General features: G+C 32.9%; 70 protein-coding genes and 1 other RNA gene. 4 read left to right on the top strand and 67 right to left on the bottom strand.

What is annotated here, in order from left to right:
• Window positions 1-89 precede the first annotated feature (89 nt).
• The 7 genes from EF514_RS09120 to EF514_RS09150 all read right to left on the bottom strand — a co-directional run bounded on the left by EF514_RS09120 (window position 90) and on the right by EF514_RS09150 (window position 4868).
• Window positions 90-614, bottom strand: a complete 525-nt coding sequence (locus EF514_RS09120) for a LuxR C-terminal-related transcriptional regulator (RefSeq protein WP_127725142.1) — start codon at window positions 612-614, stop codon at window positions 90-92.
• Window positions 615-617: 3 nt separating this feature from the next.
• A complete protein-coding gene (locus EF514_RS09125) occupies window positions 618-1625 on the bottom strand; it encodes a LacI family DNA-binding transcriptional regulator (RefSeq protein WP_127725143.1) in 1008 nt (335 codons plus the stop codon).
• Between the two features lie 11 nt (window positions 1626-1636).
• On the bottom strand, window positions 1637-2527 hold the full coding sequence (locus tag EF514_RS09130) for a diacylglycerol/lipid kinase family protein (protein ID WP_127725144.1): 891 nt from the start codon (window positions 2525-2527) through the stop codon (window positions 1637-1639).
• 100 nt (window positions 2528-2627) lie between these two features.
• The gene (locus tag EF514_RS09135; protein WP_240649050.1) at window positions 2628-3137 is read right to left on the bottom strand and encodes a methyl-accepting chemotaxis domain-containing protein; all 510 of its coding nucleotides are present in this window, start codon (window positions 3135-3137) and stop codon (window positions 2628-2630) included.
• A gap of 3 nt (window positions 3138-3140) precedes the next feature.
• Window positions 3141-3653 (bottom strand): YtxH domain-containing protein, encoded by a 513-nt coding sequence (locus EF514_RS09140; protein ID WP_127725146.1) that lies wholly within the window; start codon window positions 3651-3653, stop codon window positions 3141-3143.
• 119 nt (window positions 3654-3772) lie between these two features.
• Window positions 3773-3952: non-coding RNA, 6S RNA (ssrS, locus tag EF514_RS09145), on the bottom strand.
• A 37-nt stretch (window positions 3953-3989) separates the two neighbouring features.
• On the bottom strand, window positions 3990-4868 hold the full coding sequence (locus EF514_RS09150; protein ID WP_127725147.1) for an RluA family pseudouridine synthase: 879 nt from the start codon (window positions 4866-4868) through the stop codon (window positions 3990-3992).
• Between the two features lie 83 nt (window positions 4869-4951).
• On the opposite strand from EF514_RS09150, the gene EF514_RS09155 reads away from it, so the two are divergent.
• Window positions 4952-5755, top strand: coding sequence for an NAD(+)/NADH kinase (locus tag EF514_RS09155; protein WP_127725148.1), 804 nt, complete (start codon window positions 4952-4954; stop codon window positions 5753-5755).
• A gap of 50 nt (window positions 5756-5805) precedes the next feature.
• Here the strand turns inward: EF514_RS09155 and EF514_RS09160 are convergent, their stop codons facing one another.
• Genes EF514_RS09160 through EF514_RS09175 form a run of 4 tightly spaced genes read right to left on the bottom strand, consistent with a single transcriptional unit; the run spans window position 5806 to window position 10215 of the window.
• On the bottom strand, window positions 5806-6993 hold the full coding sequence (locus tag EF514_RS09160; RefSeq protein WP_127725149.1) for a homoserine dehydrogenase: 1188 nt from the start codon (window positions 6991-6993) through the stop codon (window positions 5806-5808).
• A gap of 18 nt (window positions 6994-7011) precedes the next feature.
• The gene (locus EF514_RS09165) at window positions 7012-8232 is read right to left on the bottom strand and encodes a DUF1015 domain-containing protein (RefSeq protein ID WP_127725150.1); all 1221 of its coding nucleotides are present in this window, start codon (window positions 8230-8232) and stop codon (window positions 7012-7014) included.
• The gene (locus tag EF514_RS09170) at window positions 8229-9131 is read right to left on the bottom strand and encodes a D-2-hydroxyacid dehydrogenase (protein ID WP_127725151.1); all 903 of its coding nucleotides are present in this window, start codon (window positions 9129-9131) and stop codon (window positions 8229-8231) included. The genes EF514_RS09165 and EF514_RS09170 overlap by 4 nt, the downstream gene beginning before the upstream one ends.
• Window positions 9132-9147: 16 nt before the next feature.
• Window positions 9148-10215, bottom strand: coding sequence for a pyridoxal-phosphate-dependent aminotransferase family protein (locus tag EF514_RS09175; RefSeq protein ID WP_127725152.1), 1068 nt, complete (start codon window positions 10213-10215; stop codon window positions 9148-9150).
• A gap of 189 nt (window positions 10216-10404) precedes the next feature.
• On the opposite strand from EF514_RS09175, the gene EF514_RS09180 reads away from it, so the two are divergent.
• Window positions 10405-11397: an aspartate-semialdehyde dehydrogenase gene (locus EF514_RS09180; protein WP_127725153.1), complete on the top strand. Its 993-nt coding sequence runs from the start codon at window positions 10405-10407 to the stop codon at window positions 11395-11397.
• A 54-nt stretch (window positions 11398-11451) separates the two neighbouring features.
• On the opposite strand, the gene EF514_RS09185 is transcribed toward EF514_RS09180, so the two are convergent.
• From EF514_RS09185 to EF514_RS09305, 25 genes are all read right to left on the bottom strand, one after another.
• The gene (locus tag EF514_RS09185; protein WP_127725154.1) at window positions 11452-12081 is read right to left on the bottom strand and encodes an epoxyqueuosine reductase QueH; all 630 of its coding nucleotides are present in this window, start codon (window positions 12079-12081) and stop codon (window positions 11452-11454) included.
• 72 nt (window positions 12082-12153) lie between these two features.
• Complete coding sequence (locus EF514_RS09190) at window positions 12154-13509, bottom strand: PFL family protein (RefSeq protein WP_127725155.1); 1356 nt, start codon at window positions 13507-13509, stop codon at window positions 12154-12156.
• 8 nt (window positions 13510-13517) lie between these two features.
• Window positions 13518-13787 (bottom strand): ACT domain-containing protein, encoded by a 270-nt coding sequence (locus EF514_RS09195; RefSeq protein WP_127725156.1) that lies wholly within the window; start codon window positions 13785-13787, stop codon window positions 13518-13520.
• A gap of 114 nt (window positions 13788-13901) precedes the next feature.
• Window positions 13902-14225, bottom strand: coding sequence for a DsrE family protein (locus EF514_RS09200; protein ID WP_127725157.1), 324 nt, complete (start codon window positions 14223-14225; stop codon window positions 13902-13904).
• 262 nt (window positions 14226-14487) lie between these two features.
• Window positions 14488-15252: an SDR family NAD(P)-dependent oxidoreductase gene (locus tag EF514_RS09205; protein ID WP_127725158.1), complete on the bottom strand. Its 765-nt coding sequence runs from the start codon at window positions 15250-15252 to the stop codon at window positions 14488-14490.
• A gap of 13 nt (window positions 15253-15265) precedes the next feature.
• Window positions 15266-16261: an electron transfer flavoprotein subunit alpha/FixB family protein gene (locus EF514_RS09210; RefSeq protein ID WP_127725159.1), complete on the bottom strand. Its 996-nt coding sequence runs from the start codon at window positions 16259-16261 to the stop codon at window positions 15266-15268.
• A 5-nt stretch (window positions 16262-16266) separates the two neighbouring features.
• Entirely contained in the window at window positions 16267-17055 is a 789-nt protein-coding gene (locus EF514_RS09215; RefSeq protein WP_164845585.1) for an electron transfer flavoprotein subunit beta/FixA family protein, read from the bottom strand.
• Between the two features lie 108 nt (window positions 17056-17163).
• Window positions 17164-18339, bottom strand: coding sequence for an NAD(P)-dependent malic enzyme (locus tag EF514_RS09220; RefSeq protein WP_127725161.1), 1176 nt, complete (start codon window positions 18337-18339; stop codon window positions 17164-17166).
• Between the two features lie 185 nt (window positions 18340-18524).
• Window positions 18525-18866, bottom strand: coding sequence for a GIY-YIG nuclease family protein (locus EF514_RS09225; protein WP_205666433.1), 342 nt, complete (start codon window positions 18864-18866; stop codon window positions 18525-18527).
• Between the two features lie 30 nt (window positions 18867-18896).
• Entirely contained in the window at window positions 18897-19547 is a 651-nt protein-coding gene (locus EF514_RS09230; RefSeq protein ID WP_127725163.1) for a hypothetical protein, read from the bottom strand.
• Window positions 19547-20236 carry a hypothetical protein gene (locus EF514_RS09235; RefSeq protein WP_127725164.1) on the bottom strand — a complete coding sequence of 230 codons (690 nt, stop codon included), beginning with the start codon at window positions 20234-20236 and terminating at the stop codon, window positions 19547-19549. The genes EF514_RS09230 and EF514_RS09235 overlap by 1 nt, the downstream gene beginning before the upstream one ends.
• 41 nt (window positions 20237-20277) lie before the next feature.
• The gene (locus EF514_RS09240; protein WP_127725165.1) at window positions 20278-20949 is read right to left on the bottom strand and encodes a hypothetical protein; all 672 of its coding nucleotides are present in this window, start codon (window positions 20947-20949) and stop codon (window positions 20278-20280) included.
• A 20-nt stretch (window positions 20950-20969) separates the two neighbouring features.
• The gene (locus tag EF514_RS09245) at window positions 20970-21689 is read right to left on the bottom strand and encodes a hypothetical protein (RefSeq protein ID WP_127725166.1); all 720 of its coding nucleotides are present in this window, start codon (window positions 21687-21689) and stop codon (window positions 20970-20972) included.
• 13 nt (window positions 21690-21702) lie between these two features.
• Complete coding sequence (locus EF514_RS09250) at window positions 21703-22395, bottom strand: hypothetical protein (RefSeq protein WP_127725167.1); 693 nt, start codon at window positions 22393-22395, stop codon at window positions 21703-21705.
• Window positions 22388-23245, bottom strand: a complete 858-nt coding sequence (locus tag EF514_RS09255) for an ATP-binding cassette domain-containing protein (RefSeq protein WP_127725168.1) — start codon at window positions 23243-23245, stop codon at window positions 22388-22390. Before EF514_RS09255 ends, EF514_RS09250 begins: the two co-directional genes overlap by 8 nt.
• Entirely contained in the window at window positions 23238-23600 is a 363-nt protein-coding gene (locus EF514_RS09260) for a GntR family transcriptional regulator (protein ID WP_127725169.1), read from the bottom strand. Before EF514_RS09260 ends, EF514_RS09255 begins: the two co-directional genes overlap by 8 nt.
• Window positions 23601-23753: 153 nt before the next feature.
• On the bottom strand, window positions 23754-25877 hold the full coding sequence (locus EF514_RS09265) for a bifunctional metallophosphatase/5'-nucleotidase (RefSeq protein WP_240649051.1): 2124 nt from the start codon (window positions 25875-25877) through the stop codon (window positions 23754-23756).
• A 111-nt stretch (window positions 25878-25988) separates the two neighbouring features.
• On the bottom strand, window positions 25989-26714 hold the full coding sequence (locus EF514_RS09270; RefSeq protein ID WP_127725170.1) for a GNAT family N-acetyltransferase: 726 nt from the start codon (window positions 26712-26714) through the stop codon (window positions 25989-25991).
• 32 nt (window positions 26715-26746) lie between these two features.
• Window positions 26747-28414 (bottom strand): sensor histidine kinase, encoded by a 1668-nt coding sequence (locus EF514_RS09275; RefSeq protein WP_127725171.1) that lies wholly within the window; start codon window positions 28412-28414, stop codon window positions 26747-26749.
• Window positions 28395-29090 carry a response regulator transcription factor gene (locus tag EF514_RS09280; protein ID WP_127725172.1) on the bottom strand — a complete coding sequence of 232 codons (696 nt, stop codon included), beginning with the start codon at window positions 29088-29090 and terminating at the stop codon, window positions 28395-28397. Before EF514_RS09280 ends, EF514_RS09275 begins: the two co-directional genes overlap by 20 nt.
• Before the next feature lie 3 nt (window positions 29091-29093).
• On the bottom strand, window positions 29094-29726 hold the full coding sequence (phoU, locus tag EF514_RS09285) for a phosphate signaling complex protein PhoU (protein WP_127725173.1): 633 nt from the start codon (window positions 29724-29726) through the stop codon (window positions 29094-29096).
• Window position 29727: 1 nt separating this feature from the next.
• On the bottom strand, window positions 29728-30483 hold the full coding sequence (pstB, locus tag EF514_RS09290) for a phosphate ABC transporter ATP-binding protein PstB (protein WP_127725174.1): 756 nt from the start codon (window positions 30481-30483) through the stop codon (window positions 29728-29730).
• Window positions 30480-31271 carry a phosphate ABC transporter permease PstA gene (gene pstA, locus EF514_RS09295; RefSeq protein ID WP_127725175.1) on the bottom strand — a complete coding sequence of 264 codons (792 nt, stop codon included), beginning with the start codon at window positions 31269-31271 and terminating at the stop codon, window positions 30480-30482. Before pstA ends, pstB begins: the two co-directional genes overlap by 4 nt.
• 80 nt (window positions 31272-31351) lie before the next feature.
• Window positions 31352-32245, bottom strand: a complete 894-nt coding sequence (gene pstC / locus EF514_RS09300; protein ID WP_127725176.1) for a phosphate ABC transporter permease subunit PstC — start codon at window positions 32243-32245, stop codon at window positions 31352-31354.
• Between the two features lie 4 nt (window positions 32246-32249).
• Complete coding sequence (locus tag EF514_RS09305) at window positions 32250-33107, bottom strand: substrate-binding domain-containing protein (protein ID WP_127725177.1); 858 nt, start codon at window positions 33105-33107, stop codon at window positions 32250-32252.
• A 188-nt stretch (window positions 33108-33295) separates the two neighbouring features.
• On the opposite strand from EF514_RS09305, the gene EF514_RS09310 reads away from it, so the two are divergent.
• On the top strand, window positions 33296-34312 hold the full coding sequence (locus tag EF514_RS09310) for a PTS sugar transporter subunit IIC (RefSeq protein WP_127725178.1): 1017 nt from the start codon (window positions 33296-33298) through the stop codon (window positions 34310-34312).
• 38 nt (window positions 34313-34350) lie between these two features.
• Window positions 34351-34959 (top strand): alpha/beta fold hydrolase, encoded by a 609-nt coding sequence (locus EF514_RS09315; protein ID WP_127725179.1) that lies wholly within the window; start codon window positions 34351-34353, stop codon window positions 34957-34959.
• Between the two features lie 99 nt (window positions 34960-35058).
• Here EF514_RS09315 and rplQ read toward each other — a convergent pair whose 3' ends face one another.
• From rplQ to EF514_RS09470, 31 genes are all read right to left on the bottom strand, one after another.
• Window positions 35059-35400, bottom strand: a complete 342-nt coding sequence (gene rplQ, locus EF514_RS09320) for a 50S ribosomal protein L17 (RefSeq protein ID WP_127725180.1) — start codon at window positions 35398-35400, stop codon at window positions 35059-35061.
• A gap of 13 nt (window positions 35401-35413) precedes the next feature.
• Entirely contained in the window at window positions 35414-36361 is a 948-nt protein-coding gene (locus tag EF514_RS09325; protein ID WP_127725181.1) for a DNA-directed RNA polymerase subunit alpha, read from the bottom strand.
• A gap of 36 nt (window positions 36362-36397) precedes the next feature.
• Window positions 36398-36793, bottom strand: coding sequence for a 30S ribosomal protein S11 (rpsK, locus tag EF514_RS09330; RefSeq protein ID WP_127725182.1), 396 nt, complete (start codon window positions 36791-36793; stop codon window positions 36398-36400).
• A 12-nt stretch (window positions 36794-36805) separates the two neighbouring features.
• On the bottom strand, window positions 36806-37168 hold the full coding sequence (rpsM, locus tag EF514_RS09335) for a 30S ribosomal protein S13 (RefSeq protein ID WP_127725183.1): 363 nt from the start codon (window positions 37166-37168) through the stop codon (window positions 36806-36808).
• Between the two features lie 16 nt (window positions 37169-37184).
• Entirely contained in the window at window positions 37185-37298 is a 114-nt protein-coding gene (rpmJ, locus tag EF514_RS09340; protein ID WP_005957387.1) for a 50S ribosomal protein L36, read from the bottom strand.
• A 28-nt stretch (window positions 37299-37326) separates the two neighbouring features.
• Window positions 37327-37545: a translation initiation factor IF-1 gene (gene infA / locus EF514_RS09345; protein ID WP_127725184.1), complete on the bottom strand. Its 219-nt coding sequence runs from the start codon at window positions 37543-37545 to the stop codon at window positions 37327-37329.
• Window positions 37546-37565: 20 nt separating this feature from the next.
• Window positions 37566-37820 carry a KOW domain-containing RNA-binding protein gene (locus EF514_RS09350; protein ID WP_127725185.1) on the bottom strand — a complete coding sequence of 85 codons (255 nt, stop codon included), beginning with the start codon at window positions 37818-37820 and terminating at the stop codon, window positions 37566-37568.
• Between the two features lie 3 nt (window positions 37821-37823).
• Complete coding sequence (locus EF514_RS09355; protein WP_127725186.1) at window positions 37824-38468, bottom strand: adenylate kinase; 645 nt, start codon at window positions 38466-38468, stop codon at window positions 37824-37826.
• Window positions 38469-38479: 11 nt separating this feature from the next.
• Window positions 38480-39760: a preprotein translocase subunit SecY gene (gene secY / locus EF514_RS09360; RefSeq protein WP_127725187.1), complete on the bottom strand. Its 1281-nt coding sequence runs from the start codon at window positions 39758-39760 to the stop codon at window positions 38480-38482.
• The gene (rplO, locus tag EF514_RS09365) at window positions 39760-40209 is read right to left on the bottom strand and encodes a 50S ribosomal protein L15 (protein WP_127725188.1); all 450 of its coding nucleotides are present in this window, start codon (window positions 40207-40209) and stop codon (window positions 39760-39762) included. The genes secY and rplO overlap by 1 nt, the downstream gene beginning before the upstream one ends.
• 12 nt (window positions 40210-40221) lie before the next feature.
• The gene (rpmD, locus tag EF514_RS09370; RefSeq protein ID WP_127725189.1) at window positions 40222-40389 is read right to left on the bottom strand and encodes a 50S ribosomal protein L30; all 168 of its coding nucleotides are present in this window, start codon (window positions 40387-40389) and stop codon (window positions 40222-40224) included.
• A gap of 15 nt (window positions 40390-40404) precedes the next feature.
• Window positions 40405-40911, bottom strand: a complete 507-nt coding sequence (gene rpsE, locus EF514_RS09375) for a 30S ribosomal protein S5 (protein WP_127725190.1) — start codon at window positions 40909-40911, stop codon at window positions 40405-40407.
• Between the two features lie 14 nt (window positions 40912-40925).
• Complete coding sequence (gene rplR / locus EF514_RS09380; RefSeq protein WP_127725191.1) at window positions 40926-41288, bottom strand: 50S ribosomal protein L18; 363 nt, start codon at window positions 41286-41288, stop codon at window positions 40926-40928.
• Window positions 41289-41303: 15 nt separating this feature from the next.
• A complete protein-coding gene (gene rplF, locus EF514_RS09385; protein WP_127725192.1) occupies window positions 41304-41840 on the bottom strand; it encodes a 50S ribosomal protein L6 in 537 nt (178 codons plus the stop codon).
• A 15-nt stretch (window positions 41841-41855) separates the two neighbouring features.
• Window positions 41856-42251, bottom strand: a complete 396-nt coding sequence (gene rpsH, locus EF514_RS09390; protein WP_127725193.1) for a 30S ribosomal protein S8 — start codon at window positions 42249-42251, stop codon at window positions 41856-41858.
• 30 nt (window positions 42252-42281) lie between these two features.
• Window positions 42282-42467, bottom strand: a complete 186-nt coding sequence (locus EF514_RS09395) for a type Z 30S ribosomal protein S14 (RefSeq protein ID WP_127725194.1) — start codon at window positions 42465-42467, stop codon at window positions 42282-42284.
• 13 nt (window positions 42468-42480) lie between these two features.
• Window positions 42481-43023, bottom strand: a complete 543-nt coding sequence (gene rplE, locus EF514_RS09400; RefSeq protein ID WP_127725195.1) for a 50S ribosomal protein L5 — start codon at window positions 43021-43023, stop codon at window positions 42481-42483.
• 12 nt (window positions 43024-43035) lie between these two features.
• Window positions 43036-43344 (bottom strand): 50S ribosomal protein L24, encoded by a 309-nt coding sequence (rplX, locus tag EF514_RS09405; RefSeq protein WP_127725196.1) that lies wholly within the window; start codon window positions 43342-43344, stop codon window positions 43036-43038.
• A 14-nt stretch (window positions 43345-43358) separates the two neighbouring features.
• A complete protein-coding gene (gene rplN / locus EF514_RS09410; RefSeq protein ID WP_127725197.1) occupies window positions 43359-43727 on the bottom strand; it encodes a 50S ribosomal protein L14 in 369 nt (122 codons plus the stop codon).
• Between the two features lie 20 nt (window positions 43728-43747).
• Window positions 43748-44002 (bottom strand): 30S ribosomal protein S17, encoded by a 255-nt coding sequence (rpsQ, locus tag EF514_RS09415; protein WP_127725198.1) that lies wholly within the window; start codon window positions 44000-44002, stop codon window positions 43748-43750.
• Between the two features lie 3 nt (window positions 44003-44005).
• Window positions 44006-44212: a 50S ribosomal protein L29 gene (gene rpmC, locus EF514_RS09420; protein ID WP_127725199.1), complete on the bottom strand. Its 207-nt coding sequence runs from the start codon at window positions 44210-44212 to the stop codon at window positions 44006-44008.
• A complete protein-coding gene (gene rplP / locus EF514_RS09425) occupies window positions 44202-44633 on the bottom strand; it encodes a 50S ribosomal protein L16 (protein WP_127725200.1) in 432 nt (143 codons plus the stop codon). Before rplP ends, rpmC begins: the two co-directional genes overlap by 11 nt.
• Window positions 44634-44659: 26 nt before the next feature.
• A complete protein-coding gene (gene rpsC / locus EF514_RS09430; RefSeq protein ID WP_127725201.1) occupies window positions 44660-45400 on the bottom strand; it encodes a 30S ribosomal protein S3 in 741 nt (246 codons plus the stop codon).
• Window positions 45401-45411: 11 nt separating this feature from the next.
• Window positions 45412-45747: a 50S ribosomal protein L22 gene (gene rplV, locus EF514_RS09435; RefSeq protein WP_127725202.1), complete on the bottom strand. Its 336-nt coding sequence runs from the start codon at window positions 45745-45747 to the stop codon at window positions 45412-45414.
• Between the two features lie 15 nt (window positions 45748-45762).
• Window positions 45763-46050, bottom strand: a complete 288-nt coding sequence (gene rpsS / locus EF514_RS09440; protein ID WP_127725203.1) for a 30S ribosomal protein S19 — start codon at window positions 46048-46050, stop codon at window positions 45763-45765.
• Between the two features lie 15 nt (window positions 46051-46065).
• Window positions 46066-46896: a 50S ribosomal protein L2 gene (rplB, locus tag EF514_RS09445; RefSeq protein ID WP_127725204.1), complete on the bottom strand. Its 831-nt coding sequence runs from the start codon at window positions 46894-46896 to the stop codon at window positions 46066-46068.
• Between the two features lie 16 nt (window positions 46897-46912).
• Window positions 46913-47203: a 50S ribosomal protein L23 gene (gene rplW / locus EF514_RS09450; protein ID WP_127725205.1), complete on the bottom strand. Its 291-nt coding sequence runs from the start codon at window positions 47201-47203 to the stop codon at window positions 46913-46915.
• Window positions 47203-47826, bottom strand: a complete 624-nt coding sequence (rplD, locus tag EF514_RS09455; RefSeq protein ID WP_127725206.1) for a 50S ribosomal protein L4 — start codon at window positions 47824-47826, stop codon at window positions 47203-47205. Before rplD ends, rplW begins: the two co-directional genes overlap by 1 nt.
• A gap of 17 nt (window positions 47827-47843) precedes the next feature.
• Window positions 47844-48476 carry a 50S ribosomal protein L3 gene (gene rplC, locus EF514_RS09460; RefSeq protein WP_127725207.1) on the bottom strand — a complete coding sequence of 211 codons (633 nt, stop codon included), beginning with the start codon at window positions 48474-48476 and terminating at the stop codon, window positions 47844-47846.
• A gap of 60 nt (window positions 48477-48536) precedes the next feature.
• Window positions 48537-48854 (bottom strand): 30S ribosomal protein S10, encoded by a 318-nt coding sequence (rpsJ, locus tag EF514_RS09465; protein WP_073183812.1) that lies wholly within the window; start codon window positions 48852-48854, stop codon window positions 48537-48539.
• A gap of 374 nt (window positions 48855-49228) precedes the next feature.
• Window positions 49229-49993, bottom strand: a complete 765-nt coding sequence (locus EF514_RS09470; RefSeq protein ID WP_205666434.1) for a cysteine peptidase family C39 domain-containing protein — start codon at window positions 49991-49993, stop codon at window positions 49229-49231.
• Window positions 49994-50097 lie beyond the last annotated feature (104 nt).

Raw genomic sequence — 50097 nt, forward strand, 5'->3', positions numbered from 1 at the left:
TTATTTTACTTTAAAAGTTTTATCACTTTTAAAGTAAAGCAATCAGCCTCAGCTGACTTAATTTAGTTTACCATTTCTACTTTTTTATGTCAATCACTTTTTTTACATTTTTTAATTAATTCAATTCTGTTCTTTACACTTAGAATTTTATAGAGTTCAGTCAGGTTGTTTTTTATTGTCTTTTCGCTTAAGAACAGGTCTACAGCTATTTCTCTATTGGTTTTCCCCTCAAGGATTTTACTTACTAACTGTCTATGCCTATGATTTAACTTCATTATATTGGATTCAATTTTTTGCAGATTTTCCTCTTCAGATTTAATCTTTTCCTGTACATAATCTCCATTATACATAAGCACTTTTACAGCCTCCAACAATTCTTTTCGACTTACTCCTTTTAGCAACTTAATTTTCGCCTGAGAATATAAGGCAATTTCCATGGAGTTAAATAATATAATTGTATAGTCTCTAATTATGTTTTTATCAGTCAATAAAAGTTCTGTCGCATTTAAATTCTTATAACTGTCGGTTTTTTTAATAATATATTGAGGCTCCAGTAGTTTTTCAACACCTAGTTCAAGGATCTCCTCTTCTAAATTTAAATATATCTCTCTCATTTCTTAATTGAGTTTTTTTACACTGTCTCGTTTTAATATTTGTACAGGCAAGAGTATTCTCTCTTCTAAGCCCTCTTCTTTATTTATTACCTTTAAAATTTTTCTAATTGCCACTGCTCCTATGTCATAGTAAGGTATTTTCACTGTTGTCAACTTCGGTCTATATATATTAGTGATACCGGTACCTCCAAAGCCTGTTACAGAAATATCGTCAGGCACTTTAATTCCCCTATCTACTAGGTAGTTTATTAAATAAACTGCAATTTCATCTTGAGAACAGAAAAACGCTGTAGTTCCATTTTCAATTGCATCGTCTATTTCATTTGCAATATCTAAGACATCTTGCTCAGTTATACCTGCAGTATAGAGACTCCTTGTACTTAAACCATGATTTTTCATAGCACTTTCATAACCGTCTACTTTATATTTTTCTTCAGTTCTATCTATATCTTTTCTTATAGCTATAGACGCTATGTTGCTATGTCCGTTTTCTATAATGTGTTCCACCATTTCACTGCTGACTTTTTCATAGTTAATCCTAACTGTAAGATCTTCTTCAATGTCATAAAATCTATTTATATTGGCATAGGGTATTTTAGATTCTTCAAGTTTATACATTAACTTTTGATTTAATGTGGAAGATATTACAATTACTCCCTCAACTTGTTTTTGAAATAGAAGTTTTGAAAATTTCATTTCCACTTCAGGATCGCCATAGGAGCTTAACAATATAATGTCATAGTTATACATCCTTCCTATTTCTTCTACTCCTCTTAATACATAACTTACATAAGTACTTCCTATATCGTCAACAATTACTCCTATTAAGTTAGACTTTTTAGTAACTAAACTTCTTGCAACTTCATTAGGTCTATAATCCAGTACTTCTATTGCGTGTAAAACTCGTCTTCTTGCCTCAGGACTTACAGGCTTAGAATCATTTATTACTCTAGATACAGTCGATATAGATACATCGGCCATTTTAGCCACATCTTTTATTGTAGAAGCCATTATTCTCCCCCTTAATTTACTACTAAATTTAACGCTTTCTCTAAAATTTTAAAGGTCATCGGTAGACTTTCAGTCTTTTCTCCATCTACATCTATTACTACGTCTTTATTTGACTCAATAGTAATTTCCTTAGTCTTTAAATAGATTACTTTATCATGCTCAGTATGTGTTCCATTTAAGATTGAAGGTAAAAGGAGCGGAATGTCGTAAAGTTCCAATTCCTTTACTATTAAAACGTCAAGATAACCATCAAACACCTCTGCATCCGGAGCCAAATACCTAAATCCGCCTACTGAAGCTGAATTTGCAATAATAAACATCAAAACATTTTCTACGGTATTTAATTCTTCACAGTTTATTTTTGCTTCTATTATACTCTCTTCAGGATTGCCTAATTTGGTTAATTCCTTTACTCCCTCTATATAGTAGGCCATTCTTCCAAGTAAAGTTTTCTTTTCTTCAGGTACTTGATAAGCTATATTGGTAAACATTCCCCCAGCAGCAACATTTACAAATACTCTATCTCCCGCCATACCAAGGTCGACTTTTTTTATCTTTCCACGTTTTATCATTTCATAAAAACCCCTTATATTATTGGGGATTTTTAATACATTTGCAAAATCATTTACCGTTCCGGCTTGTAATATTGCCAGCGGAACATCTCTTTTAGATTTATATAAACCATTTACCACTTCATTTAGCGTACCATCGCCGCCTACGGAAATTATTAGATCTTCTCCATCATCTTCTTCAGCAAAAATCATAGCATCTCCTCTTTTGGTAGTAAATCTTAAATCTATTTTATAACCATCTTGACTGAATAAACTAATAAGCGCATTAATTTTATTAATAGCCTGTTCTTTTCCCGATTTAGGATTAGCTATAATCTTTATCTTTTCCATACCTACCTCCTGAGCATATTATACTAAATATTTCCAATAAAATACAGATAAGTAGGCTAATTTCTAATTAATCCGCCTACTTATCATATAATTTCTTTTATTATTTTTTTAAAAAAACTTCTTTTAAAGACTCCAGTATTTCCTTAAATATGTAAAAATAATCTATTACATTATTGACATTTAAAGAAATATTTTTTGCAGTCTCCGAAACCGAATCAGATACATCCGATACCATATTAATAACACTTATAGCTGATTTATCAACTGCTCTGGAAACTTCATCTATAGTTTCAGTAATATCTCCCACTGTTGTTACAACCTTTTCTATTTCAGGTTTTGCAGTAACTATTATTTCGGAAGTTTCTTTACTGATAGTTTCCACATGTTTGCTTATTTCCATAACATTGTCAGTTAATTCCGGCATCTTATTAAGCGTGTCATCGATTTGTAATTGATGCTTATCCAAGGTTCCGTTTAATTTATTTACTATACCTAGCACATTTTTTAAAACTAAGGCCAAATAGATTAAAGCCCCCGTCCCTGATAGATAGAGTACTATCCTTAGCAAATCGTGAAGAGTTATAGTAGCTTGCATTTTATCAGCTCCCAAATATTATTTTTTAATTTCGTCCTTTACTTCTTCAATAGTTTCTTTGGAATCATCTATCTCTTCTTTGATTTCATCCTCAACTACTTCCTTAGTATCCGAAATTTCCTCTTTTACAATTTCGCTCATAGCTTTAATATCTTCAGCTTCGTCTTTTACAATTTCGCCTATTGCTTTTGCTTTAGCCTTTGCAGTTTCTATGTTTTCTCCAAGTTCTTCTTTCTTCTCTCCTACTTTTCCTTTTATATCTTCATAGGATTTTTTTATGTTTTCTCCCGCAATACCAGCCTTTATTTGAACAGTATCGCCAACTTCTTTAGCTGTTTCAGCTACGTTGTCCGCTACTTCCTGAGCCTTGTTTGCAATGTCTTCCCTTGTTTCCTTACCTGACTTTGGTGCAAACAACACTCCCAACAAAGCGCCTAAAGCAGTACCCGCAGCAATTTTGCCTGCATCTTCAGCTTGTTTTTTTCTTGCAGCTTCTCTTTTTTTTCTTTCAAAATAATCAAATAAACCCATAATTCTACTCCTTTCAGTTATTATATTAATATAGATATCCTATTTTTACCCTACAAGTGTGAGATTAATCAAGTTTATCCTATATTAAACCACTAAATCATTTTTAAAATTCAATTTTAAAAAACTCCGCGGTGCCGGGTACTTCACTAATTCAGACCCGCCCCAACTTAAGGTGGGTAATCCCCTCAAGCATTCTAAGGTCCCTTCAAGAGGGCTTCTTATAGTACTTAAGAAGTGATTTCCCGGATCATATATGTCGGTTGAATTAAATGAAGCTAATTCGTACACTGCAGAGTCTTCTCTGTATATAAATTATATATTAAACTATGGACTTTTTCAATAATTATAAAGTAAGCTAATCATATCCTTAGGTAAATCCGCCTTAAACTCAAGGTCTTCCCCCGTTCTGGGATGACTGAACTTCATATAACTACAGTGTAATAACTGCCTCTTTACAGATTGATCCTGGCCTCCATAAAGAACATCTCCTAATATAGGATGACCAAGATGTTTTAAATGAACTCGAATTTGATGTGTCCTTCCAGTAAATAAATGCAACTCAACTATAGATATATCACCTATTTCCCTTACCACTCTATAAGATGTTTTAGCGTACTTACCATTTCTGTTAACTTCGCGTATTATGGAATCTCCAACCCGTAAAATAGGCTCTTCCACAATTCCCTCCGTTTTTTCAAATTTACCTTTACAAAAGGCAATATAGTTTTTAACTACGTCGCCTTTAAATTGTTCTGAAATATTATAATGGGCAAAGGCATTTTTAGCTACAACTACTAATCCTGAAGTATCCTTATCCAATCTATTTACAAATCGAACCTTTCTCTCTATTCCCTTTTCCAAAAAATATCCCGCCATATAATTTAACAGAGTTCCTCTAAGGTGACCCTTTGAAGTATGAGTAGGCATATTTGCTTCTTTATTTACAACTAGTATATCATCATCTTCATAAATAATATCCAAAGTTTTAAATTGAGGATATCCATTTAAATCTTCCTTTGAAAATTTAATACTGACTACATCTCCAATTTTTATAATCTCATTTTTAAAAATATTCTCTTCATTTAAATAGATATTTTTTTCTCTAATAGAAGTTCTTATAAACCTAGATGAAAGTCCCACTTCATTTAAATAGTCCCTTAACTTTATACCACTTATATTTGAAACATAATTTAAATATTCGTAGGAATTTAACATATTATCCCCTTTTTTTACTTATTTTATTATATTATAATATAATAATATGATTATTAAATGGTACCATAAAACTGGAGGAAAATGTGGGAAAAAGAATTATAAATATACTGTCTAATTCAAATTTTGAATCTAGAAAAACAACTTCAAAACTTTTAAATTTACTGTCTTCCAAGGGTTTCTCCCCTACTACAACTTATGATGAAAATGCAGAGTTGACAATTTGTGTCGGCGGAGACGGATCCTTTCTTAAAGCCGTTCATAAAAACAGGTTTCCCCAAATGCCCTTTGTGGGAATTAACACCGGTCATCTTGGTTTCTATCAAGAAATAAGTCCGGATAATATTGAAAAATTTATTGATGATTATATAGACGGAAACTACTCGGTGGAAGAACTAAAGCTTGTAGGGGCAGAAGTTTTCACAAAAAATAGAAGCTATATTTTAACTGCTCTAAATGAAATTGTATTAAAGGCGCAACATTCAAAAATAATACATATAAATGTATATGTTAATAAAAACAGCGTGGAAAAATTTTCCGGAGATGGAATTTTAGTTTCAACTCCTTCCGGTTCTACGGCATACAACTTCTCAACTGGAGGATCTATAGTTCATCCCAGTCTTGAAGTTTTACAAATGACGCCAATTTCTCCTGTCAATAGCGCAGCCTATAGATCTCTTTCCAGCTCCATTATAATACCCGGAAACCATATAATTTCCCTTGTACCTGAAAAGCGATATGCAAATTCCAACCTGCTCCTAGTAGATGGTTCAGAGTATTTCTTTTCAAATTTAAAAAAGGTTAATTTAAAATTATCTAATAAAAGTATTAAACAACTTTTATTTTCTCAAGACTCTTATTGGGAAAACTTAAAGGACAAGTTTTTGTAAATTTAAAACATTAAAAAATCCGAATTAAAATATAATTCGGATTTTTATTATTAATTTAATCTTGCATAGAAACAATCTTCTTCCTTTATATTCAAAGTTTTTAATTGCTCTAAAAGAAACTCTCTTTTAACTTCTTTAGTTTCTATAATCACATGGTCTCCATGACTTTCTATAAAATCTATCCAATCTGCTGAAAGGTCCAAACCATTTTTTATCCTCACATAATATCTTGCAGCATAGTTCTCATTGTCATTAATTAAATTATTTTCAATTAATATAGGATAACAATGTCCCGAAAGAGCATCAAGTATGTCACTTACTATTGCATTTCCAGTAGGAAGTGAACCTGCACCCTCACCGACAAAAACTAGGGATCCGTAATTTTCACCAAAAATTTCCACACTGTTAACTGAACCATCTATGCCATAAAGCTCATCATCAGAAGATAGGATAACCGGTTCTACTACCGCTTTAAACTTTCCTTCATTTATAATCGCCTCGGCAATAAGTTTTACTTTATAGTTTTTCTTATTTAAATAAGCTATGTCACTTAAATCAATTGAGCTTATTCCCCTTCTTAGTATGTCTTCATTTCTAATTTTAGTCTTAAAGGCTATTGTAGATAAGATTCTAAGTTTTCTAAGAGCATCCATTCCCTCTACATCATCATAGGGATCAGCTTCTGCATAACCCAGCTCCTGCGCCTCTTTCAGTATTGTTTTATATTCAGACTTTCTAACTTGCATATTGGTAAGCAAAAAATTACTTGTACCGTTTAAAATTCCTCTTACTCTTGTAATGTCATTTATTAAAACTTGAGTCTTTAAAGGTGTAATAATTGGAATGGAACCTGCAACGGCAGCCTCATATAAAAAAGCCACTTTATTTTTTTCGGCAAGTTCTAAAAACTCTTCAAAATATTCCGACACTACAGCTTTATTTGCAGTTACTACGTGTTTCCCCGCATTTAAAGCTTCTTTAATATAGCCATAGCTTCCCTTTAAGTCGCCGGTCATTTCCACTACTAACTTAATTTCTTCATCTTCAACTATTTCTTTAAAATTATCTGTAAATATACTTTTATCTATTTCACTTTGAAAGTTTAAATTTCTCTTTAAAATTTTACTTACAAAGACTTCCTCTCCTATTACTTTTTTAATATTTTCACTTTTCTTAGTTAAAATTTCATAGGTTCCTCTACCTACAGTTCCAAAACCCAGTAATGCAATTTTTATCACCCTATCACCTCAAATAAATTATATTAGCTTATGCATAAAAAGTCCACTTCTCAGCTTGGGTTCAAACCATGTAGATTTAGGTGGCATAATTTCATCTCTATTACTTATTTCTATAATGTCCTTTGAAGAAACGGGATAAAGCAAAATTCCCAAAGCATAGCCCTTTTCAATTTTATCAATTATTTTATCCTCAGAAGTAAAGCCTCCGTAGAATTCTATTCTTTTATCAGTTCTAATATCTTTAATATCCAGTACGCTTTCCAAAATATAATCTTGAAGTATGGAAACATCTAAACTCTCAGCATAAGTGGAGAAATTCCGTTCTCCAATATATTCAATATTGTAACAACTGTCTTTTAATATTAAAGTGAAATTATTTTTTGTTTTTGGCGACTCTACACTACTTAGCTTTGTAACTTTAAAATTATCCTTCAGTCTATTTAAAAACTCTTCTTCAGTAATACCGTTTAAGTCCTTTACAACCCTGTTATAGGCTAAAATATTCAACTCGTCTTCCGGAAAAATCGTGGCCATAAGGTAGTTGCTTTCACCACTTTTTTCTCCCTCTTCTCTTAATTTTTTACATACCGTTGCAATTGAAGCGGTTCTATGGTGTCCATCGGCAATATATAAATTATCAGTATCTTTAAAAATTTTCTCTATTTTATTAATTAAAACTCTATCATCTATTTTATGCAGTTTGTGATTTACTTCAAACTCATCATCAAAGTCCACTACCGGAGCATTTTTATTAAAATACTCCAATAGCAAATTCTTTAACTCTTCATTTCTTTTATGAAATAAAAATACAGGTTCATCTTGTACTTTCATATGGTAAAAGTGATTAGTTCTATCTAATTCCTTTTCCTTTAATGTCAACTCATGTACTTTTATATCTTTTTCAATATAATTTTTTACATTTACTAATCCCACTATTCCACTTTGAGATTTTCCGCCCAATGTTTCAGTATAGATATAAAGAGCTTCATCATCTTCAAATATAACTCCTCTATCTAGTAGGTCTTTTAAATAGTCCCTTGCGCTTTCATAAACTTCAATAGAGTAGGGATCAATTTCTTTAAAATTCACCTCTGAACGAATTACATGAATCATTGAATTTTTATCTTTGGCATATTCTTTTATATCCTCTTCTGATAGCACATCATAGGGAGGTACAGTAATTTTATCTACATATTTTGCAGATGGCCTTAGAGCTTTAAAAGCTTTCAGCTCAATCATTTCTTATCACCGAAATAATTATCTACTATTGATATTATTTCATTTCCTATGTTGTTTTGAGCTTCATAAGTTGATGCTCCTATATGAGGTGTTAAAGCTACATTGTCCAACTCAAAGTATTTTTCATTTACCTTAGGTTCATTTGGAAATACATCTATTGCAGCTCCACATATTTTTCTATTTTTTAAAGCTTCTATTAAAGCCTCTTCATCAATTGCATTTCCCCTTGCATAGTTAATTAAAATTGAAGTTTCTTTCATTAAATCCAATTCTCTTTTACCTATTAAAGGCTTATCCAAGCTTGGAAGGTGAATGCTTATATAGTCTGCATTTTTAAGTAAGTCATCTAACTCAAAATATTCAGCATAGTCGTTTTCAACTTTATATAAATCGTAATATATTACTTTTAATCCCAAAGCTAAGGCCTTTTCTCCCAAACTCTGTCCTATCCTTCCAAAACCAATAACTCCCAAGGTTTTTCCTGCAATTTCGTGGCCATTATATAATTTTTTATTCCATTGACCCTCTTTTGTAGTCCTGTCAGCCAAGCTGAGAAATCTTGAAAGATTTATCATTTGACCAAGCACTAATTCCGTAACTGCATTTTTACTTGAATGAGGCGTATAGTCAACGTCTATTCCTACTTCTTTACACGCATTTATATCTATATTATCAAGTCCGACTCCGGCTCTAATTACAAGAGAAGTATTAGTTCCCTTTAAAGCCTCGGCAACTTCTCTATCTATTTTAGTGTTAGATCTTACGACTATTACGTTGTAATCTCCTCCAACTTTCATTAATTCCTCTTTATCATAATGGTTGGTATCAACTTCAATACCCTCATTTAAAAAATGGTCTATGGCATTTTGAGCAAGACCGTCATTTGCTAAAATTTTCATTACACAAACTCCTCTACTATTTTATAATTTCATCGATGTTTTCTAAAAGTTCTTTTATATCGTCCATAGTTAAATCACCCATATGAGCAATTCTGAACGTTTTATTCTTTAAATCTCCATATCCGTTGGATATAATCATTCCTCTTTTTGCAAGTTCTTTATTTAACTCGCCCACATCAATACCCCTGTTGTTTTCAACGCAGGTAACTGTATCCGATGCGTCTTTAATGTCCTTTGGAAAAAGTGCAAAATTTTCCATTGCCCAATTTCTAACGTATTCAGCCATTTCTTTATGTCTGTTAAATCTGTTTTCCAAACCCTCTTCATTTACTATGTGGTTTAATTGGTAATCCGCTGCATACATTAAAGAAATATTAGGTGTGTTGGGATATTGATAATCACGTTTTAAAATGTCCTTATAAAGACTTAAAAGGTCAAAATAATTTCCTCTGTTTTCAACAGTCTTAGCTCTTTCAATTGCCTTTTCGGAAAAAGTACAAAATGCCATTCCCGGAGGAAGTGCCAGACATTTTTGAGTTGAGGTAATTACAATGTCTATTCCCAGTTTATCCGTTTCAATTTTAGAGCCTGCCGCAGAACTTACTGCATCAACAGCCCATACAATATCCTCATAATTTTTCATCACTTCAGCTATTTCATCTAAAGGAGATTTTACTCCGGTAGAAGTCTCGTTGTGAGTAATAGCTACAAAATCATAATCTTCTTTTCTTAGAACTTCATCGACAAAATTAGCATCAATAGTATTTCCATGCTCAACTTTAAACAAGTCCACATCTAAACCATTTGATAAACCAATTTTATGCCATTTGTCTCCAAATGAGCCCATAGAAAAAACTGCACCCTTAGACGAAGTACAAGATCGTATTGCCCCTTCCATGAGTCCACATCCCGAGGATGTTGAACTTAGCACCATGTTTTCCGTAATAAACACTTGCTTCATTTTTTCAGTAATACCCTTTTGAAGCGCACTTGCATCTTTCGTTCTGTGACCGATTAAAGGCTTTGTCATTTCCATTAGAACATCTTCTCTAACGTAAGTCGGTCCAGGTATGAATAATTTCATATTCTCAGTCCTTTCTATAATAATTATACCTCTTTAGGTATTTCGTTAGATAATATTACTTTAACCAGCTTTTGTCAATACCAATCTAAGTATATTTCTGTAAATTTCTATAACTTAATTTTATTTCCAATTGACAATTCAATGTGAAAGGTGGTATATTCTATTAAAAATTAGGAAAGGGTGTTAGTTTTGAGAAAATTTAACTTGGCAATATTTGGAGCTACGGGATTAGTGGGGCAAAAAATGAGGACCATCTTAGAAGAAAGAAATCTACCGATTGAGAACATATACTTCTTTGCATCGAAAAACTCTGCTGGAAAAACTATAAATTTTCAAAGTAAAAACTATCACATAGAAGAATTGTCTGAAGAAAATCTTAAAAATAAGAAGATTGACTATGCTCTTTGTGCTTTAGAATCTCCATTGGCTAAAGAGTTTTTACCTATGGCAGCTAAATACGGCATAACATCTATTGACAACTCATCTGCATTTAGAATGGTAGATGATATACCTCTAGTTGTTCCTGAAATTAACGCTTCAGAAACCAGTAAGGGAAAGGGAATAATCGCAAGTCCTAATTGTAGTACGATTCAATCTGTAATGGCACTATATCCTATTTATAAAAAATATGGAATAAAGAGAATTATATACACAACCTACCAAGCCGTAACAGGAAGCGGTATTGGAGGCATTGAAGATCTTTACAGAGGTATTTGGGCAGGAGAAAATGATTTTTACCCTCATCAAATAGCCTATAACGTACTGCCTCATATTGATGATTTCCTAGACGATGGCTACACAAAAGAAGAAATGAAAATGGTAGATGAAACTAAAAAGATTTTAAATGACCAATCACTTAGAATTACAGCTACAGCTGCAAGAGTACCTGTGCTTAATTCTCATATGGTTGCAATAAACGTTGAAACTGAAAAGCCTTTTGATATTGATGAAATATTTGAAGACTTTAGAAACGAACCGGGAATTGTACTTTATGACGATGTGAAAAATAACATATATCCTATGCCAACTGTTACTACAGGTAAAGATGAAGTATATGTTGGAAGAATTAGAAGGGACAATTCCATAGAAAACGGAATTAACTTCTTAAGTGTCGCCGATAACACCAGAAAAGGTGCTGCATTAAATACAATTCAAATATTGGAATATTTAATTGAAAATTAATAAAAAAAGTTACTTAATTGATTTGCCAAAAGGCATTCATTATAAGTAACTTTTTTATTGTTTATTTCTTGTTTCCGATTCTCTTTTGGAATACTCACACCCGCAATAATCCTGTCTGTACATATCGTATTCTTTAGAAAGTTGAACGCTTCTCCTATAACCGTCTTTCTTTTTAAAATCGGAAAATAAATATTTCACATCATACTTTTTAGACATCTCTGCCCCAATTTTATTAAGCAATGCAGAATTTTTATGAGGGCTTATGGAAAGTGTAGTAGTAAAATAGTCAAAGTTCAATTTCTTTGCCAATTTTGCAGTTTCTTCAAGTCGTAGATCAAAACAAAGTTTACATCTATAACCGCCCTCTTTTTCATCTTCATAACCCATTATTTTTTCTCTGTACTCTTCATTGTTGTAACCAAGGTTTAAAAAATTTATTTCATTATTTTTAGGTATTTTTTCAATTAAGCTTTTCTGTTCCCTTGCCCTTCTGGTAAATTCTTCTTCACTGTCTAAATTGGGATTATAGTAGAGTATTGTAATCTTAAAATATTTATTAAGTCTTTCCAATACTGCACTGGAACAGGGTCCGCAGCAGGAATGCAAAAGTAGCGTTTTAGGATTTAAAATATCTATTTTATCTATTATCTTTTCCATTTCTAAATTGTAATTTATATTATTCATAATTAACTTCACCTATTTATATTATATCAGCTTTTAAAAAAATAAAGAGACGTTTCCGTCTCCTTAACTAAATTAATTTTTAAAACTGTGAATAGGCGCAGGTATGTTACCGCCACGTTTAACAAAGGCCTCAGAAGAAATATTTCCAATATCCATAATAGGCGCATATCCTAAAAGTCCGCCAAACTCAGCAAATTCTCCAACTTTTTTACCATGTACAGGTATAACTCTTACAGCAGTTGTCTTATTATTAATAACACCTATTGCAGCTTCATCCGCAATAATGGCAGCTATTGTAGAAGAAGGAGTGTCTCCCGGAATGGCAATCATATCAAGACCTACAGAGCATACAGAAGTCATAGCCTCAAGTTTATCAAAGGTTATTGTTCCATTTTTTGCCCCTTCTATCATTCCCTCATCTTCGGAAACCGGAATAAAGGCGCCTGAAAGTCCGCCTACATGTGAACTTGCCATAATTCCGCCTTTTTTAACGGCATCATTTAACATTGCCAAGGCAGCAGTAGTACCATGGCCTCCAACTTTATCTACTCCAATTTCTTCTAAAATTCTTGCAACACTGTCACCCACAGCAGGTGTTGGAGCAAGAGATAAATCTATAGTCCCAAATTCAGTATTTAATATTTGAGAAACTTCTCTTCCTACAAGCTCACCCATTCTGGTTATTTTAAATGCAGTTTTCTTAATCGTTTCAGAAACTACATCAAAACTCTCTCCCTTTACACTTTCAAGGGCGGATTTTACAACACCTGGTCCTGAAACTCCTATATTAATAATGGTATCAGATTCACCAACACCATGAAATGCCCCCGCCATAAAAGGATTGTCCTCTACAGCATTAGCAAACACAACTAACTTTGCACAGCCTATGGAATCATTGTCCTTAGTCCTCTCTGCCAAATCTAATATTATATCACCCATATTTTTAACTGCATCCATATTTATTCCCGACTTAGTAGTTCCAACATTTACACTACTACATACATAGTCAGTTACCGAAAGAGCATGAGGTATGGAGTTTATAAGTACTAAATCACCCTTGTTAAACCCTTTGTGTACTAGTGCGGAAAATCCTCCTACAAAGTCCACTCCCACATTTTTTGCAACCTTATCCAAAACTTCCGCATAACAAGTATAGTCATCTAGGTCCGTTGCACCTGCTATTAGGGAAATCGGTGTTACGGAAAGTCTGTTGTTGATTATGGGAACTCCATATTTTTTAGAGATTTCTGAAGTGGTTTTAACTAAGTTTTCGGAATTTCTCATCATCTTTTCATAAATTTTGTCACAAGCAACCTTCGCATCAGAATCAATACAATCTAAAAGAGAAATACCCATAGTAACTGTTCTTATGTCCAGATTTTCCTGTTCCAACATTCTAATCGTTTCTAATATTTTTCTATTATCCATTTTTCACCTCAAATCTGGTGCATTGAGTTGAATATGTCTTCATGTTGAACTTTAATATACATTCCAAGCTCTTCTCCAAGTTTTGTGAAGCCTTCAACTATTTCATCAAAAGATACATTCTTTTCAGTCATATCCACTATCATAAACATTGTAAAGTAATTATCCATAATAGTTTGGTTCATGTCTACGATGTTAAGTCTGTATTTTACTACTAATTCAGTAGCCTTGTAGACAATACCCATCTTATCATTACCTATAAAAGTTATTACCGCTTTCATTTTTCCCTCCAAATTATTTAAATAAAAAATAAGCCTTTGCATTTATGCTATAAGGCTTATTATATTAGAAAAACTCAAATCTTCCAATACTAAAATAAAGAATTCAAAAACTATTTATAATCTTATGTATGCGTATCCTTGATTTTGAAGTTCAACTAACTTTGTAATTACTAATTTTTCAACTTTAATACTTGGAGAAAGTAAACTTGGGTCCAGTCTATGATCTTTTAGAGATTTTTCTCCAATTGTAACCGTAACATTTGGATTTCCTTCTATTCCCGCAAAGTCATAACCTGCGTATTGTCCGAATAAAATTGCCGCTCTTGACATTACAACTATTTCAATTAAAGCATCCGGGTTAGTTTCAACTATATCTCTAACATTTGATAGGGTTTCATCCCATTTTTCATACTCTACTACGTGAAATACAACTTTCATTTTATCACTCCTTCAAATCTAACTTATTAAGTTTATACCCCTTTTGTAACTTATTATTTGAATTATTTATAATTTAATATTTTTAATCTGTTATAACTATATAATTATCCAATATAGTCTTAAAATTTTATAATGTATTTTTTTACTTATCAGCTTCCAATCTCACTTTAAAAGAAATTTAAAATCCTTGCTTTGTTTCTTATGTTTTAATAACTCTGAACAAAGAAAAAACAAAGAAAAAGTGGAGATAATTAATCTCCACCTATGGTCTAAGTCCGCTTCCACCTTGAAGTGTAATTGTTTCACCTGTTACATAAGAAGCATCGTCACTTGCCAAAAATACACACACTCTTCCAATATCCTCTTTAGGATCACCCATCCGACCAAGAGGTATTGATTGTATTGTCTTTTCATAAAGTTCAGGATATTCCTCTTTCCACTTTATCAAGCCCTCAGTCATAACTAAAGGACATACTACATTTACCCTTACGCCGTCAGGCCCCCACTCAGTAGCTGCAACTCGACTTAAGCCTCTAATTCCTTCTTTTGCAGCTGCATAGCTGGATTGTCCCGCTTTTCCAGAAAGACCTGCTCCTGTTGCAAAGTTTATAACTGAACCTTTAGATTCTTTAAGATATTTAAAAGAATGTTTCATATAGAAAAATGTTGCATATAAGCCTGAGTAGATAGCCTTGTTAAAATCTTCAACGCTGTGATCTACAAGTGACACTCCTGATGCCGAATTTTGTGCATTATTAATTACAGTATCCAGCCTTCCGAATTCGCTAACGGTACCTTCTATTGCAGCTTTAACATCTTCTTCCTTTGAACCGTCAGCAGTAAAATATATCACTTTAACATCTTTATATTTTGAATTTAATTCCTCACAAGCTCTTTCAAGTTTTGATAATGTTCTTCCCGTCAGAACTAAGTTTGCTCCTGCCTCTGCAAAAGCTTTTGCCAGTCCAAATCCTATTCCCTGGCCTCCGCCTGTAATAAGAACTACTTTTCCGTCTAATTTTCCCATAAAACCTCCTCAATTATTTATTATTTATTTCTTTAATCTTCTCAGTTAACTTTGGAACTATTTCAAATAAATCTCCCACTATTCCATAATGGGCAACTTTAAAGATAGGTGCTTCCGGATTATTATTTATGGCAATTATTAAATCCGACGTTTTCATTCCCGCAGTATGTTGAATTGCCCCTGAAATACCTACGGCAATATAAAGTCTTGGCGAAACTCTAACTCCCGTTGAGCCAATTTGTCTATTATATGGAAGCCAGTCCTGGTCAATAACATCCTTAGTCGCTCCCACTTCTGCGCCCAGTTCTTCTGCCAGATCGGTGATTAAGTGCCAATTATCTTTGCTTCCTATTCCCATTCCGCCTGATACTATTACCTTTGCATCAGATAAACTAACTTCTTTTTCATCATCTTTTATTTGTTCCAGTACAATTGTTAAAACATCATCAGCAGTTAATTGTACATCTTCTTTTAATATTTCGCCTTTCCTATTTTCATCACGGTTTAAAGGTCTAAAGGCTCCGTCACCGATAGTTCCTACTTCAGGTTTAGTAGATACTCTAATATCCGCATAAAGTTGACCGTCAAAAGTAGGTCGTATCCATTTAAATGTTTTATTATCTTCATCTAAAACTACATCTATACAGTCAGCCACAAGTCCAATTTGTCTTCTTGCAGAAATTCTTCCGCCTAGATCACGCCCGTTTTGTGTCGCCGGAATAAATACTGCACTTGGCTTATATTTATCTAAAACTGCATTTAAAACCTTTGTATAGGCAAGAGTGGTATAGTTTTCCAAAAACCTATCTTCCACTTCCACTACTTTATCAGCTCCGTAATAAATAGCTTCCTGAGACATTTTTGAAATATCACTACCCATTGAAAGTGCTAATACTTCCTGCCCCATTCTATCGGCTAAGTAACTTGCTCTTCCCAACATCTCCGTTGATAAAGAAGAAATTTCTCCATTTATCTTTTCCAAAACAACAAGTATATCTCTATTTTCCACCTATATCACCTACCTATAAATCCTTTATCCAGCAAAATTTCAAGTATACTATCTATTTTTTCATCACTGTCGCCTTCAACCATAGTTCCCACTTCTAATTTTTCACCTTCAAAAATAGAATCCACTACAGTTGGTGAACCCTCAACGCCAACTCTACACATTTCCAAATCCAAATCCTCTTGACCTATTATAGTTACTTCACTGTCTGCGTATGCTTCTATTTCATCTTTTTTTGGAATTTTTACAATATTGGCATTTCTAACTATGGTAAAAACCACAGGACTTTTCACTTCAACTAACTCTTCACCTTCGGAATTTTGTCTCTTTACTTTAAACTTCCCGTCTTCGCAATCAATATCCTCAACATAAGTAACCTGATTTATTCCTAAGTTTTCTGCAAGTTCAGGTCCCACCTGTCCCGTATCGCCATCAATCGTTTGATTACCTGTAAAAATTACATCAAAATCTCCAATATGCCTTGCTCCCAAGGCCAAGGTATAGGCTGTTGCAAGAGTGTCCGAACCGGCAAAGCAACGTCCGCTAATAACATATCCTCTATCCGCACCCATTGCATAACATTTTCTAATGGAATCTGCTGCTGAATCCGGCCCCATAGTCATTACTGTAACTCTGCCGCCGGTTTTTTCCTTAAGTTTTAAAGCAAAGGTAAGGGCATTTAAATCTGCGGGATTTATTGTCTTTGCAGTTCCTTCTCTAATTAAGTTATGTGTCACAGGATCCAGTTTAACCTTGGTCCCTTTGGGCACTTCCTTTACACATACTAAGTATTCCATATTAAACCTCCCCAAAATCATTTATCATAGACATCATCTATTAAATTATACCCCATATTAATTCACTTTATAGTAATAAAACCTCGGAAATAATTTCCGAGGTCCATATTATTTATTTAAACCCTGTTCAACAGCTTTTTCCGCCACCGCATTTGCTACGGCATCTTCCACATCTTTATTAAATATTGAAGGTATAATATATTCTTCATTTAATTCCGATTCAGCTATAGTAGAAGCTAATCCTTGAGCTGCCGCCATTTTCATTTCCTCGCTTATTTTTTTAGCTCTTACCTTTAATGCACCTTTAAATAATCCCGGAAATACCAGTACGTTATTTATTTGATTAGGAAAGTCGGATCTTCCGGTACCTGCTACTTTTGCTCCTGATTTTTTTGCCACATAGTAATCAATTTCCGGCTCAGGGTTCGCCATTGCAAGTACAATTGAATCATCCTTCATGGACTTCACCATATCAGCATCTATAACTCCCGCTGTGGACACACCTATAAAAATATCGGACTTTGCCATCGCCTCTGCAATAGTTAAGTCTTCATCATCGTTATTAGTAATTTCTAAAATTTCCTTTTTAACGAAATTATAACTATCTTTATTCTTACTGCTAAGTACTCCCTTTGAATCAAAGGCATATATATTTCCAACTCCAAGTTCCTTCATCATTCTAATTATAGAATGTCCCGCTGCACCGGCGCCTGAAACCACAGCTACGCTTTCCTTTGGATCCTTCTTTAAAAGCTTAAAGGCATTTATTAAAGCTGCCGTTACTACTATTGCAGTTCCATGTTGGTCATCATGAAAAACAGGTATATCCAACTCTTCAATTAATCTTCTTTCTATTTCCACACACCTTGGAGAAGAAATATCCTCAAGGTTTATTCCTCCATAAGTTGGAGCAATGGTCTTTATAGTACTTATAATTTCCTCAGTATCCTTTGTATTTAAAACAACAGGAACAGCATTTACTCCGCCGAATTTTTTAAAAAGTACACACTTGCCCTCCATAACAGGCAGCGACGCTTCAGGTCCTATATCTCCCAATCCCAAAACAGCAGTTCCATCAGAAATTACCGCTACAATATTTCCCTTCCACGTATATTTATAAGCGTTTTCAACATCTTCATTTATCTTTCTACAAGGTTCAGCTACTCCCGGCGTATAGGCTAAAGACAAATCATCAGCATCTTTAATTTCAAACTTAATATGCGTTTCAATTTTTCCCTTCCACTCTTCATGTTTCTTTAGTGCTTCTTCATAAATATTTCCCATGTCTCGCTCCTTTAACAACTAATTTAACCAATTTATCTTAAATTTATTGTATTACAACTTTAACTTAAATACAAAAGAAAAATAGACCCTTAAATACTTCAAAGGTCTTAAATCCTGCATTTGACTTATTATAGCCTATTATACATTTTTTAGTAAACTACTATTGATTTAATCTATATGTTATACTACTTCCAAAGTCTCATAGCCTTGGAATCTTCATCTAAGGATTCCATTAACATTATCTCCAATTCATCGCTGTGGTCTTCCCCAACATTTTCATACTTTAAAACCTTTAGTATATCCAAGTCAAAACCGCTTTCTCCATATTCATTCCACAATGACTGCAATTTTTTATTAGGGTGTAAGTTTCCCTTTAATCTTATTAATATTCCGTTAAAAGCAACTTTTAAATCTTTTGAAATATCAAGAAAGCTTTCTCCCGTTTCTTTACATTTTAAAGAAATAATACCCATCTCAGGTTTTCTATTTTTATATTCTTCAATTAATTTCTTTCTGTCTTCCTTCACTTTATCCTCCATAATCATTAATAACTGATACTACTTCACATCTCTTTTTAAATTATATTTCCAACTCACTACTATTAGCAATGCACTTAAAATACATCTAATAAACATTTTAAAATAAAAACTGTAATTCACTATTAAATTATAATCTTTAGCACCTGAAATTTTATTCATTAATCTCACTGTACCTCTTGCTTTAAAAATTTCAATTAATCCTCTATCAAAATAATAAATATAGATTATAAATAAAAGTGCAATTAATATAGACATAAATTTATTTTTCTCATAAATAAGTACTACTACATCTGAAAAAGTCATTAAAAGTACCAAGTAAGTAAATATCTCTAAAAGAACGGGAAGTGTATAATACATCGGTCCATTCATACCATCTCTTGTAAAAGTTACAGGTATTATTATTGAGTAAATAATTGCCATTATAAAAATTACAAATAATCTGTACTTTACAAAGTACACTCTTGTAACCCCTGATTTTATAGCTCTTTCAAATATTGAACCTTGTATATAAAAAGACCAAACGGAAATATATATTATTAAAAGAACTCTGAATAAGCTTAAATCTTCAACTAATAAAGCCATTATACCAATCATAAGTGTAAGTATTCCTAAATTCTTAAAAGTTAAATTGAGGCAGACTTCTCTTAAATACTTTCTTTGATTTTCCATTACTCTCTCACATCCCTATTTAAGTTTGAAGTTATTAACCAAAAACTATAAATTCCAATAAACAAAATATTTAAAGCCATTGCCACCCTTGTAAACTCTCCAGTAAATATACTGGTTTCGCCAATTATATTAATAAAGGAGCTTTCCCTATTAAAAATATTAAAAATCACGTCAATTATTAAATAAAAAGCTAAATATATATTTTTAGCTCCCACTAAAAGCATGGCTACCGGGTTTAAAAACACAATTACTAAAAAAACATTTCCCTTTTCATACTTGCCCGTTAGGGTCATTCCTATGGAAATAATTAAAAACAAATTTAAATAGACTGTTAAATTAATTAATAAATTATTAAAATTTCCTTTCTCATAAAGTATTCTATCTATAAAAGTTAAAGACAAGGCGAGTGAAATTATTAATAATAAAGCAAAGGTTATAAAGTTTTTCCTTGTATATCCACTTCCTATAAAAACTTTAAAGACTTTTACAAAGTAAGTGTAAAAAAGAAAGAGAGAAATCACTATAGTAAAAATCCACTGAAGATTTTTTATAAAATAAGCCTTATTTGTACCGTTACCAAATAAAAGTATATTACTTAGTACTGACAATATGACATAAGAAATTAAATATACTGCCATAATCACAATATAGTTTTTTACCGTTTCTCTTAATAAGAATTTTTCTTTCATTTTTCTCCTCTACAATTTTTAATACTCTATTTAATTAGCTTCTACTTCCTTATATTTCTAAATCTCGTTGATAGAACAAACCAAACTAAATAAATAGTTACAAGTATAATTATAGGTTTAAAATTTATTAGGGCATCTGATGTTAAATAGATTGCAGTAGGTCCATCCGCTCCCCCAATTATTTTTAAACTCTCTACTTCCTCTATAAACGCTACAATTATTGACACCAACATTAAAACAAGTAAAATTAATATAAATATATATCCGGTTTTATACTTTCCTGCCAATGACATAGCTATTGCCATTTGTAAAAAGAAGTATAATCCTATAGTTAAATGAAACATATATTGCCTTATATCAAAAGTAAATATATCTTCCGCTAAAGTATTAAAAATTAATTGAAACAATGATAGAGAAAATATTAACAAAAGTGAATATTTTATAAATATTTTTCTGGTATAACCTCTCTTTATACTTAAATTAAAGACATCTACAAAATAAATATAAAATCTATAGACAGTAACTACAATTACTATTACAGAACCTAAGCCAGTGTTTTTAAAAATAGTATTATATATATAACCATTGTCAACTTTTGAGAATGCTGAAAGTATAAAAGACAATATATTTAAAAATATAAGGGAAAATACATATGAACTGCTTATAATTACTCCAGTTTTTACCGTTTCTCCCAATAAAAAATTCTTTTTCATAACAACCTCTCCATATTATTTTAATTTTTTACATCTTTCCTTAAAAGAGAAACTGCTAAATAGTCAAATAGAAATATTCCAATTAATAGACAGACTAATATACTATAATCAAATATGTTTTCAGCCTCATTTCCTCCTATTATTCCAATAGATCCTGCAAATCCTCCACTAAACATATTTTTTACTATGTCAATTATAAATCTCAACATAAATCTTAAACCTGTCAGATATTCTTTGAATTTCGGTCCTAAGACAAAGGCTGTTACTATTAAAAATAACCATAACTTCCAGTTTCTTCTATTAGTTAAATCCTCAACTACACTTGCTATTAAAATAAATATAAATAAGTCCATTATAAATATTTCCACTATTTCTAAAATATTAACTTTAAGATTTTGACTACTCATTAAAACAATCTCAGTTAGAACCGTTACTATTGTAAGAAAAAGTATTAAGAAGGCCGTATAAATCACAAATTCCTTCCTCTTAACGCCTCTCTTTATTAAAAAACTAAAAGTTCCGGCAAAGTAATTGTAGAACATATATATTGATGCTAAGTACATTAGCGGCTTTGCAAAGGAATTAAAAATTGAAGCAAACATAAATATATTTGTAATTCCCCATATTCCACCGTTTAAAACAGAAATAATCAAAGATAGAAAAAATAATGAGCCCAAATAATATTTCAAAGTGATTTTTCCCATTTTAAAAGTTTCCGTTTTTAATAAGTTTTCTTTCACTGTTTACTCCTTATTACCTTATATCTCTTTTTAATGTTAATCTTATTAAACAAATAACCGTAAGGATTAATATTAAAATTAAATATATAAAATCACCTGAAAAGACAATATTAAAAGCTGAGAATTCATCTGCTCTCATTTCTCCCATAAATAACATCATTACAAAAGTCATTATAAATATTGCACTCCAAATTAGCATCTCGCCATTTACTCCCACATACAATACAATTAATAATAGTAGCAAAGCTATTCCAAACTTATACTTCTTAATTAATGTCAATGATAGAGCTATTGACACAAGTACTGAGAAAATAGTTAGTATGTTTGACAATATTGATGAAATTTCAAATTCAAAGTTTGAAAAGTAAAGAAATACTCCATCTGAAATTCCCAAAATAAGTGTAATTATTATAATTAGTTTTAAAGCTTCAACTATAAATGTCTCTCTTGTAACTCCTCTTATAACTACATAGTTAAAAACTCCACCAAAATACCTATAAAAATAATATATACAAAGTAAATACAATATTCTTCGAAATAAAAAATTATAAAGTACTAACATTTTAAAATATACTTTGTAGTCCATAGAGATATTAATATTGTCCTTTAAAAATAAAACTGTAATCAATATTAAAAGAAAAGCATAAACACCCGATATAGATTTAATAATTTTTCTGCTCTCTTCTTTTAAAAAGTTGTTATTCATTTTGCTTTTCTCCAACAATTTTTATAAAGAATTTTTGCAAATCCAATTTGCTGATTCTATAATTAGATCCAATCCTATCTATTTTTTCCTTTTCATCATATACATAATAAATCTTAGTTGTTCCTAAACTATCTTCACCTATAATATTTAAGTTTGGTTTAAGTCCATCATTTGAAGTAATGGTAAAAGCTTTTTCTTCAAAATCTTCAATTTTTTCGTTGAAAATAATTTTTGACTCGTCAAGTATTAAAATATCTGTAATGTAATTTTCCACTTCATCAATAATGTGAGTTGCAACTACTGCCGTTCTGTTTTCGTCATCAAAGGTTTCGGAAAATAACTTATAAAATTTTGTTCTATTTATTGCATCAAGTCCATTAGCAGGCTCATCGAATATTGTAAAATCGCAATTTGCTGAAAGTCCAACTATTAAATTAAAAAGCACTTTATTTCCCCTTGAGAGATTTTTATACTTATCATAATCAATAATGTCAAATTCTTTTAACAGGGCCAAGGCACCATCAAGATCAAAGTTTTCATAGAGCAGTGCATTGTTTTTTAATAATTTTACCAATTCAAAGTTTTCAAAATAGCCATAATTTTCATCAGAGGATACGTAGCAAATATGTTTAAGAGAATTTCTGTTTTCAGTTATTTTTTCACCTTCATAGGAAATTTCTCCCTTATAATTTACTATTTGATTGGATAAAATTTTTAATAAAGTGGTTTTTCCAGCACCATTTCTTCCAAAAAGTCCATAAATTCTGCCTCTTTCCAATTTTAAATCTATATCACCAAGAACTTCTCTTCCATGTTCATACTCTTTCGTTAAATTCCTTATTTCAATCATTTCTTCCACCTCTAATATAATCTATAAGATCTTCCTCACTTATTTCCAAGCGTTTCGCTTCCTTTAATATTTCAGGAAGTGTCTCTCTATAAAATTCTTTTTTACGTTTCTCAATTATTATTTTTTTTGCATCATCTGTAACGTACATTCCCATACCTCTTTTTTTATAAAGTATTCCCTCTTCAACTAGAATTGTAATTCCCTTTCTGGCAGTAGCAGGATTTATCTCCAAGATGTTTGAGAACTCATTTGTAGAAGGAGCTCTTTCATTAGGAAGCAAACTATCATTAAGTATTTGATTTTCAATTATTTCTGCAACTTGTATATAAATTGGTCTATCGTCTTTTACTTCCATACCACCCCTCCTTAGTTAGTTATATAAGTAACTAACCTTAAATACAATTTAACACCTTATTATAATTTTGTCAATAAAAAAACAGCCAAGTTTATGAACGAAACCCCCTAAATCCTTTATGGAGTTACATCATAAACTTAGCCGTTTCATTTTTTAAGCCGCCTTATCCATTACTGCTTCTGAAACATCAGTAATATAGTCTATTGCCTTAGGTGTAATAGTTTTATCAGATTTAATTCTTTCCACTAAAACGTCTCTTACCGGAATATATGTCTCATCTACATTAGTTGCCTTTGAAAAATCATATCCATCTCCACCAGTAAACATAAAGTCATTTACAACTACTCTATAGGTTTTATCCTCTTCAATTGGAGTTCCGTCACTTAAAGTCATTTTAGTAATTTTTTCTCCATATGCTTTAGTAGAATCATATTCAACTATAAGCCCACTGAAAACTCCGTCAGTAGTCTTTGGCATATCTATTCCATGATCAATTGCTTTTATCAGTTCACTACCCGCCAAATCCATTACTACTAGATAGTTATCAAAAGGCATAATTTCATACATATCGCCTACAGTTATTTGACCTTTTTCAAGACTTCTTCTAAGACCTCCACCATTTTGAATTGCAACTTGAGCCTTGGTTTTATCTGCCATAACTTCACAAGACCAGCTTCCCAGTAAAGTATTGAAACCCTTAGTATCTCTATCATGAGTAAATTCCTCAGTAGCTTCTCCTATTACATTGTTCTTAATAGGTTCAAGTTCCCTTTGAAGTTCTTCATATACTTTATTTGTAGCTTCGTCCGGAATTATTTTATTTTTAATAGTATCTCCGGCGTATAGGTTAGTACTGATTGTATTTTCTGCTTCCAAATCAATAGTTAACTCTCCAACATACCTTCCGCTATAATTAGTTTGAAGTATTGGAACTTCATTAACTTTTCCCTTTACAGTTTGATGAGAGTGTGCAGAGAGTACTGCATCTAAACCTTCTACTTTTTTTGCAAGTTCAGCTGCGCTACCTGTTATCTCTCCATTTTCTTCTTGTGAATCCAAGTGAGTAAGAGCTATTATAACGTCCGGTTTTCCTTCTTTAGCCTTACCTTCTTGTAAATATTCAACCCACTCTTTAGCGGATTCTACAGGATCTTTAAAATCAAAATCCTTAATGTACTCTGCCTTTGTAAGAGTAGTTGTCTCAGGATGAGCAAGGCCAATAAGTCCAACTTTTATTCCACCTATTTCAATTATTTTATAAGGACTTGCCCATTCAACGGGTTTATTTGTCTCCTTATCGTATATATTAGTTGCTAAAAATTCCAAATTCCCATCTTTTGCCCAAGTAGGTATTTTTTCAGCTCCCCAATCAAATTCATGATTTCCAACTGCAGAAGCTACTACCCCCATATTTTTCATCATCTCAGAAACAGGCTTACCCTCTGTTAAGTTTGAATCAGCTGTTCCTTGGTAACTATCTCCTCCTGATAAAACTATGGTGTTTTCATGTTTATCTTTATACATATCTACATAACCGGCAAGTTTAGCCATACCCATATTTCTCTTCTTACCTGAAGTCTCTTCCGCCACATTGCCGTGAAAGTCATTGAAGTAAAGAATATTTACGCTTTTGCTATCTTTTTCTCCAAATTTAATTCCAACTTCTTTCGCCTTATCTTCGCTTAGTACATCTGTCTTTACAAGATATTCCCCAAGAGTATATCCCGTACCGTTTTCTATTTCCAAACTTAGTGATTTAAAAATATAATCTGCTGCCTCTGCTTTAGTAATTTTAGATTTAATATCATCATCACTATCTAAAAGTTTAATTTCCTTTCCAATTTTTTCAGCATCTTTATAGGCAAGATTATTTTCATAATCCAACGCTCTTAAAATAAATGCTATAAATTCCTGCTTACTTAAATTGGAATCAGGATCAAATTTGGTTTCAGTCTTTCCCTTAGTTAGATTTAAATCCACTCCAAGACCTGCATATCCCTTAAACCACTCCGGAACATCTTCAAAAGGATTTAATTTTAAGTTATTCTCTTCTTCAGCTTTTTCCTGTGAATAACCTAAAATTTTTAAAACCATTGTAAGACCTTCTGCCCTAGTTAAATCTCCACTTAACTTCTCTTCTGAATTTTCCTTATCAAGAAGATTGATCTCCTGTAATTTAGTTACAGAATCCTCCTCAGAAGCAAATACTGTTGTAAAACTTGAAAACATAAAAATAAATACTAGTAATAAACTGAGAATACGTTTGCTTTTTTTCATAAAGAACCTCCTTTAATTTATGAATATATGCTACCATAATTATTCCATAAGATAAAGAAGCAATTTCAACTCTTTATTTAAAATTTCATAAAAAAATATAGGTACTAATACCTATATTTCATATAATAAATCACTCTCTGCAGCAACCTCTCCATACTCTGAAAGTTGAGCCATAGTCAGTGTGTCATAATCTACATCTATTCCAACATATCCTTCTGAAAGAGCTTTTAAAATAGCCTTACCATCAAATAAATTGACCTTTAAATTATTACCGCTAAATTCAAAGGGGTTTTTAGAGTCTTTGAAAAAAATAAATCTTTCTTCAAACATATCTTCACCTGCAGGATACTCTTCTACATAGCCCACTAAAGCAAACCCGCTTTTAAAAACATTTTTCATTGAAAAATAATTATAAGGTGATACTGTTGAAGTGGCTCTGTGAAAGTTTTCATTTTCCAAAGTTTCTTCCATTATCTTTCTGGTTCTGTTTTGTAAGCCTCTTCCTCTATAGTCCTCGTGAACCATTGCTCCCCCGTGGTAAAGTGTACCTTCAACCGGAATTTCAACAATGTCCACATACTTTGGTAGTTGTTTTCTTTCAATTCCCAATTCCATATGTCTAAAGGCAATTAACTTACCTTCTTCATTGAAAATGCCAACAACCTTATCATTTTCTGAAGTTAATTGCTCAAGTACTTCTTCTTCAGTATCCATAATATATGCGGTTTTATCTTCCATACCATCATATACGTGGTCAATAAGTACTAAGAGTTCTTCTAAATCATTTCCATCTAAAAAACGGTAGTATAAACCATCTCCCATCGGTAACTTTTTCATAGCATCCTCCTAACTTTAAGCAAGCAAATAGATTAAGTGACTTTAGGTAACTCTATTTCTATTTCTGTGCCGATTCCTTCTTTGCTTTTAAATTTTATTTCTCCTCCATGATTTTTAACGATGTGTTTAACTATACTCAAACCCAAACCTGTTCCGCCGGTTTTCTTGTTTCTTGATTCATCTACTCTATAAAAACGCTCAAAGATTCTATTTTGTTTAGCTCTTGGTATTCCAATACCCGTATCACTGACTTTTATTTTTACTTTACCATCTTCATTTAGTTCAACTGTAACTTCTCCATTTTCTCTGTTGTACTTTATGGCGTTTTCAACTAAGTTTGAAATCATTTCCCACATCATATTTTCATTTGCTATAATTGAAGCTTCTCCTTTTAAATGCAATTTAACAGATTTATCTTCAGCAAATTTTGTAAATGAAAATAGAACTTCCTCTGACAGCTTTTTCAAATCCACTTTTGATTTTAACAGTTCCGAACCCTCTTCCAGCTTGGAAATTTTCATAATGTCATCAGTTAATTCTAAAAGTCGTTTAGATTCATTATAGATACTGTTTAAAAACTCAACTCTATCTTCCTCTGCAGGAATCATATCGTTTTTCAAAAGTTCGGCAAATCCATATATTGATGTTATAGGCGTCTTTAATTCATGAGATACATTGGCAGAAAATTCCTCTCTTATTCTTTGACTTCTTATCTGTTCCGTTTCATCTATTAAAAACAAAATTGAACCAGCAATAGTGTCCTTTAAATAAACCGGATTTGAATAAAATTTTATTTCTCTGTCCATAGAATTTATAATGCCCTCTGAAGAATTTCCCTTTAATGCCTCCTCAATAGAATTAATTATTTCCTCATCTCTAGTGAGATAAAGAATATTTTTATTTAAAACACTTTTTGTAGCATTTAAAAAGTTCAACGCCGCCTTGTTAATTAAAAGAATGGATTTTTTAGTGTCTATCATTAAAAAACCCTCTTCCATATTTTCCAGTATTATGGTAATGGTATCTCTTTCTACCTTAATTTCTTCCAATTGCCTTTCTATAATATCTCTTTGAGATTTTATTTCAAAGATTACGGGAGAAATTTCAGGAATTTCCTCTTCTATAACTATGTTCCTTTCAAGACTTTCTTTAACGGAATTTACTATTTTTTCAGAGGTGCGAGATGAAAGTGCCTTTGACGAAATAACAATAAAAAGTAAAATTAATAAATTTACAGGTATCATGTCAAAAAACAAACTAAACATACTCTCTATTTCCTTTGACACTCTTAAAATACTTCCATCTTTTAATTTAAAAGCATTATAATAAACATCTTTAAAAGCTCCACTGGAATATCTATTTGGATTATATATACCCGTTTTTACTGAATCTTCAAATTCTTCACTATCAATATGTCTTTTTATTCCTAAAATATCATCATAGGAATCAAATAGTATCTCATTTCCACTACTAACATAAGTAATTCTAATGTTTTCATTAGATTTAGAAATATTCTTTAAATATTCAATTTTATCTTCTTCAAAATTAATAGTTGAATCTATTAAACTAATTAAACTTGTCAAATCCTTTTCCGCATTTTTTCTATGGTTTCCATAATATAAAAAAAAGGAAAAAGTACTGCTTAAAATTAAAACTATAATTGAAACAACTATTGTATTATCAAATATCCTCTTCTTCATTTATTCCTCTTGCTGACAACTTATATCCCATTCCCCTAACAGTATGAATGTACTTGCGCTTATCACCAAGTTTTTCTCTTAATAATTTAATATGCATGTCCACAGTCCTGGTCTCACCTTCATAGCTATAGCCCCAGACAAAATTTAAAAGTTTTTTTCTTGAGAGAACTATGTCCACATTTTCCATCATATATTTTAATAATTCAAACTCTTTAAAAGTAAGTTCAATTTTTTTATCATCAACACTTACAACTCTTTTTAAAACATCTAATTCAATACCTTCAAATTCCAAAAATTCTCCCTTGGACTTACTACTCCTTCTAAGCAGTGCATTTACTCTTGAAAGAAATTCCAAAACCGAAAAAGGCTTTTTCATATAGTCATCTGCTCCCAAGTCCAAAGAACTTACAATGTCATATTCCGTATTTTTAGCAGTCAGTATCATAACCGGTATTGAAGCCGTTTTTAAATCCTGTTTTAAATGTTTTAAAATAGTAATGCCGTCCATATCAGGCAACATTATATCCAATATTATAATGTCCGGCAGCTCTTCTTCCAATTGTTTAAAAAAATCTGCCCCATTTTCAAAACCTACAGTTTCATAACCTTTACTTTTTAACGCATATTCTACTAATTTTTGGATAGAATAATCATCTTCCACAACATATACCAACATAATTTACCCCTCTACAGTGAAAATTACCCATTCAGAAATATTAACAGCATGATCTGCAATTCGTTCTAAATATTTTGCAATCATAAGCACATCTATAATATAAGAAGGCTCAATATCTTCTTCTCTTATAAGCTTAATTAAGTCATCTCTAACTTTTACAAAATAATCATCAACTATATCATCATCTTCTTGTATCTGTCTTGCCAACTCAATATCGCCGTCTACAAAGGCTTTAATTGTGCCGTTTACCATATCTATAGTACTTTCGGCCATTTCCTTAACGTGTTGAACACTTTGCATATCCTTGTCTAAGTCCACATACATACAAATTTCGGCAATATCTCTTGACTGGTCACCTATACGTTCCATATCTGTAATAATTTTCAATGCAGCGGATATTTTTCTAAGATCTCTTGCCACAGGTTGTTGCTCTATTAAAAGTCGTAAACAATGGACTTGAATCTCATACTCCATATTGTCTATTTCTTCTTCATACCTTATGACTTCCTTAGCCTTTTCCTCATCTCTTTTATCAAGCATGCTGACTGCCTTTTCAATGCCTGCCTCAACCAGCATGCCCATTCTCAACATCTGCTCATTAAGTTCTTCTAATTCTTCATCAAATCTACTTCTCATTTTATCCAAACCTTCCTGTTATATAATCTTCAGTTCTCTTATCTTTTGGCACGGAAAACATTTCAAAGGTATCTCCATATTCAATGATTTCTCCCGTTAAAAAGAATGCTGTTTTGTCTGAAATCCTTGAGGCTTGTTGCATATTATGAGTAACCATAATAATTGTATATTTTTTCTTTAATTCTGTAACTAAATCTTCAATCTTTCCTGTGGAAATCGGATCCAATGCCGATGTAGGCTCATCCATTAAAATTATGTCCGGCTCCACAGAAAGAGCTCTTGCAATACAAAGTCTCTGTTGTTGTCCTCCTGATAGAGACAGTGCATTTTTCTTTAAATTATTTTTCACTTCATCCCAAATGGCAGCTCCTCTTAAAGATTTTTCAACTATTTCATCTAAAGTAGCTCTATCTTTAATTCCATGTGTCTTAGGTCCGTAGACCATATTTTCATATATGCTCATCGGAAAGGGATTAGGTGATTGAAATACCATTCCCACTCTTTTTCTAAGTGTATTTACATCATAATCCTTTGCATAGATATTTTCATTGTCTATTATAATATTACCCTCTATTTTACAATTGGGTATTAAATCGTTCATTCTGTTAATACACTTTAAAGTTGTAGATTTACCACAACCTGAAGGACCTATAAATGCAGTTATTTCATTTTCCTGAATATCTAAATTCACCTTTTTTAAAGCTTGAAAATCACCATAGTACAAATCCAGATCCTCTATTACAATTTTAGAACTCAACTTTTGACCTCCATAAATTTACTTGCTAACTTATTAGAAATATAATTAATAATTAAAACCAGTACTAACAACACCGTAGCTGTGGCATAGGCCTCTCCCACATGCATTCCTTCGGATGATAACATATACATATGAAGGGCAAGAGTCCTTGAAGATGAAAATATGCTCTTAGGCAATGCTGTGGCTGTTCCCAGTGTAAATATTAAACACGCCGTTTCTCCTACTATACGACCTGTTGCCAGCACTATTCCGGAAACTATTCCCGGCATTGCAACAGGAACTACTATTCTGAAAATTGTTCTAAGTTTTCCCGCTCCCAAAGCAAAGCTCGCCTGTCTTATACTATCTGATACAGACTTTAAAGCCTCTTCAGTAGAACGCATAATCAAAGGAAGTATCATAATACTAATAGTTAGAACTCCCGATAAAATAGAAAATTTAAAACCCAGCTTTAAGACAAAAAACAACATACCAAAGAGTCCGTAGACTATTGACGGAATTCCCTGTAGTGTTTCTGCTGCAAGTCTTATTACTTCCACCACTTTAGATTCCTTTTTAGCATATTCAACTAAGTAGATTGCTGTAAAAACTCCCACAGGTGTAGCAATTATAATAGCTAAAAATACAACTAACAGCGTGGTAAGTATGGAAGGCAACATTGAAACATTTTCCGAAGTGTAGTTAAGAGAAAACATATCTAAGTTAAAATATGGAATGCCCTTTAATAAAACGTAAACCACAATTACAAACAGTGAGCCAAAAGTCAAAAAAACTGAAATTTTGGTCATAAACCTATATACATTTATTTTATTATTTTTACCCAAATATACAAAAACTAAGAGCAAAAAAACTATAAATAATAATGGAATCAAATTTTTTCACTCCTTTTCTTAAAAATAAAGAAACAAATATTTATTATTAAAATAAATACGAATAGTACTGCAGCAGTAGCAATTAGGGCTTCTCTATGCATTCCTTCCGCATATCCCATTTCCAAAACTATATTAGTAGTCATAGTACGTATACCCTTTAAAATATTAAAAGTAGGTCTCGTTTGATTTCCCGCCACTAAAATTACGGCCATTGTCTCACCAATTGCACGACCGACTCCTAAAATAATACCTGCAAATATACCTGACTTTGCTGCAGGTAACATTATCTTCATAACAGTTCTTTCATGATTTGCTCCAAGAGCTACACTTCCCTCATAATAGGACTTCGGCACTGTTCTAAGAGAACTTTCAGCCAAACTTATAATCGTAGGAAGTATCATTATAAACAACAACAGGCTGGCAGTTAAAATACTAGTTCCGTTTCCTCCAAAAATCATTCTTATAATCGGTACAATTACCGTCAAAGCAAAAAAACCATACACTATTGAAGGAATACCTGCCATAAGATTTAATGCCGGCTTTAAAAATTTATAAACTTTGGGATTGCAATCAAAGGCCAAGTAAGCAGCTGCAAATATTGCTACAGGCACGGCCATAACACAGGATAGAAAAGTAATCATAAGAGATCCCAAAATCATTGATAAAATTCCATAAGATGGCGGCGTATCTAAAGGTTTCCAATTTGTACTAAATAAAAAATCTTTCAAACCTACCTTTTGAATAAAAGATATGCCACCGCTAAATATAAAAATTGAAATTAAAATAATAAATAAAACAGACAAAAGCGCACAAAGTAAGAAAAAGTATTTAGTAATACTTTCTCTTAGCTGTGCTCTATCCGCATTGTTATTTTGGACTTTTCTTTCCATCTACTTACTCCCAAGTTGTAGTTTCACCAGTGAAAATATTTTTTACTTCTTCTAAGGTTAAGTCTTCCACCGGAGATTCCAAATTACCTATTACCACTATTCCATCTCTTGCAATTACCTTTGACTGTAAATCTTTTTCCGAATCTTTCAATTCTCTTGATACCATTCCAATTTCAGCAGAACCCTCTTTTGCAGACTGCACTCCCGCTGATGAACCGGTGGCTTGTAAATTGTACTTAAAATTAGGATTATACTTTACATAAGCTTCCGCTAACTTCTCCATTAAAGGTGTTACAGAAGTTGAACCGGCTATTGTAATAGTCTCTGAATTATCTGAAGCTTCATAAGCTATGCCTTGCGTATCTGGAATATATCCTTCTTCTTCAACTATTTTTTGGCCTTCATCACTTTCAATAAACTTTAAGAAGTCCAGTATTCCCTCTGAAGCTCCATCTTTATAAACTACATTAAAAGGTCTTTGAATTTTATAGTCTCCACTTTTTATGTTTTCTGCTGTAGGTTCCACTCCGTCTATTTTTATAGCCTTAACTGAATCTTTTAATGAACCCAATGATATATAGCCTATGGCATTTTTGTCATTACCAACTGCTGTCATTACTGCTTCAGTATTGTTTTGAACAGTTGCTTCTTCAGATGTTAAGTCTTTTTCTTCCCCATCATCGCTTTTTTCCAAAATACCTGTGATTTCTACAAAGGCACTTCTTGTACCGGAACCTTGCTCTCTAGTTATGACATTAATACTTGCAGACTTATCTCCTGAAGCACATCCTGTAAATAATAATGTCATCATTGAAATAACTAACATAACATTGACTAACTTCTTACCTTTTAAAAATTTCATATAAATAACTCCTCCTTAAATTCTTAAGTTCATTATATATGAGAAATGTAAATCTAATTATAAGTCTATGTAAACATCTAGTAAATTCCCATGGAAAATCCATATATTTTAAATAATTAAACTTAAACTCTATGCTATAATATAAAAAACACTTTACAATGCTTATTATATATAATAAAGGAGTAAAAATGAACAGCTTTTTACAAAAGAAAAATATTAATATTAGTTTTAAAACCTATTTTATTGATGCCATGGGAGCAATGGCTTACGGTTTATTTGCATCTTTACTGGTTGGAACTATTTTAAACACCATAGGCCAACAACTTAATATTAAATTTCTAACTGATGTCTTATGGCCCATAGCACAAGAAGCAACGGGACCTGCAATAGCGGTTTCCATTGCCTATGCACTAAGAGCACCTGACTTGGTATTATTTTCTTCCACTCTTGTAGGTGTAGCAGGTTATAAGTTGGGAGGACCTGTAGGAGTATATGTAGCAACTATATTTGCCGTGGAGTTTGGAAAATTAATTTCCAAAGAAACAAAGATAGATATTATAGTAACTCCAACTTTTTCTATTTTAATCGGTATTGCAATTGCAAATTTTATAGGACCGCCTATTCAGTACGTAATGGAAACTATTGGACAGGTAATTATGATTGCCACTGCAGCTCAGCCTTTAATAATGGGAGCTATAGTTTCTGTAATAGTCGGGGTGGTTTTAACTCTTCCCATATCATCTGCAGCCCTTTGCATGATGTTATCACTATCAGGTCTTGCAGGCGGAGCAGCGACAGTGGGTTGTTGTTGTCAAATGGTTGGCTTTGCCGTAATTTCCTTTAAAGACAACGGTATTGAAGGACTTATGGCTCAAGGTATAGGAACCAGTATGTTACAAATGCCAAATATAATTAAAAAACCTTTAATCTTAATTCCTCCCACTTTAGCTTCTGCCATTTTAGGACCTATTTCCACAATTATTTTAAAAATGGAAAATACACCCCTTGGTTCCGGTATGGGCACTTGCGGTTTAGTAGGACAATTTGGTACAATTAACGCAATGATTGATAACTATCCAATTTCAGAAATTCTACTTAAAATTTCAATTATTCAAATTGTTCTTCCTGCCATTGTAACCTACATAATTTATTTGATAATGAAAAAACAAAATCTTATCAAACCTGGAGATATGAAATTGCAATAATATCTAATCGTTAAATAATATCAATTAAGGAGTTAAGTATGAACGTATTTATACACGGGCTTGGTCAAAGCTCTAAAGTTTGGGATAAAACTACGTCATCAATAAAGAAAGTATATTGTCCCGACTTAGCTTTTCTTTTAAAAAATAAAGAAGTTAATTGGAAAAATCTATATTCATCCCTTACAGAAGATCTTAAAAAACTGCCTCCACCTTTAAATTTATGTGGTCTGTCTTTGGGAGGTGTGCTTGCCCTTAATTATGCCCTTGATTTTCCTACTGAGGTAAATTCCCTTATACTTATTGGAACACAGTACAAAATGCCGAAAAATCTACTTCTATTTCAAAATGTAATCTTTAAATTATTACCAAACTCAGCTTTTAATAATATGGGATTTGAAAAAAATGATATTATTAAACTTACTAGGTCTATGATAAATTTAGATTTTTCCAAGGAACTAATTTCTATTTCTTGTCCCTCTTTAATTCTCTGTGGCGAAAAAGATAGGGTTAATCTTAAAGCATCCGAAAAATTATCTAAAAATATTTCAAATTCAACTTTTAAAATCGTAAGAGACAGTGTCCATGAAGTAAATAAAGACAATCCTGAAGAACTGTCTATTCTAATTAAAGAGTTTTTAAAAATCTAAGCACTGTAAAACAGTTTTAAAGAAATATAAAGCAGCTTTGAAATTTCAAAGCTGCTTTATATTTTCAATAAAAAAAGAAACACTTTTGTGTTTCCCTTTTTATACTAATTCAACTATGGCCTCTTCTGCTCCGTCTCCACGACGTGGTCCTAATTTATATATTCTAGTATACCCGCCATTTCTATCTTGATATCTAGGAGCAATTTCTTCAAATAGTTTTGTTACAACATCCTCATCATATATATATGAAAGAGCTTGTCTTCTGGAATGAAGATCTCCGCGCTTTCCTAAAGTAATCATTTTTTCCGCCATACGTCTTGTTTCTTTTGCACGTGTTGTAGTAGTTGTAATTTTTTCTTCTCTAAGAAGTGAAGTTACAAGATTTCTTAGCATGGCTTTTCTATGAGCTGTTGGGCGACCAAGTTTTCTTAACTGTGCCATTTCAAACCCTCCTTTATTCGTCTTCCTGTTTTAAACTCAACCCTAATTCTGATAGTTTGTTTTGAACTTCCTCTAAGGATTTTTTACCTAGGTTTCTAACTTTCATCATGTCTTCCTCAGATTTTTGAGTAAGTTCTTCAACTGTATTTATATTTGCACGTTTCAAACAGTTAAAACTTCTAACTGAAAGATCAAGTTCTTCAACTGTCATTTCTAAAACTTTTTCTTTTTGATCTTCTTCTTTTTCCACCATAATATTTACATCACTTACATGCTCTGTAAGACCAATAAATAAATTCAAGTGTTCCGTAAGAATTTTTGCCGCTAGAGATGTTGCTTCATCTGCGTTCATTGAACCATCAGTAGTAACTTCAAGTATTAATCTATCGTAGTCGGTTCTTTGACCGACTCTTGTATTTTCTACTTTCCAGTTTACTTTTTTAGTAGGTGTATAACTTGAGTCTATTGGAATAATACCTATTTCAGTAACTTCATCTTTTTTAAGTTCTGAAGGCTCATATCCACGTCCTCTTTCTATGGTAAGTTCCATATACACATCGGCATCTTCATTTAAAGTTGCAATGTGGTGGTCAAGATTTACTATTTCAACTTCCGGGCCTACTTGTATATCAGAAGCTAAAATTTCACCTTCACCTTTTTTCTCTATAATCATTTTTATAGGTTCATTTTCATTGGTTTTTAAAACTATTCCCTTAATGTTGAGAATTATTTGAGGAACATCTTCCAATACACCTGGAATTGTAGCAAATTCATGTTCAACGCCTCTTATTTTTACAAATGACACTGCTGCTCCAGGAAGAGAGGATAGAAGAACTCTTCTAAGAGAGTTTCCTATTGTAATGCCATATCCACTTTCAAGAGGTTCCACTACAAATTTCCCGTATACACCAGAATCATCCAACTCTACAATATTTATGCTTGGCTTTTCTATCTCTATCATGGGTACCCTCCTTTATGGGTTATTAGGAGTGTAATACTAAACTCTCCTACGTTTAGGTGGTCTACATCCATTATGTGGAATTGGTGTTACATCTTTTATCATTGTAACTTCAAGTCCTGATGCTTGAAGTGATCTTATTGCAGCTTCTCTTCCAGAACCTGGTCCCTTTACAAAAACTTCTACTGATTTTAAACCATGTTCTTTAGCTTTGTTTGCTGCTTCTTCAGCAGCTTCTTGTGCAGCAAAGGGTGTAGACTTTCTTGAACCTCTAAATCCAAGTTGTCCTGCACTTGCCCAAGAAATAACATTACCGCTCATATCAGTTAGAGTTACCATTGTATTGTTAAAGGTAGATGCTATATGCGCTTGACCCTTTTCAATATTTTTACGTTCTCTTCTTCTAACACGTGTTGCTTTTTGTTTCTTAGCCATGTGTCTCCCCCCTTACTTTTTCTTAGATACTAATTTCTTAGGACCTTTTCTTGTTCTTGCATTTGTCTTTGTCTTTTGACCTCTTACAGGAAGTCCCTTTTTATGTCTTATACCTCTGTAGCAGTTGATTTCTCTAAGTCTTTTAATGTTCATAGCAACATCACGACGTAAATCTCCCTCTACATGGTATTTATCTATTTCATCTCTTATGCGTCCAAGCTCTGATTCTGTTAAGTCTTTAACTCTTGTGTCCAAGCTTACTTCAGCGTTTTTCAAAATTTCTTGTGATCTTTTTCTTCCGATTCCATAGATATAGGTAAGACCAATTTCAACGCGTTTTTCTCTGGGTAAGTCAATACCAGCAATTCTTGCCATTAATTATAGCCCCCTCTTATCCTTGTCTTTGCTTGTGTTTTGGATTTTCGCAAATAACCATTACTCTTCCATTTCTTTTAATTATCTTACATTTTTCACACATCTTCTTAACAGATGGTCTAACTTTCATTTGTATCCCTCCTAAATTTTAGGATTATCTATTTTTTCCTCCAGGTAATTCTGCCCCTTGTCAAATCATAGGGAGACAGTTCCACAGTCACTTTGTCTCCTGGAAGTATTCGTATATAATTCATTCTAAGTTTTCCTGAAATATGTGCAAGTATAATGTGACCATTTTCTAGCTTAACTTTAAAATTAGTGTTGGGAAGTGCTTCAACCACTGTTCCTTCAACTTCAATTACGTCTTCTTTAGCCATTACAAGGTTCCTCCTTTTCTTTAGTTATAGGGTTTAAGTGCCTTTCTAATATAGCTGTCATTTAAATTTTCAACATCTAAATTTATTCTATCTTTGTATATTATTAAGTGTTTTACTTTCTTCTTTTTGGGATTTGCAAGTTTTCTTCTCTTACCATCTACAATAAGAACGTAGCTTTCATCTAAAACCTTATAAACTAAGAATATTCCTCCAATATCCCTTCCGGCTTTTGCCTTTACAACCTGTCCAACTTCTATTAAAAAAGTTTTTTCCATCTCTCAATTGTTTAAGCCTTTATTGATATCTTCAAATACTTTATCTATACTTTGATTTCCATCAACATCTAATAGAATTCCTTGCGCCTTATAATAATCAATTAAAGGTGCAGTTTGATCAAAATATACCTGAATCCTTGTTTCAACAGTTTCTTTTACGTCATCATCTCTCTGAATTAAAGGAGTTTGATCTTTGTCACAAATTCCTTCAACTTTAGGAGGATTATATTTAATATGGTAAGTAGCACCACAAGTTTTACATACTCTTCTACCCACTGCTCTATCAATTAAAATATTTTTATCTACATTTATATTAACAACTCTGTCAAGTTTAGTTCCCAATTTGTCTAATTCCGCATCAAGACTTACAGCTTGGGAAACCGTCCTTGGAAAGCCATCTAATAGAAAACCGTTTTTGCAGTCGTCTTTTACAATTCTATCCTGTACGATTTCTACAACTACATTGTCAGGCACCAACAGACCTTTATCCATATATGCCTTAGCTTTTTGTCCTAACTCAGTATTGTTCTTAATGTTTTCTCTTAAAATATCTCCAGTAGAAATATGAGGTATATTGTATTTATTAATAATAAAATCAGCTTGAGTACCCTTACCTGCTCCTGGAGGTCCTAAAATAACCAACTTCATTTAATTTCCTCCTATTTATTTAAAAAACCTTTGTAATGTCTCATTAGCATTTGTTGCTCTAACACTCTTGTAGTTTCAAGAACTACCCCAACGATAATTATAACACTTGTACCACCATAATTAAATTGTAGTCCAGAGATCTTTGTTAAGATTATAGGCAGTACAGATAGTATTGCAAGTGCAATAGCTCCCGGTAACACCAGTCTGTTAACTGTTCTCTGTAAATAATCACTTGTTGGTTTTCCAGGTCTGATTCCTGGAATGAAACCACCGTTTTGTTGTAAGTTCTTAGAATATTCAACAGTATTAAACTGAATTGAATTATAAAAATATGTGAAGAATATAATTAACAAAACGGAGAATACTATTGTAAATATTACACCCGGTGTTCCTTGAGTTGTAAAATAGGTTCCAATCCATCTCTTAGTGGATTCACTTTTTACAAACATTGCAATAGTTGCAGGCACAGCCATTAATGAATTGGCAAATATTATAGGCATAACTCCACTCATTAAAACCTTAATTGGAATATGAGTAGATTGTCCGCCGTACATTTTTCTACCTACTACTCTTTTTGCATATTGAACTGGAATTCTTCTTTCACCTTCATTTAATGCAACAACAAAGATAACAATTGCTATAGTTATGATTAAAAATACTACTAAGAATATTGGACTTGCCACTCCTGCTTTAACCATACTTATAGATTGCATAATGTCTGTTGGGAATCTGGAAATAATACCGGCAAATATTAACAATGAAATACCATTTCCTATACCGTGTTCAGTTATTTGTTCTCCCAACCAAACTAAAAATGCAGTTCCCGCTACCATTGAAAGTATAATTACTGAATATTGTAAAAATCCTTCAGCTAAAACAGCACTTCTTACTACTCCAAAAGTAAATCCGAAAGCCTGTACTGATGCAATAACTATAGTTAAGTATCTTGTGTACTTGGCAATTTTCTTTCTTCCGGTTTCCCCCTCTTTTGCAAGAGATTCCAGTGAAGGAATAGCAATAGTTAAAAGTTGAAGTACGATAGATGAAGTGATATATGGTGTTATACCAGTTGCAAATATCGTATAGTTACTGAAGTTACCTCCAGTCATTAAGTCCAAAAGTGAGAACACACTTTGGTTCGAACTGCTAAAAAGTTGTTGAACAGCTTGTGCATTCATATATGGCACAGTAATATGTGAGCCAAGTCTATAAATTAATAACATAAAAAGAGTGAAAAGCATCTTTTTCCTAAGTTGTGGTATCTTCCAAGCATTTCTAAAGGTCGAAATCATTAAATCACCTCGGCCTTTCCTCCGGCAGCTTCTATTTTCTCAGCTGCTGTTTTAGAAAAATGTTGAGCTTTAACGTTTAATTTTACGTTTATCTCACCATCTCCAAGGATTCTTACACCATCTTTCGCCTTAGATTTTTTTATTAAACCACTATCTATTAAAATTTCAGGTGTTACCTCTGCTCCATTTTCAAAAGCATTTAAATCTGAAACATTAATTACAGCATATTCTTTTTTGAATACATTTGTGAAACCTCTCTTAGGTAGACGTCTGAATAAAGGCATTTGTCCCCCTTCAAAACCAGGTCTAACTCCACCGCCACTACGAGCGTTTTGTCCCTTATGCCCTTTACCAGAAGTCTTTCCTGTACCGGAACCAATACCTCTACCTACTCTTTTTCTAGCTTTAACTCCGCCACCTTCTGCAGGTTTTAAGTCATGTAATTTCAAGTTTCACACCTCCTATTCTTCAACTTCAAGCATATATGACACTTGTTTTATCATACCTCTAATTTGAGGAGTATCTTCTTTTTCAACTACTTGTCCTATTTTTCTAAGTCCAAGTGCTTTTATAGTTCTCTTATGAGTTTCAATCTTTCCAATAGGGCTCTTTACTAGCTTAATTTTCATAGTTTATTTACCCCCTTATCCTAAAATCTCATCTACTGATTTATTTCTAAGTCTTGCAACAGATTCTGCCGTCTTTAATTGAGATAATGCATCAATCGTTGCATTTACTGTATTTCTTGGATTGTTTGAGCCAAGGTTTTTAGTACGAATATCACTAATACCTGCAAGTTCACAAACCGCACGTACTGCACCTCCGGCAATAACTCCCGTACCGGCATTAGCAGGTTTTAGAAATACCTTACCTGAACCAAATTCTCCAGTAACTTGATGAGGGATAGAAGTTTCTAATAAGTTAACTTCAATAAGGTGTTTCTTTGCATCTTGAACCGCTTTTCTAATAGCCTCAGGTACTTCCAATGCCTTACCAGTTCCAACTCCAACGTGTCCGTTGTGATCTCCTACAACTACTAAAGCTGAAAATCTGAAATTACGACCACCCTTAACTACTTTCGCAACTCTGTTAATAGCTACAACTCTCTCTTCAAGATCAAGTTCAGCTGCGTTTATCAATGAACGTTCCATTTTTCCCTCCTTTATTAAAATTTAAGTCCAGTTTCTCTTGCTGCCTCTGCAAGAGCTTTTATACGACCGTGATATAAATATCCGGATCTGTCAAATACCACTTCTTCAATACCTGCATCAAGTGCACGTTTCGCAATAGTTTCACCTATTTTCTTAGCTGCTTCTAAATTCTTAGTACTTGAAAGTTCTAAAGATTTATCAAGTGTTGAAGCTGATGCTAAAGTGTGACCCTTTTCGTCATCTATAATTTGTGCATAGATGTGTGCATCTGATCTGTAAACAGATAGTCTCGGGCAAGTAGCAGTTCCGGAGATTTTATTTCTGATTCTCTTGTGTCTTTTTACTCTGTTTGCATTTCTATCTATTTTCTTAAACACTATTCTCTCCTCCTATTACTTACCAGTTTTTCCTACTTTACGTCTTACATATTCATCAACGTACTTAATTCCCTTGCCCTTATAAGGTTCAGGTTCTCTATATCCTCTAATGTGAGCAGCATATGCTCCAACTTTTTGTTTATCTATACCGGATACGATTATTTTTGTAGGTGCTGGAACTTCAACTTGAATTCCCGCTGGGTCTTCTAGTTCAAGAGGGTGGGAAAAACCTAATGTTAAGGCTAATTTATTTCCATTTTTAGCCGCCCTATATCCTGTTCCAACTATTTCTAATTCTTTTGAATATCCTTCAGTAACACCGATTATCATATTGTCAATTAGTGTTCTAACTAAACCATGCATCGCCTTGTGATTTTTGCTATCGCTTGGTCTTTGTACTGTTAAAACATTATTATCTAATTCAATAATCATGTCACGATCAAAACTTTGAGTCAATTCTCCCTTTGGTCCCTTTACTGTCACAGTGTTTTCAACAATCTTAACGTCTACACCATTTGGGATTTCTATTGGCTTTTTACCGATTCTTGACATGTTAACACCTCCTATTTACCAAACGTAACAAATAACTTCTCCACCAACACCATTAGCTCTTGCCTCTTTGTCAGTTAGTATTCCCTTAGAAGTTGAAATTATTGCAATTCCAAGTCCTCCAAGTACCTTAGGAACATCTTCACAGTGAACATAAACTCTTAGTCCTGGCTTAGAAATTCTCTTTATACCGCTAATAACTTTTTCGTTATTTTCTCCATACTTAAAATCTATTCTAATCATACCTTGTTTGTCATCATCAATTACTTCGTAATTTCTAATATATCCCTCTTTTAGAAGAATTTCAGATATTTCTTTTTTAATATTTGAAGCTGGAATATCAACAGATTTATGTTTTGCATCGTTACCATTTCTTATTCTAGTAAGCATATCTGCAATTGGGTCTGTCATCATAATTTATTGCCTCCTTTCCTGATGGTAGAATTACCAACTAGCTTTTTTAACTCCAGGAATTTGTCCTTTATATGCCAATTCTCTAAAGCAAATTCTGCAAATTCCATACTTCTTTAAAACAGAATGTGGTCTTCCACATATGCTGCATCTTGTATATGCACGAGAGCTATATTTTGGTTTTCTCTTTTGTTTAGCAATCATTGATTTTTTTGCCACAATTTACCTCCTATTACTTTGCAAATGGCATTCCCATTTTTTCAAGGAAAGCTTTGGCTTCTTCATCTGTATTAGCTGTAGTTACGATTACTACGTCCATACCTCTAATAGCATCAACTTTATCATATTCAATCTCAGGGAAAATTAACTGTTCCTTTAATCCTAAAGCATAGTTTCCTCTTCCGTCAAAAGCAGTAGGTTTTACACCTCTAAAGTCTCTAACTCTTGGAAGAGCTACGTTCATTAATTTATCTAAGAAGTCATACATCTTTTGTCCACGTAAAGTTACTTTACAACCGATTTTATTGCCTTCACGCAATTTAAAGTTAGCAATTGATTTTTTTGCCACAGTTACAATCGGCTTTTGTCCTGAAATAATAGTTAGGTCATTTACAGCAGATTCAAGAGCCTTGGGATTATCCTTAGCCTCTCCTAATCCAATGTTAATAATTATTTTTTCAAGCTTTGGAACTTGCATAACATTTTTATATTCAAATTTTTCTAACATATATTTTGTTACTTCATTATCATATTTTTCCTTTAATCTGGAAGTCATCTTTTACCTCCTTTACTTAATTGTTTTGCCATCAGATTTTTTAAATCTAACTTTTTTGCCGTTTTCTATTTTATATCCAAGTCTTGTTGCCTTATTAGAACTAGTATCAAAATACATTACGTTAGAAACATGAATTGGAGCTTCTTGCTTTTCAATTCCGCCAGGATTTTGAGGTCCTCTTGGCTTAATGTGTTTCGTAACTATGTTTACTTTTTCCACAATTACTTTTTCATCTTTTGGAAAAGTCTTTAATACTTTACCGGTTTTACCCTTGTCCTTTCCGGCAATTACTTTTACTGTATCATCTTTTTTAATACGCATTTAATTACCTCCGATTAGAGTACTTCTGGTGCCAAAGAAATTATTTTCATGAAGTTTTCACCTCTAAGTTCTCTGGTAACAGGTCCGAAGATACGTGTACCTACAGGACTTTTATCATCTTTTATAATAACCGCTGCATTATCATCAAATTTTATATATGATCCGTCTTTACGGCTAATTCCTTTTTTAGTTCTTACAATAACAGCTCTAACTACTGAGCCCTTTTTAACAACGCCACCTGGTGTTGCATGTTTCACAGTGCACACTACTATGTCTCCAATATTTGCTGTTCTTCTGTTTGTACCACCAAGTACTTTTATGACAAGCAGCTCTCTTGCGCCGGAATTATCTGCAACACGCATCCTTGTTTCTTGTTGAATCATGAGCTTCCTCCTTACTAAGATTATTTAGCTTTTTCTATAATATCTACTAATCTCCATCTCTTGTCTTTACTAAGTGGTCTTGTATGCATAATTTTTACTTTGTCGCCAATACCACATTCATTTTGCTCATCATGAGCTTTAAATTTTGTAGTTCTTTTAAATCTTTTCTTATAAATGGGATGAGTAACAAATGTCTCAGCAGCTACCACAATAGTTTTATCCATTTTATCACTTACAACAGTTCCAATAATCGTTTTTCTATTGTTTCTTTCCATTAGTTAAGCCTCCTTTCCCATTCCTAATTCACGTTGTCTAATTATCGTCTTTACTCTGGCGATATCTCTTTTTACCTGCTTAATGCTTGATGGATTATCAAGTTGACCGGTCGCCAACCTAAATCTCAAGTTGAACAGCTCATTTTTTAATTCCGTTACCTTCTTATTTAATTCTTCACTTGACATTTGGCGAATTTCCTTAGTCTTCATTAGATTCACCATCCTTTTCTCTCATAACAAATTTAGTTTTAATTGGTAGTTTCATTGCTGCAAGTCTCATTGCCTCTCTTGCAATTTCTTCACTAACCCCGCTCATTTCAAACATTATACGGCCAGGTTTAACTACCGATACCCAATAAGATGGAGCACCCTTACCTGAACCCATACGAGTTTCAGCAGGTTTTTCTGTTACGGGCTTATCCGGGAAAATTTTAATCCAGATATTTCCACCTCTTTTTATATATCTAGTCATAGCACGACGTGCTGCTTCTATTTGATTTGAAGTAATCCATGCAGGTTCAATTGCTTGAAGTCCGTACTCTCCGTAAGTAAGAGTATTTCCACGATGTGCCATTCCCTTCATTCTGCCTCTATGAACCCTACGATATTTTACTCTCTTAGGCATTAACATAAATGTTTCCTCCTTTCTTCCATAACTTAATTCTGAGCTTTGTTTCTAGAATCTGCTTTATAGTTCTTTCTGTTTCTTTTGTTATCTCTACCTTGAGGTTTTCTCTTCTTCTCTCTAACATTTTTGTCTTCAACTTGTCCAGGAAGAACTTCTCCTTTGTAAAGCCATACTTTAACTCCAAGTTTTCCATAAGTTGTATCTGCTTCAGCAAATCCATAGTCTATGTCTGCTCTCAAAGTTTGTAGAGGTATAGTACCTTCAGAGTAACCTTCTGTTCTTGCCATATCAGCACCGCCAACACGTCCGGAAACAGATGTTTTAATACCAAGCGCTCCTGCTCTCATACTTCTTTGAATAGCTTGTTTCATAGCACGTCTAAAGGAAACACGTCTTTCAAGTGATTCCGCTATTGATTCAGCTACTAGTTGAGCATCAAGCTCTTGATTTTTAATTTCTTCAACATTTAATACTATGCTCTTATTAGTAAGTTTTTCCAACTCACCTCTAAGTTCTTCAATTCCTACTCCGCCACGTCCTATTACCATACCCGGCTTAGCTGTGTAAATTGAAATCTTTACTTTATTTGCAGCTCTTTCAATTTCAATTTTTGAAATTCCAGCTGTATAAAGCTTTTTCTTTATATATTTACGAATCTTGTCATCTTCTAATAATAAAGCTGCAAAATCCTTTTTATTAGCATACCATTTTGAGTCCCAATCTTTGATAATACCAACACGAAGTCCATGTGGGTTAACTTTTTGGCCCATTCTTTACCTCCTTACTCTCTTTCTGCAACTACAACGCCGATATGACTTGATCTTTTTAAGATTGGATAAGCCATTCCCTTTGCCTTAGGGTGAAATCTCTTCATTGTAGGTCCATCGTTAGCATATGCAACCTTTACAAAAAGGTCATCTCTATTTAAGTTCAAGTTGTTTTCAGCATTAGCTACTGCAGAATTAAGCACTTTATAAAGTTCTTTAGCTCCTCTTTTTGGAGTGAACTTTAAAATAGAAAGGGCTTCATCAACTTGTTTACCACGAATTTCAGCACAAATATAATTCACCTTTAATGGTGAAATTCTAACGTATTTAGCAATTGCTCTTGCTTCCATCATTTATCCCCTTTCCTATTTTTTCATTCCAGTAGTTTTTTCGCTCTTACCTGCATGGCCTCTGTACGTTCTTGTTGGAACGAACTCTCCAAGTTTATGGCCTACCATATCTTCTGTAATGTATATTGGTACATGCTTTCTTCCATCATGTACTGCAATAGTATGTGATACCATTTCAGGAAATATTGTGGAGCGGCGAGACCAAGTCTTTATAACTTTTTGTTCATTAGCTTCATTTAAAGCTCTAACTTTCTTAAGCAAATGTTCATCTGCAAAAGGTCCTTTTTTTATTGATCTACTCATTCTTTCCCCTCCCGCTTACTTAGTTCTTCTTCTTACAATATATTGGCTACTCTTCTTATTTTTCTTTCTTGTCTTAAGTCCAAGAGCCGGTTTTCCCCAAGGAGTCATTGGTGAAGGTCTACCTATTGGCGCTCTACCCTCTCCACCACCGTGCGCGTGATCTACAGGGTTCATTGCAGAACCTCTAACGTGTGGTCTTTGTCCTAAATATCTGCTCTTACCAGCTTTACCAAGAGTAATAAGTTCATGTGTTGTATTTCCAACTTGTCCTATAGTTGCCTTACACTCAAGACTTACCAATCTAAATTCACTTGAAGGAAGTCTTAATTGTGCATACTTGCCTTCCTTTGCCATTAATTGAGCTTCAGTACCAGCTGATCTTACAAGTTGTCCTCCCTTTCCCGGAGTCATTTCAATGTTGTGAATTGTAGTACCTACGGGAATATCCTTTAATTTTAATGCATTTCCTATTTTAATATCCGCATTTTCTCCAGACTCAATTACATCTCCAACCTTTAAACCGTTAGGAGCTAAAATATATCTTTTTTCTCCATCAACATAGTTTAAAAGAGCAATGTAGCTAGTTCTGTACGGGTCATATTCAATAGAAGCAACTTTAGCAGGAATTCCGTCTTTATTTCTCTTAAAATCAATTATTCTATATCTTCTCTTAACTCCGCCGCCTCTGTGTCTTGATGTAATTCTACCCTGAGCATTTCTTCCGGCATTTGTTTTTAGATTTATAGTAAGACTCTTTTCCGGAGCCTTTTTAGTAATCTCTTCAAATGTAGAGACAGTCATTTCTCTAAGAGCAGGAGAAGTTGGTTTATATCCTCTTATCGCCATCTTTTTACCTCCTCAATTATTCCATACCTTCAAAGAATTCAATTGTTTTAGAATCCTCAGTAAGTTTAACAATAGCTTTTTTCCAAGATGGACGTCTTCCTTGATGAACACCTTGTCTCTTCATTTTCCCACGCATATTCATAGTGTTTACCCTTTGAACTTTTACGTCAAAAATTTCTTCAACAGCTTTTTTTATTTCTTCTTTAGTAGCTCTTTTATCCACTACAAAAGTATAATTTCCGTTTTCCATATCATCCATACTTTTTTCTGTGACAATCGGCTTTCTGATTATATCGTATACATTCATTAGTTAAACACCTCCTCAACTACTTTTAATGCATCTTTAGTAATAATAAATGAATTATAATTTAAAATATCATATACATTTATCATATTTGCAGTTGTGGTCTTTACATTTTCAATGTTTCTTGAAGAATTAAAAACATTTTTGTCGTTTTCAGAAACAACTACTAGAGCTTTTCTGTCCGCTTTTATAGCCTTTAACATATTTGCAAAGTTCTTAGTTTTAATTTCATCCATTTTTATATCATCAACTACAATTATTTCATTTTCACGTACTTTAGAAGTAAGTGCGCTTTTCATTGCAAGTCTTCTAACTTTTTTAGGTGTAGTATAGGAAAAATCTCTTGGCTTCGGTGCAAATACAACTCCGCCGCCTCTCCATTGAGGAGATCTTATACTACCTTGACGAGCACGACCTGTTCCCTTTTGTCTCCAAGGTTTTCTTCCGCCTCCACGAACTTCAGCTCTAGTTTTAGCAGATTTAGTTCCTTGTCTTTTGTTTGCTAAAATATTTTTAACAACCAGGTAAACAGCATGTTCATTTATATCAATATCAAATATATTTTCATTTAGTTCAATTTCTTCAACTGGATTACCTTCCATATTGACAACTTGAATCTTAGGCATGTTATACCCTCCTTTCACTACTTATGAGCCTTTACAGTCTCTTTAATTGTTACAACACCCTTTTTAGGGCCCGGTATTGCACCTTTTACAAGAATTAAATTCTTATCTGCAACGACTCTAACAATCTCAAGATTTTGTACAGTAACTTGCTCATTACCCATCTTTCCAGCCATTCTATGATTTTTAAATACCTTTCCCGGATAAGAAGCAGCTCCCATACCACCAGGCATTCTGTGGAATTTAGAACCGTGAGATTCACGTCCACGACCAAAACCATGTCTCTTTATAACACCTTGAGTACCTTTACCCTTTGACGTACCGGTTACGTCCACAAACTCTCCAGCAGCAAATAAGTCTACTTTAATTTCATCGCCTATGGAATAATTTTCAACTTCTTCAGTTCTAAATTCCTTAGCGTTTTTCTTACTTTCAACTCCCGCCTTGTCGTAATGTCCCTTTAAAGGTTTGTTTACTCTTCTTTCCTTAACATAACCTGTCGCAACTTGAACAGCGTTATATCCGTCAGTTTCTACAGTTTTCTTTTGAACGACTAAGTTTGGTTCTGCTTCAATAACTGTTACAGGAGTAACTGTACCTTCTTCATCAAAGATTTGAGTCATTCCAATCTTTTTTCCAATTAAAAATTTCAATGTTGCACCTCCTAAAATTTACAGCGGATTGTATTATACAATCTTATAAAGAACAATTATCTATAGCTTAATTTCAATATCAACACCAGCTGGTAAGTTGAGCTTCATTAGTGAATCAACTGTCTTTTGATTTGGATTTATAATATCAATAAGACGTTTGTGAGTTCTTTGCTCAAATTGTTCTCTTGAATCCTTATACTTATGAACAGCTCTTAATATAGTAATAATTTCCTTTTCAGTTGGAAGCGGAATCGGTCCAGATACAGTAGCACCTGTTTGTTTCGCCGCATCCACAATTCTTGAAGCAGAATTGTCTAAAAGTTCATGATCATAAGCTTTAAGTCTGATTCTAATTTTTTGTTTTCCATTGTTTGACATAAATACCCTCCTATTCGCATAGTTAATTGCTTTTGCGAGATAGGGTTATCGATACACACTCCCCGGCGTTTCGTACAGGAAGTAAAATAAAGAAAAAATAACCCTTCGCCTAAATCTTGTTAGACTTCTCATTCATAATTACCTTGAAACCCCTTTTTTCCGCAAGATCTCAAGCAACTTATGAAATCACAGCAAACTATTTCATTTCAAACGCTTGAATATTATATCTCAACACCAACTACTTGTAAACCCCTATTTGAAAGTTTTTCAAGTTTTTTCAATAAAGATTTATGAAAATTGCGTGAAATATATTCTGCTATTAAAATTTTCCTACTTCTAAATTGAAAATAGGACCTCCTAAGAAGTCCTTTACACTATATAGGTTTAATAATTAAATATTGCATAAAGTTGTTATTTTCTCCCTCTAATTCTTCAAAAAAATTATAGAAGTTGAAATTATAGTAAAATCTCTCAGCAGGATAAACCCCATAGCCATCTTGATTATGGTCGGTAGTGTCATAGGCATCTGCAACTATTAATACATCGTCCTGTGTGCTTTCCGTTCCCATAGTATCATATCCAATAATAACCTGCCAATGTCCTCCCCAATCATTCCATCCAATAATAATAGGAGTGCCCTCTTTTAAGTTTTCTTGAATATAATCCAGCGTAAATTTTTCCTGAAGCTCTTCTTCGCTTTTAAAATCTTTGCTGCTTTCAATTTCAAATCCGCCTACCTGCTCAACAACTTCCACCAAGTCTGAAAGAGACGTTCCTTCCGGAGTTAACCCTTGAGGTCTTAATTCCGCTAAAGTATATTCATTCCAATCTCCTAGTATATTATAGTGATTTAAAACCATAAGTAAAGAAGTAATTCCACATGACCACTCCGAACTCTGCTGCTGTGTTTTAAACTTAGATAGAATTACAAAATCATCTGTTGACTTTGCATTGTAAAAATCAACGGTACTAAAATAGGGAGAATCTTTATGGTCTGTACTTCTCTCAACAGAATCCGCTCCGTCCTGCCCAGACAAATCCCGAACGTGGGGAATTTTCATTTCATCTGTATAATTTCCCCTCATATTTTCTGCGCTACAAGCTGTAAGTAGTAAACTAACTAAAGTTAAAATTGCCAATAATTTTTTTATAGTATCGCCTCCTTTAATATTTTAAAATTATATAATCTCAACCTTGTATTTGTAAATATTTAATTTAAAAGGAATCCAAACAATTTGGATTC

Origin of the sequence: Anaerosphaera multitolerans (assembly GCF_004006535.1) — a bacterium.
Lineage (GTDB): Bacteria > Bacillota > Clostridia > Tissierellales > Peptoniphilaceae > Anaerosphaera > Anaerosphaera multitolerans.

Bases quoted from the DNA above. Each gene is read 5' to 3' on its own strand.
- EF514_RS09150 (WP_127725147.1), bottom strand. From the start codon at position 4,868: ATGTTAAATTCCTACGAATATTTAAATTATGTTTCAAATATAAGTGGT.
- secY (WP_127725187.1), bottom strand. From the start codon at position 39,760: ATGATTTCGACCTTTAGAAATGCTTGGAAGATACCACAACTTAGGAAA.
- pstA (WP_127725175.1), bottom strand. From the start codon at position 31,271: ATGACCAAAATTTCAGTTTTTTTGACTTTTGGCTCACTGTTTGTAATT.
- rplD (WP_127725206.1), bottom strand. From the start codon at position 47,826: ATGCCTAAGATTCAAGTTGTCAATATGGAAGGTAATCCAGTTGAAGAA.
- EF514_RS09270 (WP_127725170.1), bottom strand. From the start codon at position 26,714: ATGAAAAAGTTACCGATGGGAGATGGTTTATACTACCGTTTTTTAGAT.
- EF514_RS09195 (WP_127725156.1), bottom strand. From the start codon at position 13,787: ATGAAAGCGGTAATAACTTTTATAGGTAATGATAAGATGGGTATTGTC.
- EF514_RS09305 (WP_127725177.1), bottom strand. From the start codon at position 33,107: ATGAAATTTTTAAAAGGTAAGAAGTTAGTCAATGTTATGTTAGTTATT.
- EF514_RS09200 (WP_127725157.1), bottom strand. From the start codon at position 14,225: ATGAAAGTTGTATTTCACGTAGTAGAGTATGAAAAATGGGATGAAACC.
- rplF (WP_127725192.1), bottom strand. From the start codon at position 41,840: ATGTCAAGAATCGGTAAAAAGCCAATAGAAATCCCAAATGGTGTAGAC.
- rpsH (WP_127725193.1), bottom strand. From the start codon at position 42,251: ATGATGACAGACCCAATTGCAGATATGCTTACTAGAATAAGAAATGGT.
- EF514_RS09265 (WP_240649051.1), bottom strand. From the start codon at position 25,877: ATGAAAAAAAGCAAACGTATTCTCAGTTTATTACTAGTATTTATTTTT.
- phoU (WP_127725173.1), bottom strand. From the start codon at position 29,726: ATGAGAAGTAGATTTGATGAAGAATTAGAAGAACTTAATGAGCAGATG.
- pstC (WP_127725176.1), bottom strand. From the start codon at position 32,245: ATGGAAAGAAAAGTCCAAAATAACAATGCGGATAGAGCACAGCTAAGA.
- rpsM (WP_127725183.1), bottom strand. From the start codon at position 37,168: ATGGCAAGAATTGCTGGTATTGACTTACCCAGAGAAAAACGCGTTGAA.
- infA (WP_127725184.1), bottom strand. From the start codon at position 37,545: ATGGCTAAAGAAGACGTAATTGAAGTTGAAGGAACAGTGGTTGAAGCA.
- rpmC (WP_127725199.1), bottom strand. From the start codon at position 44,212: ATGAAGACTAAGGAAATTCGCCAAATGTCAAGTGAAGAATTAAATAAG.
- rplP (WP_127725200.1), bottom strand. From the start codon at position 44,633: ATGTTAATGCCTAAGAGAGTAAAATATCGTAGGGTTCATAGAGGCAGA.
- EF514_RS09175 (WP_127725152.1), bottom strand. From the start codon at position 10,215: ATGAAATTATTCATACCTGGACCGACTTACGTTAGAGAAGATGTTCTA.
- EF514_RS09165 (WP_127725150.1), bottom strand. From the start codon at position 8,232: ATGATTGAGCTGAAAGCTTTTAAAGCTCTAAGGCCATCTGCAAAATAT.
- EF514_RS09280 (WP_127725172.1), bottom strand. From the start codon at position 29,090: ATGTTGGTATATGTTGTGGAAGATGATTATTCTATCCAAAAATTAGTA.
- EF514_RS09355 (WP_127725186.1), bottom strand. From the start codon at position 38,468: ATGAAGTTGGTTATTTTAGGACCTCCAGGAGCAGGTAAGGGTACTCAA.
- EF514_RS09240 (WP_127725165.1), bottom strand. From the start codon at position 20,949: ATGAAAAAGAATTTTTTATTGGGAGAAACGGTAAAAACTGGAGTAATT.
- EF514_RS09325 (WP_127725181.1), bottom strand. From the start codon at position 36,361: ATGATAGAGATAGAAAAGCCAAGCATAAATATTGTAGAGTTGGATGAT.
- rplN (WP_127725197.1), bottom strand. From the start codon at position 43,727: ATGATTCAACAAGAAACAAGGATGCGTGTTGCAGATAATTCCGGCGCA.
- EF514_RS09255 (WP_127725168.1), bottom strand. From the start codon at position 23,245: ATGATTGAAATAAGGAATTTAACGAAAGAGTATGAACATGGAAGAGAA.
- rpsE (WP_127725190.1), bottom strand. From the start codon at position 40,911: ATGGAACGTTCATTGATAAACGCAGCTGAACTTGATCTTGAAGAGAGA.
- EF514_RS09205 (WP_127725158.1), bottom strand. From the start codon at position 15,252: ATGGGAAAATTAGACGGAAAAGTAGTTCTTATTACAGGCGGAGGCCAG.
- rplV (WP_127725202.1), bottom strand. From the start codon at position 45,747: ATGGAAGCAAGAGCAATTGCTAAATACGTTAGAATTTCACCATTAAAG.
- EF514_RS09350 (WP_127725185.1), bottom strand. From the start codon at position 37,820: ATGGAAAAAACTTTTTTAATAGAAGTTGGACAGGTTGTAAAGGCAAAA.
- rplB (WP_127725204.1), bottom strand. From the start codon at position 46,896: ATGGCGATAAGAGGATATAAACCAACTTCTCCTGCTCTTAGAGAAATG.
- EF514_RS09170 (WP_127725151.1), bottom strand. From the start codon at position 9,131: ATGAAAATTTTAGCAAATGACGGTCTTGCTCAAAATGCCATAGACCAT.
- EF514_RS09275 (WP_127725171.1), bottom strand. From the start codon at position 28,414: ATGAAGAAGAGGATATTTGATAATACAATAGTTGTTTCAATTATAGTT.
- EF514_RS09250 (WP_127725167.1), bottom strand. From the start codon at position 22,395: ATGAATAACAACTTTTTAAAAGAAGAGAGCAGAAAAATTATTAAATCT.
- rpmD (WP_127725189.1), bottom strand. From the start codon at position 40,389: ATGAAAATTAAGCTAGTAAAGAGCCCTATTGGAAAGATTGAAACTCAT.
- rplX (WP_127725196.1), bottom strand. From the start codon at position 43,344: ATGCGTATTAAAAAAGATGATACAGTAAAAGTAATTGCCGGAAAGGAC.
- EF514_RS09235 (WP_127725164.1), bottom strand. From the start codon at position 20,236: ATGAAAGAAAAATTCTTATTAAGAGAAACGGTAAAAAACTATATTGTG.
- rplQ (WP_127725180.1), bottom strand. From the start codon at position 35,400: ATGGCACAGTTAAGAAAACTTGGTCGCCCAACAGCTCATAGAAAAGCC.
- rpsJ (WP_073183812.1), bottom strand. From the start codon at position 48,854: ATGTCAAACAATGGAAAACAAAAAATTAGAATCAGACTTAAAGCTTAT.
- EF514_RS09215 (WP_164845585.1), bottom strand. From the start codon at position 17,055: ATGGAATACTTAGTATGTGTAAAGGAAGTGCCCAAAGGGACCAAGGTT.
- EF514_RS09220 (WP_127725161.1), bottom strand. From the start codon at position 18,339: ATGGGAAATATTTATGAAGAAGCACTAAAGAAACATGAAGAGTGGAAG.
- rplE (WP_127725195.1), bottom strand. From the start codon at position 43,023: ATGACTTCCAGATTAAAGGAAAAATATGATAATGAAGTAACAAAATAT.
- EF514_RS09130 (WP_127725144.1), bottom strand. From the start codon at position 2,527: ATGGAAAAGATAAAGATTATAGCTAATCCTAAATCGGGAAAAGAACAG.
- rpsS (WP_127725203.1), bottom strand. From the start codon at position 46,050: ATGAGTAGATCAATAAAAAAAGGACCTTTTGCAGATGAACATTTGCTT.
- rpsC (WP_127725201.1), bottom strand. From the start codon at position 45,400: ATGGGCCAAAAAGTTAACCCACATGGACTTCGTGTTGGTATTATCAAA.
- rplW (WP_127725205.1), bottom strand. From the start codon at position 47,203: ATGAATGTATACGATATAATCAGAAAGCCGATTGTCACAGAAAAAAGT.
- rpsK (WP_127725182.1), bottom strand. From the start codon at position 36,793: ATGGCTAAGAAACAAAAAGCAACACGTGTTAGAAGAAGAGAACGTAAA.
- EF514_RS09120 (WP_127725142.1), bottom strand. From the start codon at position 614: ATGAGAGAGATATATTTAAATTTAGAAGAGGAGATCCTTGAACTAGGT.
- rpmJ (WP_005957387.1), bottom strand. From the start codon at position 37,298: ATGAAAGTTAGACCATCTGTTAAGAAGATGTGTGAAAAATGTAAGATA.
- EF514_RS09310 (WP_127725178.1), top strand. From the start codon at position 33,296: ATGAACAGCTTTTTACAAAAGAAAAATATTAATATTAGTTTTAAAACC.
- EF514_RS09185 (WP_127725154.1), bottom strand. From the start codon at position 12,081: ATGAATAATATAAATTACAATTTAGAAATGGAAAAGATAATAGATAAA.
- EF514_RS09260 (WP_127725169.1), bottom strand. From the start codon at position 23,600: ATGGAAGTAAAAGACGATAGACCAATTTATATACAAGTTGCAGAAATA.
- rpsQ (WP_127725198.1), bottom strand. From the start codon at position 44,002: ATGGAAAGAAACAATAGAAAAACGATTATTGGAACTGTTGTAAGTGAT.
- EF514_RS09125 (WP_127725143.1), bottom strand. From the start codon at position 1,625: ATGGCTTCTACAATAAAAGATGTGGCTAAAATGGCCGATGTATCTATA.
- EF514_RS09230 (WP_127725163.1), bottom strand. From the start codon at position 19,547: ATGGAAAATCAAAGAAAGTATTTAAGAGAAGTCTGCCTCAATTTAACT.
- EF514_RS09140 (WP_127725146.1), bottom strand. From the start codon at position 3,653: ATGGGTTTATTTGATTATTTTGAAAGAAAAAAAAGAGAAGCTGCAAGA.
- EF514_RS09190 (WP_127725155.1), bottom strand. From the start codon at position 13,509: ATGGATAATAGAAAAATATTAGAAACGATTAGAATGTTGGAACAGGAA.
- EF514_RS09315 (WP_127725179.1), top strand. From the start codon at position 34,351: ATGAACGTATTTATACACGGGCTTGGTCAAAGCTCTAAAGTTTGGGAT.